Annotated in this window: 61 protein-coding genes and 1 pseudogene (1 of these 62 cut by a window edge); 30 read left to right on the top strand and 32 right to left on the bottom strand. The window is 70.1% G+C overall.

What is annotated here, in order from left to right; genetic code table 11:
• From QMK24_RS27340 to QMK24_RS27320, 5 genes are all read right to left on the bottom strand, one after another.
• A protein-coding gene (locus tag QMK24_RS27340) for an ATP-binding protein (protein WP_283469461.1) crosses the window boundary here: on the bottom strand, positions 1-1380 show its 5' portion. The gene continues 69 nt to the left of window position 1, outside the view; only the first 1380 of its 1449 coding nucleotides appear in the window; it begins with the start codon at positions 1378-1380; its stop codon lies off the left edge, out of view.
• A gap of 19 nt (positions 1381-1399) precedes the next feature.
• A complete protein-coding gene (locus tag QMK24_RS27335; protein WP_283469452.1) occupies positions 1400-2944 on the bottom strand; it encodes an SCO6880 family protein in 1545 nt (514 codons plus the stop codon).
• Complete coding sequence (locus QMK24_RS27330) at positions 2941-4287, bottom strand: hypothetical protein (protein WP_283469451.1); 1347 nt, start codon at positions 4285-4287, stop codon at positions 2941-2943. The genes QMK24_RS27335 and QMK24_RS27330 overlap by 4 nt, the downstream gene beginning before the upstream one ends.
• Entirely contained in the window at positions 4277-5101 is an 825-nt protein-coding gene (locus tag QMK24_RS27325) for a hypothetical protein (RefSeq protein ID WP_283469450.1), read from the bottom strand. The genes QMK24_RS27330 and QMK24_RS27325 overlap by 11 nt, the downstream gene beginning before the upstream one ends.
• 80 nt (positions 5102-5181) lie before the next feature.
• On the bottom strand, positions 5182-5490 hold the full coding sequence (locus QMK24_RS27320; RefSeq protein WP_283469449.1) for a DUF8827 family protein: 309 nt from the start codon (positions 5488-5490) through the stop codon (positions 5182-5184).
• Between the two features lie 321 nt (positions 5491-5811).
• Between QMK24_RS27320 and QMK24_RS27315 the strand changes: the two genes are divergently transcribed.
• The gene (locus tag QMK24_RS27315) at positions 5812-6819 is read left to right on the top strand and encodes a C40 family peptidase (protein WP_283469448.1); all 1008 of its coding nucleotides are present in this window, start codon (positions 5812-5814) and stop codon (positions 6817-6819) included.
• 185 nt (positions 6820-7004) lie between these two features.
• The gene (locus QMK24_RS27310; protein WP_283469447.1) at positions 7005-7679 is read left to right on the top strand and encodes a phosphatase PAP2 family protein; all 675 of its coding nucleotides are present in this window, start codon (positions 7005-7007) and stop codon (positions 7677-7679) included.
• A 47-nt stretch (positions 7680-7726) separates the two neighbouring features.
• Here QMK24_RS27310 and QMK24_RS27305 read toward each other — a convergent pair whose 3' ends face one another.
• Together QMK24_RS27305 and QMK24_RS27300 are read right to left on the bottom strand one after the other, a co-directional pair.
• Positions 7727-9280, bottom strand: a complete 1554-nt coding sequence (locus QMK24_RS27305; protein WP_283469446.1) for an FAD-binding oxidoreductase — start codon at positions 9278-9280, stop codon at positions 7727-7729.
• 154 nt (positions 9281-9434) lie between these two features.
• Entirely contained in the window at positions 9435-9596 is a 162-nt protein-coding gene (locus QMK24_RS27300; protein ID WP_283469445.1) for a hypothetical protein, read from the bottom strand.
• A gap of 141 nt (positions 9597-9737) precedes the next feature.
• Here QMK24_RS27300 and QMK24_RS27295 point away from each other — a divergent pair, with 141 nt between their 5' ends.
• The gene (locus tag QMK24_RS27295) at positions 9738-10613 is read left to right on the top strand and encodes an SCO4651 family lipoprotein (RefSeq protein ID WP_283469444.1); all 876 of its coding nucleotides are present in this window, start codon (positions 9738-9740) and stop codon (positions 10611-10613) included.
• Between the two features lie 133 nt (positions 10614-10746).
• Positions 10747-10947: a hypothetical protein gene (locus QMK24_RS27290; protein WP_283469443.1), complete on the top strand. Its 201-nt coding sequence runs from the start codon at positions 10747-10749 to the stop codon at positions 10945-10947.
• 151 nt (positions 10948-11098) lie between these two features.
• Here the strand turns inward: QMK24_RS27290 and QMK24_RS27285 are convergent, their stop codons facing one another.
• Positions 11099-11470 (bottom strand): metal-sensitive transcriptional regulator, encoded by a 372-nt coding sequence (locus QMK24_RS27285; protein WP_283469442.1) that lies wholly within the window; start codon positions 11468-11470, stop codon positions 11099-11101.
• Between the two features lie 193 nt (positions 11471-11663).
• Here QMK24_RS27285 and QMK24_RS27280 point away from each other — a divergent pair, with 193 nt between their 5' ends.
• Entirely contained in the window at positions 11664-12284 is a 621-nt protein-coding gene (locus tag QMK24_RS27280; protein ID WP_283469441.1) for a DUF47 domain-containing protein, read from the top strand.
• Positions 12285-12290: 6 nt separating this feature from the next.
• Entirely contained in the window at positions 12291-13286 is a 996-nt protein-coding gene (locus QMK24_RS27275) for an inorganic phosphate transporter (protein WP_283469440.1), read from the top strand.
• Between the two features lie 139 nt (positions 13287-13425).
• On the opposite strand, the gene pstB is transcribed toward QMK24_RS27275, so the two are convergent.
• The 15 genes from pstB to QMK24_RS27200 all read right to left on the bottom strand — a co-directional run bounded on the left by pstB (position 13426) and on the right by QMK24_RS27200 (position 30035).
• A complete protein-coding gene (pstB, locus tag QMK24_RS27270) occupies positions 13426-14202 on the bottom strand; it encodes a phosphate ABC transporter ATP-binding protein PstB (RefSeq protein WP_283469439.1) in 777 nt (258 codons plus the stop codon).
• A 40-nt stretch (positions 14203-14242) separates the two neighbouring features.
• Positions 14243-15319: a phosphate ABC transporter permease PstA gene (gene pstA, locus QMK24_RS27265; protein ID WP_283469438.1), complete on the bottom strand. Its 1077-nt coding sequence runs from the start codon at positions 15317-15319 to the stop codon at positions 14243-14245.
• Positions 15316-16299 (bottom strand): phosphate ABC transporter permease subunit PstC, encoded by a 984-nt coding sequence (pstC, locus tag QMK24_RS27260; RefSeq protein WP_283469437.1) that lies wholly within the window; start codon positions 16297-16299, stop codon positions 15316-15318. The genes pstA and pstC overlap by 4 nt, the downstream gene beginning before the upstream one ends.
• Positions 16300-16390: 91 nt before the next feature.
• Positions 16391-17518, bottom strand: coding sequence for a phosphate ABC transporter substrate-binding protein PstS (gene pstS / locus QMK24_RS27255; RefSeq protein WP_283469436.1), 1128 nt, complete (start codon positions 17516-17518; stop codon positions 16391-16393).
• Between the two features lie 292 nt (positions 17519-17810).
• Positions 17811-18257, bottom strand: coding sequence for an NUDIX hydrolase (locus QMK24_RS27250; RefSeq protein WP_283469435.1), 447 nt, complete (start codon positions 18255-18257; stop codon positions 17811-17813).
• Between the two features lie 6 nt (positions 18258-18263).
• Complete coding sequence (locus QMK24_RS27245) at positions 18264-19550, bottom strand: CHAD domain-containing protein (protein WP_502962648.1); 1287 nt, start codon at positions 19548-19550, stop codon at positions 18264-18266.
• Positions 19531-21735 carry an RNA degradosome polyphosphate kinase gene (locus tag QMK24_RS27240; protein WP_502962647.1) on the bottom strand — a complete coding sequence of 735 codons (2205 nt, stop codon included), beginning with the start codon at positions 21733-21735 and terminating at the stop codon, positions 19531-19533. The genes QMK24_RS27245 and QMK24_RS27240 overlap by 20 nt, the downstream gene beginning before the upstream one ends.
• Positions 21736-22090: 355 nt before the next feature.
• Complete coding sequence (gene mshD / locus QMK24_RS27235; protein WP_283469433.1) at positions 22091-23020, bottom strand: mycothiol synthase; 930 nt, start codon at positions 23018-23020, stop codon at positions 22091-22093.
• A 10-nt stretch (positions 23021-23030) separates the two neighbouring features.
• Complete coding sequence (locus QMK24_RS27230) at positions 23031-24284, bottom strand: MFS transporter (RefSeq protein ID WP_283469432.1); 1254 nt, start codon at positions 24282-24284, stop codon at positions 23031-23033.
• Between the two features lie 159 nt (positions 24285-24443).
• Positions 24444-25856 (bottom strand): sensor histidine kinase, encoded by a 1413-nt coding sequence (locus QMK24_RS27225; protein ID WP_283469431.1) that lies wholly within the window; start codon positions 25854-25856, stop codon positions 24444-24446.
• Positions 25853-26587 carry a response regulator transcription factor gene (locus QMK24_RS27220; protein ID WP_283469430.1) on the bottom strand — a complete coding sequence of 245 codons (735 nt, stop codon included), beginning with the start codon at positions 26585-26587 and terminating at the stop codon, positions 25853-25855. The genes QMK24_RS27225 and QMK24_RS27220 overlap by 4 nt, the downstream gene beginning before the upstream one ends.
• 44 nt (positions 26588-26631) lie before the next feature.
• The gene (locus tag QMK24_RS27215; RefSeq protein ID WP_283469429.1) at positions 26632-26895 is read right to left on the bottom strand and encodes a hypothetical protein; all 264 of its coding nucleotides are present in this window, start codon (positions 26893-26895) and stop codon (positions 26632-26634) included.
• 62 nt (positions 26896-26957) lie between these two features.
• On the bottom strand, positions 26958-28025 hold the full coding sequence (locus QMK24_RS27210) for a S1C family serine protease (RefSeq protein WP_283469428.1): 1068 nt from the start codon (positions 28023-28025) through the stop codon (positions 26958-26960).
• Positions 28026-28200: 175 nt separating this feature from the next.
• On the bottom strand, positions 28201-29223 hold the full coding sequence (locus tag QMK24_RS27205; RefSeq protein ID WP_283469427.1) for a LacI family DNA-binding transcriptional regulator: 1023 nt from the start codon (positions 29221-29223) through the stop codon (positions 28201-28203).
• A gap of 32 nt (positions 29224-29255) precedes the next feature.
• Complete coding sequence (locus QMK24_RS27200; protein WP_283469426.1) at positions 29256-30035, bottom strand: response regulator transcription factor; 780 nt, start codon at positions 30033-30035, stop codon at positions 29256-29258.
• Positions 30036-30215: 180 nt separating this feature from the next.
• Between QMK24_RS27200 and QMK24_RS27195 the strand changes: the two genes are divergently transcribed.
• From QMK24_RS27195 to QMK24_RS27165, 8 genes are all read left to right on the top strand, one after another.
• On the top strand, positions 30216-31076 hold the full coding sequence (locus QMK24_RS27195) for an alpha/beta hydrolase (RefSeq protein WP_283469425.1): 861 nt from the start codon (positions 30216-30218) through the stop codon (positions 31074-31076).
• Positions 31077-31154: 78 nt separating this feature from the next.
• Positions 31155-31448 (top strand): MoaD/ThiS family protein, encoded by a 294-nt coding sequence (locus tag QMK24_RS27190; RefSeq protein ID WP_283469424.1) that lies wholly within the window; start codon positions 31155-31157, stop codon positions 31446-31448.
• Position 31449: 1 nt separating this feature from the next.
• A complete protein-coding gene (locus QMK24_RS27185; protein WP_283469423.1) occupies positions 31450-32763 on the top strand; it encodes a hypothetical protein in 1314 nt (437 codons plus the stop codon).
• Positions 32764-32923: 160 nt separating this feature from the next.
• Positions 32924-33634 carry an LmeA family phospholipid-binding protein gene (locus QMK24_RS27180; protein ID WP_283469422.1) on the top strand — a complete coding sequence of 237 codons (711 nt, stop codon included), beginning with the start codon at positions 32924-32926 and terminating at the stop codon, positions 33632-33634.
• A gap of 160 nt (positions 33635-33794) precedes the next feature.
• Positions 33795-33875 carry an Ms5788A family Cys-rich leader peptide gene (locus QMK24_RS41930; RefSeq protein WP_358789501.1) on the top strand — a complete coding sequence of 27 codons (81 nt, stop codon included), beginning with the start codon at positions 33795-33797 and terminating at the stop codon, positions 33873-33875.
• Positions 33876-34010: 135 nt separating this feature from the next.
• On the top strand, positions 34011-34850 hold the full coding sequence (locus QMK24_RS27175; protein ID WP_283469421.1) for a sulfurtransferase: 840 nt from the start codon (positions 34011-34013) through the stop codon (positions 34848-34850).
• Between the two features lie 35 nt (positions 34851-34885).
• Positions 34886-35176: a DUF1416 domain-containing protein gene (locus tag QMK24_RS27170; RefSeq protein ID WP_283469420.1), complete on the top strand. Its 291-nt coding sequence runs from the start codon at positions 34886-34888 to the stop codon at positions 35174-35176.
• Positions 35177-35300: 124 nt separating this feature from the next.
• Entirely contained in the window at positions 35301-35615 is a 315-nt protein-coding gene (locus QMK24_RS27165) for a DUF3099 domain-containing protein (RefSeq protein ID WP_283469419.1), read from the top strand.
• A gap of 47 nt (positions 35616-35662) precedes the next feature.
• On the opposite strand, the gene QMK24_RS27160 is transcribed toward QMK24_RS27165, so the two are convergent.
• Positions 35663-36025 (bottom strand): DsrE family protein, encoded by a 363-nt coding sequence (locus tag QMK24_RS27160; protein ID WP_283469418.1) that lies wholly within the window; start codon positions 36023-36025, stop codon positions 35663-35665.
• A 162-nt stretch (positions 36026-36187) separates the two neighbouring features.
• Between QMK24_RS27160 and QMK24_RS27155 the strand changes: the two genes are divergently transcribed.
• From QMK24_RS27155 to ygfZ, 6 genes are all read left to right on the top strand, one after another.
• Complete coding sequence (locus QMK24_RS27155; RefSeq protein WP_283469417.1) at positions 36188-36916, top strand: hypothetical protein; 729 nt, start codon at positions 36188-36190, stop codon at positions 36914-36916.
• Positions 36917-36953: 37 nt separating this feature from the next.
• Complete coding sequence (locus tag QMK24_RS27150) at positions 36954-37151, top strand: hypothetical protein (RefSeq protein ID WP_283469416.1); 198 nt, start codon at positions 36954-36956, stop codon at positions 37149-37151.
• A 65-nt stretch (positions 37152-37216) separates the two neighbouring features.
• Positions 37217-37591 (top strand): hypothetical protein, encoded by a 375-nt coding sequence (locus QMK24_RS27145; RefSeq protein WP_283469415.1) that lies wholly within the window; start codon positions 37217-37219, stop codon positions 37589-37591.
• Positions 37592-37871: 280 nt separating this feature from the next.
• Positions 37872-38435 (top strand): heme-binding beta-barrel domain-containing protein, encoded by a 564-nt coding sequence (locus QMK24_RS27140; RefSeq protein WP_283469414.1) that lies wholly within the window; start codon positions 37872-37874, stop codon positions 38433-38435.
• Between the two features lie 22 nt (positions 38436-38457).
• Positions 38458-38904: a Fur family transcriptional regulator gene (locus tag QMK24_RS27135; protein WP_283469413.1), complete on the top strand. Its 447-nt coding sequence runs from the start codon at positions 38458-38460 to the stop codon at positions 38902-38904.
• A 19-nt stretch (positions 38905-38923) separates the two neighbouring features.
• Positions 38924-39892, top strand: a complete 969-nt coding sequence (ygfZ, locus tag QMK24_RS27130; protein ID WP_283469459.1) for a CAF17-like 4Fe-4S cluster assembly/insertion protein YgfZ — start codon at positions 38924-38926, stop codon at positions 39890-39892.
• Positions 39893-39945: 53 nt separating this feature from the next.
• Here ygfZ and dtd read toward each other — a convergent pair whose 3' ends face one another.
• Positions 39946-40389: a D-aminoacyl-tRNA deacylase gene (dtd, locus tag QMK24_RS27125; RefSeq protein WP_283469412.1), complete on the bottom strand. Its 444-nt coding sequence runs from the start codon at positions 40387-40389 to the stop codon at positions 39946-39948.
• A gap of 198 nt (positions 40390-40587) precedes the next feature.
• Here dtd and QMK24_RS27120 point away from each other — a divergent pair, with 198 nt between their 5' ends.
• The 3 genes from QMK24_RS27120 (at position 40588) to QMK24_RS27110 (ending at position 43697) form a co-directional block, all read left to right on the top strand.
• The gene (locus QMK24_RS27120) at positions 40588-41211 is read left to right on the top strand and encodes an RsiG family protein (protein ID WP_283469411.1); all 624 of its coding nucleotides are present in this window, start codon (positions 40588-40590) and stop codon (positions 41209-41211) included.
• Positions 41212-41347: 136 nt separating this feature from the next.
• Positions 41348-42340 carry an asparaginase gene (locus QMK24_RS27115; RefSeq protein WP_283469410.1) on the top strand — a complete coding sequence of 331 codons (993 nt, stop codon included), beginning with the start codon at positions 41348-41350 and terminating at the stop codon, positions 42338-42340.
• Positions 42341-42449: 109 nt separating this feature from the next.
• Positions 42450-43697 carry a GNAT family N-acetyltransferase gene (locus tag QMK24_RS27110; protein WP_283469409.1) on the top strand — a complete coding sequence of 416 codons (1248 nt, stop codon included), beginning with the start codon at positions 42450-42452 and terminating at the stop codon, positions 43695-43697.
• A 62-nt stretch (positions 43698-43759) separates the two neighbouring features.
• Here QMK24_RS27110 and QMK24_RS27105 read toward each other — a convergent pair whose 3' ends face one another.
• Positions 43760-43912 carry a hypothetical protein gene (locus QMK24_RS27105; RefSeq protein ID WP_283469408.1) on the bottom strand — a complete coding sequence of 51 codons (153 nt, stop codon included), beginning with the start codon at positions 43910-43912 and terminating at the stop codon, positions 43760-43762.
• Between the two features lie 235 nt (positions 43913-44147).
• Between QMK24_RS27105 and QMK24_RS27100 the strand changes: the two genes are divergently transcribed.
• The 3 genes from QMK24_RS27100 to QMK24_RS27090 all read left to right on the top strand — a co-directional run bounded on the left by QMK24_RS27100 (position 44148) and on the right by QMK24_RS27090 (position 46987).
• Positions 44148-45032, top strand: a complete 885-nt coding sequence (locus QMK24_RS27100; protein ID WP_283469407.1) for a GntR family transcriptional regulator — start codon at positions 44148-44150, stop codon at positions 45030-45032.
• On the top strand, positions 45029-45751 hold the full coding sequence (locus QMK24_RS27095; RefSeq protein ID WP_283469406.1) for an HAD family hydrolase: 723 nt from the start codon (positions 45029-45031) through the stop codon (positions 45749-45751). The genes QMK24_RS27100 and QMK24_RS27095 overlap by 4 nt, the downstream gene beginning before the upstream one ends.
• A 111-nt stretch (positions 45752-45862) precedes the next feature.
• Positions 45863-46987, top strand: coding sequence for an aminoglycoside phosphotransferase family protein (locus QMK24_RS27090; RefSeq protein ID WP_283469405.1), 1125 nt, complete (start codon positions 45863-45865; stop codon positions 46985-46987).
• On the opposite strand, the gene QMK24_RS27085 is transcribed toward QMK24_RS27090, so the two are convergent.
• The gene (locus QMK24_RS27085) at positions 46947-47357 is read right to left on the bottom strand and encodes a GNAT family N-acetyltransferase (RefSeq protein WP_283469404.1); all 411 of its coding nucleotides are present in this window, start codon (positions 47355-47357) and stop codon (positions 46947-46949) included. The genes QMK24_RS27090 and QMK24_RS27085 overlap by 41 nt on opposite strands.
• A gap of 153 nt (positions 47358-47510) precedes the next feature.
• Between QMK24_RS27085 and QMK24_RS27080 the strand changes: the two genes are divergently transcribed.
• Positions 47511-48407 carry a dihydrodipicolinate synthase family protein gene (locus QMK24_RS27080; protein ID WP_283469403.1) on the top strand — a complete coding sequence of 299 codons (897 nt, stop codon included), beginning with the start codon at positions 47511-47513 and terminating at the stop codon, positions 48405-48407.
• A complete protein-coding gene (locus tag QMK24_RS27075) occupies positions 48404-49438 on the top strand; it encodes an aspartate-semialdehyde dehydrogenase (RefSeq protein ID WP_283469402.1) in 1035 nt (344 codons plus the stop codon). The genes QMK24_RS27080 and QMK24_RS27075 overlap by 4 nt, the downstream gene beginning before the upstream one ends.
• A gap of 80 nt (positions 49439-49518) precedes the next feature.
• Here the strand turns inward: QMK24_RS27075 and QMK24_RS27070 are convergent.
• A pseudogene (locus QMK24_RS27070) lies at positions 49519-50063 on the bottom strand (DinB family protein).
• A 141-nt stretch (positions 50064-50204) separates the two neighbouring features.
• Positions 50205-50660 carry a redox-sensitive transcriptional activator SoxR gene (soxR, locus tag QMK24_RS27065; protein ID WP_283469401.1) on the bottom strand — a complete coding sequence of 152 codons (456 nt, stop codon included), beginning with the start codon at positions 50658-50660 and terminating at the stop codon, positions 50205-50207.
• Between the two features lie 197 nt (positions 50661-50857).
• Here soxR and QMK24_RS27060 point away from each other — a divergent pair, with 197 nt between their 5' ends.
• Together QMK24_RS27060 and QMK24_RS27055 are read left to right on the top strand one after the other, a co-directional pair.
• Positions 50858-51211, top strand: a complete 354-nt coding sequence (locus QMK24_RS27060; RefSeq protein WP_283469400.1) for a YciI family protein — start codon at positions 50858-50860, stop codon at positions 51209-51211.
• 76 nt (positions 51212-51287) lie between these two features.
• Positions 51288-52604: an RNA polymerase sigma factor gene (locus QMK24_RS27055; protein WP_283469399.1), complete on the top strand. Its 1317-nt coding sequence runs from the start codon at positions 51288-51290 to the stop codon at positions 52602-52604.
• Between the two features lie 95 nt (positions 52605-52699).
• Here QMK24_RS27055 and QMK24_RS27050 read toward each other — a convergent pair whose 3' ends face one another.
• From QMK24_RS27050 to QMK24_RS27040, 3 genes are all read right to left on the bottom strand, one after another.
• Positions 52700-52876 (bottom strand): hypothetical protein, encoded by a 177-nt coding sequence (locus QMK24_RS27050; RefSeq protein WP_283469398.1) that lies wholly within the window; start codon positions 52874-52876, stop codon positions 52700-52702.
• Positions 52877-52886: 10 nt separating this feature from the next.
• On the bottom strand, positions 52887-53966 hold the full coding sequence (locus tag QMK24_RS27045; protein ID WP_283469397.1) for a MerR family transcriptional regulator: 1080 nt from the start codon (positions 53964-53966) through the stop codon (positions 52887-52889).
• Positions 53967-54133: 167 nt separating this feature from the next.
• Positions 54134-54676, bottom strand: coding sequence for a hypothetical protein (locus tag QMK24_RS27040; RefSeq protein WP_283469396.1), 543 nt, complete (start codon positions 54674-54676; stop codon positions 54134-54136).
• Positions 54677-54844: the final 168 nt, after the last annotated feature.

Genomic DNA, 54844 nt, shown 5'->3' with positions numbered 1-54844 from the left:
CGATGCCGCCGATGCCGCCGCGGCCTCCGCGGCGGCATCGGCCACCGCCTCCGCCTCGACCTCGGCCGCGTGGTCGACGGACGACTGCGTCATCGCGCTGTCCGTGAAGACCAGAGGGCGTTCGGACTCGGTGATCAGGTGCTTGACGACCTGGACATTGCCGTTGACGTCCCAGACGGCGATACCGGGGGTGAGCGTCGGGATGATCTCGACGGCCCACCGGGGCAGCCCGAGGACCAGGCCGGTGGCGCGCGCCTCGTCGGCCTTCTGGGCGTAGATCGTCCGGGTGGAGGCCATCTTCAGGATCGCGGCGGCCTCCTTGGCGGCGGCGCCGTCGACGACGTCCGACAGGTGGTGGACGACGGCGACGAAGGACAGCCCGAGGCGGCGGCCGAACTTCAGCAGGCGCTGGAAAAGCTGGGCCACGAACGGGCTGTTGATGATGTGCCAGGCCTCTTCGACGAGGAAGACGCGCTTGACCCGGTCGGGACGGATCCAGGTGTGCTCCAGCCACACTCCGACGATCGCCATCAGGATGGGCATGGCGATCGAGTTGCGGTCGATGTGGGAGAGGTCGAAGACGATCAGTGGCGCGTCCAGGTCGATGCCGATCGTGGTCGGACCGTCGAACATGCCGCGCAGGTCACCGTCGACCAGCCGGTCCAGGACGAGGGCCACGTCCAGCCCCCAGGCCCGGACGTCGTCGACATCGACGTTCATAGCCTCGGCGGAGTCCGGCATGGGATGTCGCAGCCGCTCGACGATGTCGGTGAGGATCGGCTGCCGGTCGGTGGTGGTCTCCGTGACGTACGCGTGGGCGACCTTGAGGGCGAAGCCGGACCGCTCGTCCAGGGCGCGTCCCATCGCGACCTCGATGATCGTGCGGAGCAGCGCGAGCTGCCCGGTCGCGGCGATCGCCGGGTCGAGCGGGTTGAGCTTGATGCCGCCGTTGAGGGCGGCCATCGGGTCGAGGCGGATGGGGGTTATTCCGAGCGCCTTCGCGATCAGATTCCATTCGCCGACGCCGTCCTCGCCCTGGGCGTCGAGCACGACGACCTGGCGGTCGCGGAAGCGCAGCTGGCGCAGCACATACGTCTTCTCCAGCGCGGACTTGCCGTTGCCGGACTCGCCGAGCACCAGCCAGTGCGGGGCGGGCAGTTGCTGGCCGTAGAGCTGGAAGGGGTCGTAGATGTAGCCCTTGCCGGAGTACACCTCGCGTCCGATGATCACGCCGGAGTCGCCGAGGCCGGGGGCCGCGGTGGGCAGATACACGGCCTGCGCCTGTCCGGTGGAGGTACGGACGGGCAGGCGCGTGGACTCCACCTTCCCGAACAGGAAGCTGGTGAACGCGTCGGTGAGCGTCGCGAGGGGGTCCAGCATGGGCATGATGGGCCTCCTGTTAGCGGCGGATTCCGGTCGCGAACGGCAGCGTGTTCACGAACGCGCGGTGGTGCTCACGGTCGCACCACTCCAGTTTCAGGTACGACTTACCCGCTGACGCGCGAATCGTGCGCTTGTCGCGCGCGAGTGCCTCGGGCGAGCGGGAGGAGACGGTGATGTAGCCGACGAGATTCACCCCGGCGGCCCCGCTCGCCAGGTCCTCGCCGCGCTGGTCGACGCGGCCGTGGTGGGCGACATCACGCGGGTCGATCACCCGGTTCATCTTGGCGGCACGGCTGGCGTCCGCGTCGTCGTTCGTCTTCTCGGTCAGCATCCGCTCGATGGCGACATCGGTGGGCTCCAGGTCCATGCAGACCGCGACCGTGCGGATCACGTCCGGGGTGTGGACGAGGAGCGGTGCGAGGAAGTTGACACCGACGGGCGTCATCGGCCATTCCTTCACCCAGGCCGTGGAGTGGTGCCACGGCGCGCGGGTCGATGACTCGCGGGTCTTGGCCTGCAGATACGTCGGCTCCGTCGCGTCCAGCTCGGCCGGCCAGGCGTTGCGCCGGGTCATCGCCTGGATGTGGTCGATGGGGTGGTCCGGGTCGTACATCGAGTGGACGAGGGACGACAGCCGGGCCTGGCCGAGCGGCTGCCGGACCCGGATGTCCGCCTCGGCGAGCCGCGCGCAGATGTCGTTCAGCTCGCGGGCCATGACGGCGGCCAGCCCCGCGTCCTTGTCCATCTCGGAGCGGCGGCTGACCGTGGCACGGGCCAGCGCCTGGCCCTCGGCGGCCAGCTCGCGGGTGAAGTGCATACAGGCGACGAGGTAGGCGCGGTGCTGCTCGGAGGAGGTCGACACCATCGACTGCAGCTGCTCGTAGGAGTTCATGAGCCACGGCTCGGCCTGCGGGTCGCCGCGCAGGGAGACGTCCTTGGCGTGGGCGTCCGGGTCGGCGGGCAGCGTACGGGCCAGCATCTGGAGGCGGGTGACGTAGCCGTCGCCGTTCGCCACGTGCTTGAGCAGCGTGCCGAAGCGTTCCACCAGGGCTTCCTGGTCCTCGCTGTCGCGCAGGCCGACGCCGGGGCCCTCGATCTCGATCGCGGCGGTCACGGTGCGGCGGTCGATGTGCAGCAGCACCGCGATCTCGTCGGGTCCGAACGGTGCCGACAGCCAGGTGATCCGCCCGATGCCGGGCGGCGGCCCGACCTCGACCTCACGCCCGTCGAGCCCGATACCGGCCTCGGAGACCGCGGAGCGGTACGCGGGGGAGCGGCGCAGCGTACGGTGGTAGGTGCGGTTGATCTCGAACCAGCGGTAGAACGTCCGCCGCCGGAACGGCATGTAGACGGCGGCGAACGCCAGCAGCGGCCACCCGATCAGCGTCAGGATGCGCAACGGGAGGATCGGGACCAGGAGGCCGCACATCATGCCGAGGAACGCGCCGACGACGATCAGCGCGATCTCCCCGGTCTCCCGGTTCTTGCCGACGATCGCGTTCGGGCGTGCCTTGCCGATCAGATACGTGCGGCGCGTATGGGTGAAGGGCTGGGACGTCACCGGCGATCACCTCCGTGCTTGTTGCCGTTGCTGTTGTTTCCGCGGTCCGCCGTGGTACGGGGCGCGGGCGCCGCGGGAACGCCGTTGGACCCGCCGCCTCCACCACCGCCACCGGGGCCGCTCGGGCCCGGGTTGCCGTTGCGGCTGCCGTGCGCGGCCATGCCGCCGGAGGCGGGGTTCGAAGGCTGCCCGCCGCCACTGGTCGCCTGCTCCTGCGGTCCGCCGCGCGCGCTGTGGGTCTTGATGCCCTGCTTCACGAGCGCCGCGGGCGAGGAGATCACGGCCGCGGCCTGGGCGCCGCCGGCTTCCTTGCGGTTGTTGCGCAGGTTCACGACGTCATCGCCGAAGCCGGGGACGAAGCGGTAGATCATGAAGCTCGCGAAGATCGCGAGGAGGATGATCGCCAGTCCCGAGACGACGGCGGAGAACGAGTTCGGCCCGTCGGACGCGCTCAGCGCCCCTGCCAGTCCGAGCACGATCACGATCACCGGTTTGACGAGAATGACCGCGATCATGATCCCCGCCCAGCGGCGGACATGGCCCCACATGTGCTTGTCGACCAGCCCCGAGTACACCGCCGTGCCCAGCAGCGCGCCCACGTAGAGCAGCGCGGCCCTGATCACCAGCTCCAGCCAGAGCACGCCGGCGGCCAGCACCGAGACCATGGAGACGACGATCAGCATGATCGGCCCGCCGCCGATGTCCTGGCCCTTGGCGAGGGCGGCGGAGAAGTTGCCGAAGAACGTGTCGGTGTTCGACGACGTGCCGGCCGCGATGACGTCCGTGACGGCATCCGTCGCCGATACCACCGTATAGAGGACAAGCGGCGTGAACGCCGAAGCCAGCACCGTAAGCCACAGGAACCCGACGGCCTCCGTCAACGCTTCCGTCAGCGGCACACCGCGCACGGCCCGCTTGGCGACCGCCAGCAGCCACAGCACGAGCGTCAGGATCGTCGACGCGGCGAACACGACGGCGTACTGCTTGAGGAAGGTGGCGTTGGTGAAGTCCACCTGGGTGGTGGAGGTGATCGCCTTGGAGAGCTTTGTGATCACCCAGGAGGCGGCTTCGGCGCAGCCCTTTGCCAGGGCGGCGAGGGGGTCGAGGGTGCTGGTGAGGGAGGTGTCCCCGTCACCTCCGCCTCCGCCGCCCTTGCCCTTTTCGCAGTACTGTTTCGCAGGACCCGAGATGAGTGAGCAGGGGTCGGAGCTCGTGGTCGGGTCCGGCGTCGGAGTCGGTGTGGGGGCCGCGGCGGCGTGCGTCGCGAGAAGAACGGCGGCCGTCTGAATACCGGCCACGATGCCGGTGAACGAGAGGGCGCGCAGATGTCGGCTACCGCGCATACGTGAAGCCTCCGAACCCCTTGACCGCATCTGCGATCTCACCCGCACCGGACACTGGATTGTCGCCGCTGACTGGCGTCGGGCCCTTCTTCTGACCCGTTTCGAGGACCTTCCAGTCCGAACCGTTCCACTTGAGTTTGAAAGTGACGGTGAACCAGTTGTTCGTCACCGGCTTGGTCGAGGTGCTACCGGCCAGACCGAACATCCCGGTACACCAGACCGAGACGTCGGCGGTGTCGCCGCCGAACTGGTCGACCTTCGTGCCGGCTGGGATCGTGCGGTCGACGAACGTCAGGCCGTTCGGGGCCACGCCGTCCGCGTTCAGCCCGATGCCGGTGAGAAAGGCCTTCGAGTAGTCCGCATCGAAGCCCGACTGCATCTTCGCCGCCGCGCTCCCGTCCGCGATCGCATCGACGATCGCGTGGCGGCGTTCCGTGTTGAACATTCCGTCACCCCCCAGCGCCACCGCGAAGTTCGCGGCAGCGGACTGTGCCCCCTGCTCCGACTTGGCGAAGCCCGCCGCGATCCCCGCGTTGTTGCCGGTGACCGGTTTCTCGCCGGTTGGGGCGGTGGGGTTCGCGTTCGTGCCCCGGGTGCCGCCGGTCGACGCGCCGTCGGAGGCGGTGTTGCCACCGCCGCGGTTAGCGAGGACGATCACGGCGACGAGGACGACCACGACGCCGAGGACCGTCACCAGGGCGCGGCTCGGCTTGGGGCGGCGCGTGGCGGTGCTGTGCCCGCCGTGCCCCTCGGGCATGCGGGTGCGCGTAGGCGGGCCGTCCTCGCCGGTATCGCTGCTGGGGTGAGTGGGCATCAGCACGCAGCCTCAGGTGGGAGTGGGAGCCTGGGACGGGCTCCCGCGGACATGGGACAGGCTGGCTCTGGGCTACACGACTACACGGCCATGCCGTAGACGATGGTGAACAGCGTGCCGAGGGATCCGATGATGAACACACCGGTCAGGCCGGCGATGATCAACCCTTTGCCCTGTTCTGCGCTGAATGTGTCGCGGAGGGCCGTCGCGCCGATCCGCTGTTTCGCCGCGCCCCAGATCGCGATGGCGAGGCAGAGCAGAATCGCTACTGCCATGACCACTTCGATCATCACGCGTGCTTCGTTCCCCAGAGACCCGAAGGGTCCCCAGTTGGGGGCGATGCCACCGATGATGGTGTTGATGTCGCCCTTTGTGGCTGCCATGAACATATGGAACTCACCACCCCGCTCGATCAGTTGGATCCCTCGCCGGGGCGCAAGGGTCCAGGGTCTATCTTGGCCGATGTGTCAACCGGTTCTTGTCGACTCGGCGACTTTCTCGACGGATCCCCCGTGTGATCCGGACCGCAGCGTCCAGAATGTTGCACGGACCGGTGTTCGATGGGACGTAGACGACTACTCTGTGTATCACGAGCGTCACCGTAGGGCAACGATTGGAACGAAGGCGCGGAGTAATGCTGCGGAAAGTCTGGCTCACCGTCACCAGTGGTGCCCCGCGGCGCGCACGTCACTCCTGAGAGGGCATGGCTGATGGCGAAGAAGGTCTGGCTCACCGTCACTCTCGGCTTCGGGCTGTGTCTTTCGTTCCTGGTGCTGCTGGTCATCGGTACGTTTTCGGCCGCGATGGGCATGGCCGGCGGGGGCGGCGGGACGGTCACGCTCGCCAAGGGGACGGTGCCGGCGATATACCAGCCGATCGTGCTGAAGGCGGGCAATCTCTGCCCCGAGATCAATCCGGCGCTGCTGGCCGCTCAGTTGTACCAGGAGAGCGGCTGGGACCCGAAGGCGCAGAGCGGCGCGGCCGCGCAGGGCATCGCGCAGTTCATCCCGGGCACCTGGGCGTCGCACGGAGTGGACGGGAACGGGGACGGGAAGCGCGATGTGTGGGATCCGCAGGACGCGATCCCGTCGGCGGCCGCGTACGACTGCGAGCTGGCCAGGTATGTGAAGGACGTGCCGGGGGACCGGACCAACAACATGCTCGCGGCGTACAACGCGGGTGCGTACGCGGTGATCCATGCGGGTGGCGTGCCGCCGTACCGCGAGACGCAGAACTATGTGAAGACCATCAGGTCCCTGGAGAAGAGCTTCGCCGCGCCCGTGGGCCGGGTGGCGCCCTCCCAGCAGGCCGCGGCGGCCATCTATTACGCGCAGAGCAAGCTCGGCACGCCGTACCTGTGGGGTGGCAACGGCACGGCCGACCAGAGCGGCCGGTTCGACTGTTCGGGGCTGACGAAGGCGGCGTACGAATCGGTGGGCATCGAGCTGCCGCGTGTCGCCAACGACCAGTGGAACGCGGGGCCGCACCCGAAGCGGGACGAACTGCTGCCGGGCGATCTGATCTTCCTCGCCACCGCCCTGAACGATCCGCGGTCGATCCATCACGTCGGACTGTACGTCGGGGGCGGGTACATGATCGACGCCCCGCACACCGGCGCGGTGATCCGCTTCGACAAGATCGACACACCGGACTACATCGGCGCGACCCGCGTGACGAAGGACGGTGCGCAGGCGCTGCCGACTGCGGGCTCTGCGTGATGCTTTGGCCCCGGGATGCGCAATCCGATCTCTCTTGGATAACTTCCTGGTGATCATCCGGTAGAGACCGGAACGCTACGTACCGTGTGCGCCGTTGCACAGGGAGAATGGCGCTGGGACACGGCGTTCATGGCCTGGAGGACACAGAGGGGCCGGAGTATGGATCAGGTAAGGGGCACCACCACATGGCAGAGCACGCGACCGACGGCTCGAACCCTGACCTGGGCCTGCTGCGCGACATCAACGGCCTTGCCAAGGATTCCCCGCACTGGGTCGACCGCGGCGTGGAGTTCATCGGCGAGTACGGGCTCATCGTGCTCATGCTGCTGCTGGCCGGCTGGTGCTGGTGGCGTGTCGCGCGGCGCAGCGAGCAGGCGCCCGCGGCGGTCGCGGGGGTGGTGTGGTCCGGCCTGGCGGCCGGGATCGCGCTGCTCCTCAACATCCCGGTGCGCGGGCTCGTGGAGCGTCCCAGACCCTTCGTCGACCATGAGGGGCTCGATGTCCTGATCAAGGGCAAGAGCGACTTCTCGTTCGTGAGCGACCACGCGACCCTGACCATGGCCATGGCGGTCGGGCTGTTCATGGTCAGCCGCAAGGTGGGGCTCGTCGCCATACTGATCGCGCTCGCCGAGGGATTCTGCCGGGTCTTCATGGGCGTGCACTACCCCACCGACGTGATCGGCGGCTTCGCCCTCGGTACGGCCACGGCGCTGCTTCTCGCCCCGCTCGCGATGGCGCTGCTGACGCCCGTCACGACGGCGATGGCCCGGTCCCGGCTGCGCGGGCTCGTACGGTCCCCCGCGCCGCGCGGCGAGTCGTATCCGATGCCCACCGCGTACGACAAGGACCTGGCGGCCTGAGGCCGCGCCCCCAACCCGACCGGCGAGCCGACCGGCATTCGAGCCCCCTACAGGGCCTGCGGGAAGTCGAAGAGCCGGTCCGGGTCGTACTTCTTCTTCAGCTCGGTGAGCCGGGCCGCGGCGCTGCCGTAGTAGGCCTGGCGCCAGTCCTTCAGGGCCGGGTCGGTGTAGTTCTGGTAGGCGGAGCCCGATGCGTGCCGGCGCATCGCCTCGTACAGGGTGTCCAGCCACGTCGTCCGGCTGAGGGCGTCCGACGCGATGTACTGCGCCAGGAAACGCGAACGGCGGTGCACGAAGGCCGTCGCGCCGGGGTCGACCCGGTTGACCGCGCCGCCCAGGGCGGTCAGTGCGACGCTGCCCGCGCCACCGCCGGATATCGAGCCGAGCCGTTCGACCTGCGTGAGCAGGGTCTGGATGCCGGTCGGCGACAGCGAATGGTCGTAGAAGTCCGAGCGCGCGGTGTACGTCTCGCGCTGCAGCCTGCCCTTGGGGGGCAGATGGCACTGAGCGGTGGACAGGTCAGAGCAGCCCGCGTAGGAGAACATCGCCTCCAGATAGGACCGCGGGCGCAGCGAGAGCGAGGGCGCGCCGCCCCCGGCGGACCCGGAGAGCCGGTCCATGGCACTGGCCAGATCGCTCCGCGAGCCGGTCGTCAGGGTGGCGACGGAGACCTTCGGGGAGCCGCCCGCCGGCGCGTCCAGATGCAGCGACGACCAGATCTCGTCCGGCTGGTCGGGGCCCCACTCCTGCCAGGCGCGGACGACGGCCGCCGCCCGGCTCCACGGCCAGGTGGCGTACCCGGTCACGACGGAGGGCGCTGGATGGGTGGCGAAGCGCAGTTCGGTGACGACGCCGAAGTTGCCGCAGCCGGCGCCGCGCAGCGCCCAGAAGAGGTCGGAGTTCGCGGTCGCGTCGCAGTCGAGCTGCTTGCCGTCCGCCGTGATGATCGTGGCGCCGGTGAGGCTGTCGCAGGTCAGGCCGTACGAACGGCTGAGTACGCCATGGCCGCCGCCGAGAGTGAGGCCGGAGACGCCGACCGATGGGCAGGAACCGGCGGGAACCGTGCGGCCGCGGTCGCCGAGCCGGGAGTACAGGTCGATGAGCTTCGCGCCGGCGCCGACGGTGGCGGTCGTGCCGGTGGCGGATATCGCGTCGAGCCGGGACACGTCCAGGACGAGGTGGTCCTGGCCGCCGCTGGACCAGCCCGCGTACGAATGGCCGCCGCTCCTGATCGACAGACGGACGGAGCGGGAGCCGCGCGCGAAGGCCAGGCATTCGCGGATGTCGTCCGCGCTCGAGACGTACGCGATGGCGGCGGGGAGCAGGTCGTCGAAGCGGGTGTTGTAGAGCCGGCGGGACGCGTCGTAGCCGCTGTCGTCCGGGCGGACGAGCGCGCCGGCGAGGCCCTTGGCCAGGGCCGGCCAGTCCGGCGGCCCGCCCGGGGTGGCGGAGGAGGCGGTACCGGCCGGGGTGGTGGGGGCGGCGGCGGTAAGGGAGGGGGTCGGCGGCTTCGCGTCGCCGCCGTCGCCCGCGCTGCAGCCGGCCAGCCACGTCGATGCGGCGGCACCGGATCCGGCGCGGAGCGCCTGTCGTCGGTTCACGGACGCGGCCTCCTGCCAAGGGCCCGTCTGCGGCGGGCGACTGCTCACCCTCCTACCCGCCTCGGGGTGGGCGCAAGTGGCGTTCCGTGAACGTGAAGGGGTTGTCCGTGATGCGTTGTTCGTGCAGCGGTTGTTCGTGATCGGCCGGACCTGGCTACGCGCCGGTGTGGGCGCTTGCGTCGCGCCTGGCGCGGTCACGGGCGCGCCGGGCCGGGCCCTTCCAGCCGCACGAACAGCTGGCGGCGGCGAAGGAACCCTTGTCCGTGACCGTGGTGTGGTGGGTGCCGGACGTGGGGGCGTCGGACTGGATGAGCACACAACCACGGTACGGGACGCCTGCGGCGAGCTCGCCGGAATGCCGGCGCTTGAGGACAGTGCGGGCGCCGTTACGGGGGCGGGCGGATCGTCGTTATGCGGGCGAGGCCCAGGTTGCGGGATTCCCAGGGGGTAACGGGCGATGGTGATGCAGCGCAGGCGGATGGTGACGGCCGCAGCGGCGGCGGGGTTCGTGTGCGGGGTGACGGTGCTGGCGGGCTGCGCGGGGAACGGTGCGGCGGCCGACGGGCTGGGGGCGGATTCGGGCGACTCGGTGCGCCGGGCCGCGGATGTGCTGGTCCGGGCGGGGAGCTCGAAGGTGACCACGTCGATGGAGATGGCGAGCGGCGGGACGCGGGTGATGATCACCGGGTCCGGCGGGTTCGACTACGGCAAGGGTCGGGGTGAGCTGCGGATCACCCTGCCCAGGGACGCCGCGGGAGCCCAGGAGCACCACCCGGTCACCGAGCTGATGACGCCGGGTTCGCTCTATATGAAGGACCGCGGTGAGGGCGTGCCCGCGGACAAGTGGGTACGGGTGGACACCACTCAGCTCTCCGACGGCAATCTGGTGACCGGCGGCGCCACCGATCCGCTGGCCGCGGCGGAACTCCTGCGCGGGGCGCGGAAGGTCGAGTTGGTCGGCGAGGAGACGTTTCTCGGAGTGCGGGTGCGGCACTTCCGGGGAAGCACGGACATCGCCCGCGCGGCCCGCAGCGCCTCACCGGCCACCCGGGGGCCGCTGGCGGCGGCGGCCAAGGGGTTCACCGTGACGGAGGTGCCGTTCGATGTGTACCTCGACGCGCAGGGGCGCCCGCGCAAGGTCAGCCAGCGTTTCACGTTCAGCAGCGACCCGAGCGCGAAGCAGGTACGGCAGAGCGGGAAGCCCGGTACACCGCGCGATGTGACGGTCACGTCGACGACGGTGCTCGACACATTCGGTACGCCGGTGAACGTCGTATTGCCGAAGTCGGCCGATATTTACAACGGGAAGATCGTTACTGCACCGCCGAAATGACGGTGGGTGAAATGGTCCATCCGTGCCATGCGCGGACCGTGTGCGGGTGCCTACTCTGACCAGTGGCCGATGGAACCGGCCACTGCTCGAGGACGAGGAGGTGGTGCACGTGGCTGTGTCTCGCGAATCGCACATGTCTACGCAGAATGGGGCGAGTCAGGACTTCGTCGCCCTCGCGGAGATCGAGCTGTGCGGCGAGCTGATGATCGCGGCTTCCGCCGCCGGCGAGGAGCGGTTGAGCTTCGCCCGGATCGATCAGGTGCTCGAAGTGGACCGTACGGCGGCGCGCACGCCGGTGCGGATTCCCGCGCAGGCGGCCCGGCGCCCGCACTGAACCACCGGTCCAACGAACCACCGAACCACCGAACCACCGGCATCGATGAACCACGGAACCCATGAAGGACAGCGCCGCCGAACAGCGCCACCGAATCGCCGACCGGGTCCGCGGGAACGTGGCGGGCCCGGCCGCCGGCGGGGCGCGGGGCTCAGGTGCGCAGCAACCGGGCTATGGCCGCGGTCGCCTCGGCGACCTTGTCGTCGATCTCGGGTCCGCCCTCGGCGGCCGCGGCGGCGACGCAGTGCCGCAGGTGCTCCTCCAGCAGCTGCAGGGCGAAGGACTGCAGGCCCTTGGTGCTGGCCGAGACCTGGGTGAGGACATCGATGCAGTAGACGTCCTCCTCCACCATCCGCTGGAGTCCGCGGATCTGGCCCTCGATCCGGCGCAGCCGCTTGAGGTGCGCGTCCTTGTGGCTGCTGTAGCCGTGCGGGCCCTGCGGACTGTGCGGTGCCGGTGCGCTCAGCCCGGCCTCCGCGGCTTCCGCGGCCTCGCTGGTCTCGTCCGTCTCGGTGGTCGTCATCCCGTCCTCCCTGCCCGAAAATACCCCTGGTGGGTATATCTTACCGAATCGGTACCTTGTACGACGCTCCCTGGTGAGAGGCAGTCTGTCCGATGGGCGACACTGGGTGACGCCCATTAGCCGTGGCCGGATGATGCGCCTAGCATCAACGAGACCTGACGAGACCGAATCCGATGCACCCCGAGGACCTCACGTGCGCTTTCGTCTGACCCCCAGGGAGACGAGCTTCTATGACATGTTCGCCGCATCCGCGGACAACATCGTCACAGGTTCGAAGCTCCTCATGGAACTGCTCGGGGCCGATTCGGCCACGCGTATCGAGATCGCCGAACGGATGCGGGCGGCGGAGCACGCGGGGGACGACGCGACTCACGCGATCTTCCACCAGCTGAACTCCTCCTTCATCACGCCGTTCGACCGTGAGGACATCTACAACCTCGCGTCGTGCCTCGACGACATCATGGATTACATGGAGGAGGCCGTCGACCTGGTCGTTCTGTACCAGGTGGACGAGCTGCCGAAGGGTGTCGAGCAGCAGATCGAGGTGCTGGCGCGGGCGGCGGTGCTGACCGCCGAGGCGATGCCGAACCTGCGGACGATGTCCAACCTCACCGAGTACTGGATCGAGATCAACCGGCTGGAGAACCAGGCGGACCAGATCCACCGCAAGCTGCTCGCCCAACTGTTCAATGGCAAGTACGACGCCATGGACGTGCTGAAGCTCAAGCAGATCGTGGACGTACTGGAAGAGGCCGCGGACGCGTTCGAGCACGTCGCGAACACCGTGGAGACCATCGCGGTCAAGGAGTCCTGACCTCCTGTGGACACCTTTGCACTGATCGTGACCATTGGCGTCGCGCTCGGATTCACGTACACGAACGGGTTCCACGACTCGGCGAACGCCATCGCCACCTCGGTGTCGACGCGAGCGCTGACGCCCAAGGCGGCGCTCGCGATGGCCGCGGTGATGAACCTGGCCGGCGCCTTCCTGGGGAGCGGCGTCGCCAAGACGGTCAGCAAGGGGCTCATCGCGACGCCGACCGGCCGGGGCGGAATGGGCATCATGTTCGCGGCCCTGGTGGGCGCGATCGTATGGAACCTGGTCACTTGGTACTACGGGCTGCCGTCGAGTTCCAGCCACGCGCTGTTCGGCGGCATGGTGGGCGCGGCTCTCGCCGGAGGGACCACCGTCTACTGGTCGGGTGTGATCGAGAAGGTCGTCATCCCGATGTTCCTGTCCCCGGTGGTCGGTCTGTTGGCCGGCTATCTGGTGATGCTCGCGATTCTGTGGCTGTTCCGTAAGTCCAACCCCCACAAGGCCAAGCGCGGTTTCCGGATCGCGCAGACGGTCTCGGCGGCGGCGATGGCACTCGGCCACGGTCTGCAGGACGCGCAGAAGACGATGGGCATTGTGGTGATGGCGCTGACCATCTCCGATGTGAACAGGGCGGACTCGATCCCGATCTGGGTGAAGTTCGCGTGCGCGGCGATGCTGTCGCTCGGCACCTACGCGGGCGGCTGGCGGATCATGCGGACGCTGGGGCGCCGGATCATCGAGCTGGACCCGCCGCAGGGCTTCGCGGCCGAGACGACCGCGGCCTCGATCCTCTACACGACCGCGTACATCTTCCAGGCCCCGGTCTCGACGACGCATGTGATCACCTCGGCCATCATGGGTGTGGGCGCGACGAAGCGGGTAAAGGCCGTGCGCTGGGGTGTCGCCAAGAACATCGTGGCCGGCTGGTTCATCACGATGCCGGCAGCCGCGCTGGTGGCGGCGGCGAGTTACGGCGTGATCAAGCTCGTCTTCGGCTGACCGCCGGTGGTCGTGCCCGCAACTTCCGGGCGCGCCTGAAGAAGAACCAAAGGAATGGGCCCGCCCCCCTCACGGGGACGGGCCCTTCGCCTTGCGGTGGCACCGCCATGCAGCACCGCAGGACGGCTATGGTGCCGGTTTAGCCGAAGCGGCCCGAGATGTAGTCCTCGGTGGCCTGGACCGACGGGTTGGAGAAGATGCGCTCGGTGTCGTCCAGCTCGATGAGCTTGCCGGGCTGGCCGACGGCCGACAGGTTGAAGAACGCCGTGCGGTCGGAGACCCGCGCCGCCTGCTGCATGTTGTGCGTCACGATGACGATCGTGAAGCGCGACTTCAGCTCCCCGATCAGGTCCTCGATCGCGAGGGTGGAGATCGGGTCGAGGGCCGAGCAGGGCTCGTCCATCAGCAGGACCTGCGGCTCGACCGCGATGGCGCGGGCGATGCAGAGTCGCTGCTGCTGGCCGCCGGACAGGCCGGAGCCGGGCTTGTTCAGCCGGTCCTTGACCTCGTTCCAGAGGTTGGCGCCCTTGAGGGACTTCTCGACGACCGCCTCCAGCTCGCTCTTGCGGCGCATGCCGTTGAGCTTGAGGCCGGCCGCCACGTTGTCGAAGATCGACATCGTGGGGAACGGGTTCGGCCGCTGGAAGACCATGCCGACGGTGCGGCGGACCGCGACCGGGTCGACGCCCGTCGCGTAGAGGCTCTCGTCGTCCAGCATGACCTTGCCCTCGACCCGGCCGCCGGGGGTGACCTCGTGCATGCGGTTCAGGGTGCGGAGGAAGGTGGACTTGCCGCAGCCGGACGGGCCGATGAAGGCCGTCACGGAGCGGGGCTCGACGGTCATCGAGATGTCGTCGATCGCCTTGTGGTTGCTGTAGTAAGCGGAGAGGCCGCTTACATCGATGCGCTTGGCCATGGTGGGGCTCTCAATCCGATGGTCGCTGGGGGTAGTCGCGTCAGCGACCGGTCTTGGGGGCCTTCCAGCGGGCGATGCCGCGAGCCACCATGTTCAGGATCATGACGAAGGCGATCAGCACCAGGGCTGCTGCCCAGGCGCGGTTGTACGACGCGTCGTTGCCGTTCTGGAACTGCTCGAACACGTAGTACGACAGGGAGGACTGACCACCCTCGAAGGGGTTGTTGTTGATGATCTGGCTGCCGAAGACCAGCAGCATGATCGGCGCGGTCTCGCCGGTGATGCGGGCGATGGCCAGCATGACGCCGGTGGTGATGCCGCCGATGGCCGTGGGCAGGACCACCTTGAGGATGGTGCGCCACTTCGGCACGCCGAGCGCCAGGGACGCCTCGCGCAGCTCGTTCGGTACGAGCTTGAGCATCTCCTCGGTCGAGCGGACCACGACCGGCAGCATCAGGATCGTCAGGGCCAGCGAGCCGGCGAAGCCGGACGGGCCGTTGCCCAGCATCAGGACCCACACCGTGAGGATGAACAGGCCCGCGACGATCGACGGGATACCGGTCATGACGTCCACGAAGAAGGTGACGACCTTGGCGAGCGTTCCCTTGCCGTACTCGACCAGGTAGATCGCCGTCAGCAGTCCGAGCGGGGCCGCGATCACCGTCGCGATGCCGACCTGCTCGATAGTGCCGATGATCGCGTGGTAGATGCCGCCACCGGGCTGGATCGTGATGATCCCGCCCATGGAGTGGCTGAGGAAGTTGCCGTCCAGGACCTTCAGACCCTTGGAGACCGTCGTCGCGATCAACGAGTACAGCGGGACGATGGCGACCACGAAGCAGGCCCAGACGACACTGGTGACGACCCGGTCCTTGGCCTGTCGGCGGCCCTCGACGGCCGAGGTCACGGCGTAGGTGCCGACGACGAACAGCAGCAGGGAGATCATGCCCCACTGCACACGGCTCTCCAGCCCGGCCGCGAGGCCGGTTCCGATGCCCAGCGCGACCGCGGCGGCGGCGATGGCGGCCGGCGCCCAGCGGGGCATCCGGCGCTGCGCCAGACGCGCCGGCGCGGGGACCGAGGGGGTGGGCACCTTGTCGGTGATGACGTGGGTCATGCGTTGGCCCCCGAGTACTCCTTGCGGCGGGCGATGATCAGGCGGGCCCCGCCGTTCACCAGCAGCGTGATGACGAACAGGACGAGGCCGGAGGCGATCAGTGCGTCACGTCCGAACGGTGACGCCTCGCCGAACTTGGCGGCGATGTTCTGCGCGAAGGTCCCGCCGACGGGGTCGAGGAGCCTCGCGGACAGCACCGGGGAGGCCGAAAGGACCGTGGCCACGGCCATCGTCTCACCCAGCGCGCGGCCGAGGCCGAGCATCGAGGCGCTGATGATTCCGGAGCGGGCGAACGGCAGCACCGACATCCGGATGACTTCCCAGCGGGTCGCGCCGAGCGCGAGCGCCGCTTCCTCGTGCATCTTCGGCACCTGGCGGAAGACTTCGCGGCTGACATTCGTGATGATCGGCAGGATCATGATCGCCAGCAGGATGCCGACCGTGAAGAGCGAACGGGCCGCGCCCTCGGGGTCCGTCTTGTGGAAGACGCCGGTCCAGCCCAGGTAGTCGTTGAGCCAGAGGTTCAGGCCCTTCATGTGCGGCACGAGGTAGATCGCGCCCCACAGGCCGTAGATGATGCTCGGGATCGCGGCGAGCAGGTCGACGACGTAGGCGAGCGGAGTGGCGAGCCGGCGCGGCGCGTAGTGCGAGATGAACAGCGCGATGCCGACCGCGACCGGGACCGCGAGGGCCATCGCGATCACGGAGCTGACGACCGTGCCGTAGATCAGTACGCCGATGCCGAAGACCGCCGGGGTCGCGTTGGCGTCCCATTCGAAGCTGGTGAAGAAGTTCGCGTGGTCCTGGGAGATGGCGTGCGTCGCGCGGATTGTGAGGAAGACCGCGATCGAGGCCATGACGACCAGGAGGAGGATGCCGGATCCGCGGGAGAGGCCGCTGAACACGCGGTCTCCGATGCGGGTCACGGAAGCCTGGGCCGTGGGGGGAGGCAGTGCGCTGTCGGTCGGTGTTATGTCCATGGGTTTCTCCGGTCTGGGTGGGGGATGGCTCCCCCGGCGGCGGTGCACCGGAATGGGCGGCCGGCCCCGGGTTCGGGACCGGCCGCTCGGGTCAGGAGAGGGTGGCGATGGTGGAGCGGACCTTGGCGGCGATCTCCGTCGGCAGCGGGGCGTAGCCGATGGCGGAGAGGCCCTTCTGGCCGTCCTCGCTCGCGATGTAGGTGAGGAAGGACTTCGCCAGCTCGAGCGTGTCGGCCTTGTTGCCCTTGTCACAGGCGATCTCGTACGTGACGAGGGCCAGCGGGTAGGCGCCCTCGGCCTTCGTGTCGTAGGCGAGCTTCAGCGCCAGGTCGGGGGCGGTGCCGGTGATCTTGGCCTCGGCGATGGCCTTGGAGGCGTTGGCCGAACTGGCCTCGACGGGGGCGGCCGCGCCGGTGGCGAGCTTGACCGTCTTCAGGCTGTTGGCGGTCGCGAACGACAGCTCGAAGTAGCCGATGGTGCCCTCGGCCTGCTTCACGTTCGAGGCGATGTCGGCGGAGCCGGGAGCGGACTGGCCGCCCTTGCCCTTCCACGCCTTCGCGTGGTCGTAGGGCCAGTCGGCCTTGGCCGTCGCGTTGAAGTACTTGGTGAGGTTGTCCGTGGTGCCGGAGTCCGTAGAGCGGTGGAACGCCTGGATGTTGCTGCTCGGGAGCTTCGCGGTCGGGTTCAGCTTCTTGATCGCCTCGTCGTCCCACTTGGTGATCGTCGAGTTGAAGATCTTCGCGAGGGTCGGGGCGTCCAGGACGAGGTTGTCGACGCCCGCGAGGTTGTAGCCGATCGCGATCGGGCCGCCGACCATCGGCAGGTCGATGCCCTGGCCGCCGGTGCAGATCTTCTTCGAGGTGGTGACCTCTTCGGGCTTCAGCGGCGAGTCGGAGCCCGCGATGCTGACGCCGCCCTGGTTGAAGGCGGTGACGCCCTCACCCGAGGAGGAGCTCTTGTAGTTGATGTTCGTGCCGGGGCACGCCTGCATGTAGTTCTTGACCCAGACGTCCATCGCGTTCTTCTGGGCGCTGGAGCCCGAAGCGAGCAGCTGGCCGGACTTCGCACACTTGATCGATCCCGCGGCGGCGTTGCTCGTCTTGTCCCCCGAGGGGGTGGTGTTGTTGTCAGAACCGCAGGCCGTGAGGACCAACGCGCTGGAAACCGCGACCGCGCCGACGGTCAGGGCGCGCAGTCCGCTGTTACGGGAAAGCTTCACCTTCAGTGTTCCTTCCAGGAGCCCGCCGGTGGACGGCGAAGCAGAGGTATGGAGTATCTGCATCCACCCGGCACAGCGTGATGCTCACCGGTAGGGCCGAAATTAGGCAGGCGAGGTGAATCGCCCAACGGGAGAGAGTGAACGCAAGGTGAACCTCGTCTATCAGTGCGGGGCCGCTTGCCATGGGTGCCACTCCGTGGGGCTGGAGAGGTGCCGTGGGTCACGTGATTCGTGCCGATCACGCGGGTGAACGGTGACCGGCCGGAGCGGTACGCGCGGGTTCGGCACGGGGTCAGCGAGGGGGTCGGTGCGGAGTCAGCGAGCGCAGCAGGGCGTCGATCAGCGGGCGGTCGCGGGGGTGGGTGAGGCGGTTGCGGGCCGCCGCCGGGGGCAGCCAGATGAGCCGGTCGACCTCGTCATTGACGGCGAAGGCACCGTCCACGGCCTCGGCGGCCCAGTAGCGGACCTCCTTGGGGCGACCGTAAGCGACATAGCGGGCGGTCGGCAGCGGCGCGCCCAGCACGCACTCCATGCCGGTCTCCTCGCCGACCTCGCGCAGCGCACCGGCCATGGGGTCCTCGCCGCGCTTGAGCTTGCCCTTGGGATGCGACCAATCATCATATTTCGGGCGGTGGATCAGCGCGATCTCCACGCCGCCGTCAACCGGCGCACGCCGCCACAGGACGGCGCCGGCGGCGAGAACGGGGGACCGGTCGTCCGACTCCGGGGAACGCAGCATCACGCCTCACCTCGAACCGGGGGCGGCGGGGACGGCCGGGACGCCGGGGACGCCGCGTTGCCAGAGGCGGGCGAAGGCGAAGCGGGCCGCCTCGACCTCCTGCCGCTGGTCCGCGTGGAGCACGCCGAGCGCGTAGGCGGTCGCCGGGGCGATCCGCGGGATGCGGGCGGCGGTCGACACGGCATTGGCCGACTCGGCGGCCTCCCGGTGCCCTTCCAGCAGCCGGGCCGCGTCCTTCAGCCGGGCCAGCGCGTCCTCGGCGCCCTGACCGCTCCCGGCGCTCCCGTCTCCGTCGGCGCCGTCGGTGACCAGGGCGACCTGAGCCTCCTGGGTGTCCATGGTGCCGGGTTCGCCGGCCGGGCACACCTCGGCGGCGTAGCGGCTGATCCGCAGCAGGGCGCGGGCATGGTGCCAGGGGGCGTCCTGCAGATCGTTGGTCAGCTCCGGGCCGAGGGCGGCCCGCACGGCGTCGGCGTTGTACGGGTGCCCCGCACGCGCCAGCGGCAGCGCTGCCGTCGCCTCGGCGAGCCGGTGGTGCGCCAGTCCCGCGAGCGGCGGCAGCCGGTCGGCGGCGGGGGCATCGGCCGCCGGGGTCAGCGGCACCTCGGAGGCCAGTACGGCGACGGCGTCGGCCAGCGCGTGGAACCGCGACGAACCCAGTGCCTGCAGCGCGGCCGAGTGCGCACGGGTGCGCGCCAGGGTCAGCTGCCGTTCCAGCAGCGCGCCCGCGCGGGCCGCCCCGACCGCCAGCGGCCCGCCCGAGGCGGACAGCTGCACGGAAGAGGAGGAAGCGGACGGGCCGGACCGGCCGGACAGCGCCGTACGGTCCGCGGCCGGTGCGCCGTCGGCGTGGTCCCAGGGCAGCGCGGCAGGACCCGGCCGGCCGGGGTTCGGCCGGTCAGGACCTGAGGCCAGCCGGTGCAGGGCGGAGAGCAGCCGCGCGAGCCGGGCGGCGTACTGGTGCTCGTGGGCGAGGGCCGTGGAGAGCCAGCCGAGCTCCGTGCGCAGCGGATCGGCCCAGGCGGGCTCGGTCAGCGGGCCGTAGGTCTGCAGGGTCGCGCTGATACGGCGGGCGGACCGGCGCAGCAGCAGGTTGGCGGCGTCCTCATCCTCGGCACGCAGGCTCAGCGCGCGCAGGAAGGTGGCCGCTTGGTCGTGGAGGTAGCCGGAGACCACCTCCCCGGCGCTGGCCGCGCCTGGTCCCGGCATCCCGGGGCCGCCGGGACCCCCGCCGAGGATAAGTGCCGGCTGGCCGGCCTGGGCGTACGCGGTGTCACGGTGTCGCTGGGCCACGCCGGCGCCTCCGGGCGTCGATGAGCATCTCCTGGACATTGCGCAGCGGCTTCCCGTCGGGGTCGGTGCTGTGCCGGGTCCAGTTCCCGTCCGCCGCGAGATGCCAGGACGCGGTGTCGTCCGCCATCCCGGTCTCCAGCAGGCGGTTGAGGGTGGCGCGGTGGGCCGGGTCGGCGACCCTGACCAGCGCCTCGATGCGGCGGTCGAGGTTACGGTGCATCATGTCGGCGCTGCCGAACCAGACTTCTGGTTCGCCGCCGTTGCCGAAGATGAACACCCTGGAGTGTTCGAGGAATCGGCCCAGGACACTGCGGACCCGGATGTTCTCGGACAGGCCGATGACGCCGGGCCGTACCGCGCAGATGCCGCGTACCCAGATGTCGACGGGCACACCGGCCTGCGAAGCGCGGTAGAGAGCGTCGATGACGGCTTCGTCGACGATCGAGTTGAGCTTCATGCGGACGTACGCGGGGCGCCCGGCCCGGTGGTGGGTGATCTCCTCCATGATCCGGGAGATCAGTCCGTCGCGGAGGTTGCGGGGCGCCACCAGCAGCCGGTTGTAGACCTCGCGGCGCGAGTAGCCCGAGAGCCGGTTGAAGAGGTGCGAGAGGTCCGCGCCGACCTGCGGGTCGGCGGTGAGCAGGCCCAGGTCCTCGTACAGCCGCGCGGTCTTGGGGTGGTAGTTGCCGGTGCCGACGTGGCTGTAGCGGCGCAGCGTGTCGCCTTCCTGGCGGACCACGAGCGACAGCTTGCAGTGGGTCTTCAGGCCCACCAGGCCGTAGACGACGTGGCAGCCGGCCTCCTCGAGCTTGCGGGCCCACTTGATGTTGGCCTGTTCGTCGAAGCGCGCCTTGATCTCGACCAGGACGAGGACCTGCTTGCCCGCCTCGGCCGCGTCGATGAGCGCGTCCACGATCGGGGAGTCCCCGGAGGTGCGGTAGAGCGTCTGCTTGATCGCCAGCACGTCCGGGTCGGCCGCCGCCTGGTCCAGGAAGGTCTGGACGGAGGTCGAGAAGGAGTCGTACGGGTGGTGCAGCAGTACGTCGCGTTCGCGCAGCGCCGCGAAGATGTCGGGCGCGGACGCCGATTCCACCTCGGCCAGGTCGCGGTGGGTGCCGGCGATGTACTTCGGGAACTTCAGCTCCGGCCGGTCCAGGCCCGCGATGGCGAACAGCCCGGTCAGGTCGAGCGGTCCCGGCAGCGGGTAGACCTCGGTGTGCTTCATCTTCAGCTCGTGGACGAGCAGGTCGAGCACCCTCGGAGCAATCGATTCTTCTACTTCGAGGCGCACCGGCGGGCCGAAGCGGCGCCGCATCAGTTCCTTCTCCAGGGCCTGGAGAAGGTTCTCGGCGTCGTCCTCCTCCACTTCCAGGTCCTCGTTGCGGGTGACCCGGAACATGTGGTGGTCCAGGACCTCCATTCCGGGGAAGAGCTCCTCCAGGTGCGCGGCGATGACGTCCTCCAGCGGGACGTAGCGCTGCGGGCTCGCTTCGAGGAAGCGGGAGAGGATCGGCGGGACCTTCACCCGGGCGAAGTGCTCGTGGCCCGAGACCGGATTGCGTACGACGACGGCCAGGTTCAGGGACAGGCCGGAGATGTACGGGAAGGGATGCGCCGGGTCGACGGCCAGCGGGGTCAGCACGGGGAAGATCTGCTGGCGGAAGAGGGTGAACAGGCGCGCCTGCTCCTTCTCCGTGAGATCCGCCCAGCGGATGACGTGTATGCCCTCGTCGGCCAGCTGCGGCGCGACATCGTTCTGGAAGCATGCGGCGTGCCGCGCCATGAGCTCGCGGGACCTGGTGAGGATCAGGTCCAGCACGTCACGGGGCTGCAGGCCGGACGCCGAACGGGTGGCGACGCCGGTCGCCATGCGGCGCTTGAGGCCCGCGACCCTGACCATGAAGAACTCGTCGAGGTTGCTGGCGAAAATCGCGAGGTAGTTCGCCCGTTCGAGGAGCGGGGTGGCCGGATCCTCGGTGAGTTCGAGTACGCGTTCGTTGAACGCCAGCCAGCTGCGCTCCCGGTCCAGGAACCGGCCCTGGGGGAGATCCCCGTCGGCCGCCTCCTCGGCGGAAGGGCTGACGACGTCGTCCACATAGGGGACGACCTGGGGGCGGAACGCGGTGCTGACCGTGCCTGCCCCGTTGGGCTGCCCGGGGACACCGGGCTGATTCATCGAGGCCATGGAGTAAGAGCCCTCCTCCGGTTCCGGCACGTCGAACACGTCGTACGGCCTGCCGGGAGCCCTCGGGGACCGCCCTGGGGCCGTCCGTCCATTGTCCCGCGCCGAACGGGATAGCGGCAGGTCGGGAGGTGGAGAGTGCTCCGGTTTGGGGGGAGGGGCAGCGGGCTGCATTCCGTGATGCTCGCAAGGCAGTCTGAATCGCCGGTAACGAGAACATGTCGGGAGGGATAGCGCGGAGCAACCCCGGGATGCACATGGTCTCAGTACCGGCTCGGAACGGTTCCGGTCCGGTCTCGCCGGGCCGGTCCGGCTCGCCGTGCGTTACCTCCGGTTCAGCTCTCCGGCTACCTCCGGTTCAGCTGTCCGTGCGGTACATCAGGTCGACCTCGTGGGTCGTGAAGCCCAGCCGCTCGTAGACGGTGACGGCGGGGATGTTGTCGGCGTCCACGTAGAGCATCGCGGTGGGCAGCTTCTCATCGTCGGCGAGGTGGCGCAGGCCGATCGCGGTGAGTGCCTTGCCCAGGCCGCTGTCCTGCTCGTCGGGGTGCACGCCGACGACGTACACCTCGCCGAGCCGGTCCTGGCGGTGCACCTTCGTCCAGTGGAAGCCGACGACCTTCTCCCCGCGGACGGCGAGGAAGAAGCCTTCCGGGTCGAACCACGGCTCGGCCTTGCGGTCGTCCAGGTCACGTTGGGTGAGCGCGCCCTGCTCGGGGTGGTGGGCGAACGCGGCGGCGTTCACCGCCAGCCAAGCGGCGTCGTCCTGCCCGGGGACGAAGGTCCGTACGGAGATGCCCGCCGGAATCACCGGTTCCGGCAGGGCGGGGCCGTCGTCGAGCGGGCGGCGCAGCTGCCGCAGTTCCCGGAACAGGTTCAGCCCGAGCTGCACGGCCAGGTGCCGGGCGGAGGGGTGGCCGCCGTGCGCCCATACCCGCAGCCGCTTGCCGGTGGCGTCGAGCAGCGCCCGGCCGAGCGCCCGCCCGTGCCCGTGAGTGCGGTGGGCGGGGCGGATCAGCAGCTCGGCGGCGGGGGGCTCGACCGGGTCGGTGTCCTCGATCTGCGCGTAACCGGCGAGCTCGTCCCCGAGGTACACCAGCAGGTGCCGCACTCCTGGGCGCTCGCCGCCGCGCAGATTGAGCCGGCCCTGCTCGGAGACCGCCCACTGGCCGTCGTGCTCCGCCGCCTCCTCGAGCAGCGCGAGGATGTCCCGCGCCGTGCCGGGCGGGAGCGCGTCCAGGATCTCGATCCGGCGGTGGGACGGGGAGGACTGCGCGGCGTCGGTCATGAACCCGAGCCTACGACCCGGCGATCAGTGCCTTCGCCTCCGGTGGGTTCGCCATCCGCACCGGGTCCGGCCGGGCGGCCACCGGATCGCGCGCGGGGACGATGACGGCGGCGGAACAGGCCGCGATCCCCGCGACGGCGAAGCCGGGCCAGTAGCCGGCGCTGGTGATCAGAGCGCCCATGACGGGCGGGACCAGTGCGGCCGTCAGGTTCTGGCCGGTGTTGTGGATGCCCAGCGCGCGTCCTGCCCAGGCCGGTCCCGCGCCCTCCGCGGTGGCGGTGAACGACAGGCCGTTGGTGCTGGCGGTGATGCCGACGGCGAGGATCAGGGCCGCGTCGGTGAGGGGGGAGGGGAAGGCCGCGGTCAGCGCGGTGGCCCCGATGACGGCGGCCGTGATCAGGGCGAGCTGCCGCATCGGCCGCATCCGGCTGCCGACCCGGTCCGACCAGCGGCCCACGACGATCCGGGAGACCGCGCCCAGGCCCTGGCCCAGCGCCACCAACTGCCCGGCGGCGACCGGGGACCAGCCGCGTACGTCGACCAGCAGCACCAGCGCGAAGGCGCCCGCCGTGAACTGGGGGACGACCAGCAGCGCGCCGGAGGCGTGGATGCGCCACAGGACCCGGGAGCCGCGGTACGGATTGGCGGTACGGACGGCTCCGGCCTTGACGGCGCGGGCCGGGTCCGCCGCGAACACGGCGATCAGGACCGCGATGACGCCGCAGACCACGGCGAGGAAGGCGATCGCGCCCCGCACCCCGTACGCGGCGGCGATGGGCGGCATGGTCAGTGCGGCCATGGCCATGCCCAGCGGGGTGGAGGTCTGCCGGATGCCCATCGCCAGCCCGCGCTCCCCGGCGGCGAACCAGCCCATCACCAGCCGGCCGCTCGCCGAGTAGACGGACGCGGAGGCCGCGCCCGCGAGGGCGAGGACCAGGCCGAACGCGGCCATGGCGTGGATCGTGGCGGCCGCCGCGAGCAGCACGGCCGACAGCCCCAGTCCGGCGGAGATGACGATGCGCTCGCCCCAGCGGTCGGCGGCGGCGCCCCAGGCGATCAGGGCGAGGACCAGGCCGAGCGTCGGGCAGGCGGCCAGCAGCCCGACCTGGGTGAGGGTGAGGTGGTCGGCGGTGCGCAACTCGTCGGCGAGGGAAGGGATCGCGTAGACGAACGCGCAGGACGAGGTCTGCGCGGCGGTGCCCAGGGCCAGCATCAGCCAGCGCTTCGACGGCATGGGCACGGGCGTGGGCGTGGGCATCGGCATCGCGGAGTGCGCCTCCTCGGTCGGTGGTGGGCACAACTATGCCGCCGTTCCGCGGAATGAGACAGGGAGTTCCGAATGATGGGACGGTGGGTCCGTTTTCGGCGAGCGGAAATCAGCTTTGACCCCCACCCCTCCGGCCCCGTCCCCCTTGCGTCCGGTCTACGCCGTCACGGCCGGCGGCGCGGTGGGCGCTCCCGGCAGACGGACGGTGGCCCCGGTGCCGCCGCCGCCGGCCGGGCGCAGGCCCCCCGCGCCGCCCGACTGCTGAACGGTCCTGGCCACGATCGACAGGCCCAGACCGCTGCCGGGCAGGCTCCGGGCGGACGGCGAGCGCCAGAAGCGCTCGAAGACGTGCGGGAGTTCATCGTCCGGGATGCCGGGACCGTGGTCGCGGACCGTCAGCACCCCATGGTCCAGCCTGACCTCCACCGCGCCCGCCGGCGGGCTGAACTTCACCGCGTTGTCCAGCAGGTTCACCACCGCCCGCTCCAGCGCGACGGGCTCCGCCCGTACGTACCAGGGCGCCAGTTCGGCCCTGATCGTCAGATCGGGCCCCCGCAGCCTGGCCCGTTCCAGAGCGGCCTCCGCGATCTCGTGGAACGCCACCACCTGCAGCGTCGGCGCCGCGTCCGGCCGCGACAGCTCCTGCAGATCGCCGATCAGCGCCGCCAGCTCCGTCATCTGCGCCTTCACGCTCGCCATCAGCGCCTTGCGGTCCTCCGGCGGAATCGGCCGCCCTGTCGCCTCACTCCGCTCCAGCAGTTCGATGTTCGTGCGCAGCGAGGTCAGCGGCGTCCGCAGCTCGTGTCCCGCGTCCGCGATCAACTGCTGCTGCCGGTCCCGCGACGACGCCAGCGCGGCCGTCATCGCGTTGAACGACTCCGACAGCCGCGCGATCTCGTCCTCCCCCTCGACGGGGATCCGGACGCTCAGATCCTCGGTCCGCGCGATCTGCTCCACGGCCTCGGCGAGCCGGTCCACCGGCTTCAGCCCGGCCCGGGCGATGAGGAGTCCGGCCGTGGCCGCCCCGACGACGCCGACACCGGCCACCGCGAGCAGCACCCAGGCGAGGGTGTTGAGGGGATCGTTGACCTCGCTGAGCGGTCGCGCGACCGAGACGATCGCGGGCCTGCCGTTGATGGTGACCGGCACCGTGTACACCCGCAGTTCTCTGCCGTGCCGCGTCTTCACCGTGTGCGTCAGGGTGTTCGGCCGGTCGGTCGGCAGATGGTCGGGGCCGGGGATCACCGCCAGGTCCGAGGCCTGCACGGGGAAGGTCTCGCTGCCCTGAATGAGGCAGGTCTGACCGTCCACCACCAACTGGGCCGAGACATTGGTCGGATTGAACATCGCGTGGTCGCCCGGCCCGGGCGCCGAGGTGATGCAGCCGTTCCGCTTCAGGACCTGCGCGACTTCGCCGACGGTGTTCGGCTGGCGCAGGGACTTGTCCAGTTGGTCCGTGAGCTGCTGCCGGGTGATCAGCCAGCACGACAGCGCCACCGCCGCCACGGCGACCGCCACCGCGGCCGCCGTGAGAATGGCCAGCCGTGAGCGGAGCGGCAACCGTTTCACGACTTGCCGTCCGGCGCGCGCAGCACATAGCCGACGCCGCGGACCGTGTGGACGAGGCGCGGCAGGCCGTCGATCTCGGTCTTCCGGCGCAGGTACATGACGTAGACGTCCAGAGAGTTGGAGGAGGGCTCGAAGTCGAAGCCCCAGACGGACTTGAGGATCTGTTCGCGGGTGAGGACCTGCCGGGGGTGGGCGAGGAACATTTCGAGGAGGGTGTATTCGGTGCGGGTGAGTTCGACGGGCCGCCCGGCCCGGGTGACCTCGCGGGTGGAGGTGTCCATCCGGAGGTCGGCGAAGGTGAGGGCGTTGTCCTGGTCGACGGCCGCCGCCGCGGCGGCGTACGAGCTGCGGCGCAGCAGGGCGCGCAGCCGGGCGAGGAGTTCGTCGAGCTCGAAGGGCTTGACGAGGTAGTCGTCGGCGCCCGCGTCGAGGCCGGTGACGCGGTCGCCGACGGTGTCGCGGGCGGTGAGCATCAGGATGGGTACGGTCACGCCGGTGGCGCGCAGCCGGCGGGCGGTGGTGAGGCCGTCCATGCGGGGCATCAGGACGTCGAGGATGATCGCGTCCGGCTGGTAGCCGTCGACCTGGTCGAGGGCGGCCATGCCGTCGGCGGCGATGGCGGTGCCGTAGCCCTCGAAGGCGAGGCTGCGCTGGAGCGCTTCGCGTACGGCGGGCTCGTCGTCGACGATCAGGATGCGGGCGGGGGCCTCGCCGTTCTCGCCGGGGCTCATGGGGGTCGCGACCTCGTTGTGGTGGAGGGGCCAGGGGACGGTTATCAGCCTCGCACGGCGGCGGGGCGGTGGCGTGCGTTGCCGCGTCGGCCGGGGGCCGGGGCCGGGGTGGCGAACTCGGCGGCGCGGGGGGTGCGCGGTGCGGCCGGGGCGACGGGCGCCATCATCATGGCGAGCGGCAGGTCGAGGTCGGCGGGACCGGTGCGGACGTCGGCGTCCGCCGCGGTGCCGCCCGCTCGCCAGGAGACTGCGGCGGCGAGCGCGTGCCGGGCCCGGTTGACGTTGACGGTGATGGCGTTGCTGGTCATGGGATGCCTCCTGGTTCGGAGCTGCTCTCACACTGGTTTCACACTGCTGTGCGCGCCGCGGGTCAGTTGCCGGAGCCGCCGTTGCGGAGCGAGTCGAGGTCGGCCTTGACGGTGTTGACCGGGATGGAGAAACCGAGTCCGACGCTGCCGGCGTTGCTGCCGGACGAGCCGGAGGAAGCGGCCGAGTACATCGCGGAGTTGATGCCGATGATCTCGCCGTTCATGTTGATCAGCGCGCCGCCGGAGTTGCCGGGGTTGAGGGACGCGTCGGTCTGGATGGCCTTGTAGGTGGTGGTGGAGTTGCCGGTGTCACCGTTGTACTGGTTGCCGCCGAACTGGAACGGCCACTGGTCGGAGCCGCCGCTCCTGCCCTGCCCCTGCCCCTGACCCTGGCCGGTGGAGACGGTCACGTCGCGGTTCAGCGCGGAGACGATGCCGCTGGTGACGGTGCCGGTCAGGCCCTCGGGCGAGCCGATCGCCACGACCTGGTCGCCGACGGCGAGGTTGTCGGAGTTGCCGAGCTTGGCGGCGGTGAGGCCGCTGGCGTTGTCGACCTTGATGAGAGCGAGGTCCTTCTTCGGGTCGGTGCCGACGACCTTGGCGGTGCCCGTCCTGCCGTCGCTGTAGGCGACCTTGATGCTGCTGGCACCGGAGACGACGTGGTTGTTGGTGATGATCTCGCCGTTGCTGGTGATGATCACGCCGGCGCCGGTGGACCGGCCGGAGTTCGAGGTCGCGCCGATCTCGACGATGCTCGGGCTGACGGCGGAGGCGACGCCGGCCACTCCCGTCTTGCTCGAGCTGGCGTTGACGGCGTTGGGAGCGGCGCTGACGGAGGAGTGCGAGGTCGTGTTGCCGATCAGCGCCACCGTCCCACCGCCTACGACGCCTGAGGTGATGGCGACCGCGGCGAGCAGGGCGATCGGCTTGCGTACCTTGCGCCGGGGTGCGGGGACCGGGCTGGGGGCCGGGATGGGGGCGGGGCCGGGTGAGGGCTCCGAGCCGGGGGGCGGCGGCGGGAGCATGGCCCCGGAGGGGTTGGTCACGGGTTGCTCCGGCTCGTACGCCGGCGGGGGCGGGTAGGCCGCGTTCGGGTCGTAGTCGCTGTTGCGCTGCGTGTGATCGGTCATGTCACTGACTTTGCGGCGACAACATGAGAGCTCTCTGAGCGTCTGCTGAGAAGCCCGACAGAAGTAGGTATGCCCGATATAAAGGCCAGCGGCCGAAGCGACGGCGGGCCTTTAGCGGGGCCTACGGTAGGGGGCGCTGCTCGCAGCCCGGGGCCCGAAGGGCCTGCCGGCGGGCCTACTGGCAGCCGCAGGATGCCCGGACGACCAGCCGGGACGGGAACTGCCGCAGCCGGTCGCGCCGGCCGTGGTTGACGCGCAGCGAATCGTCCAGGACGAGGTCCACCGCGGCGCGGGCCATCGCCTCGCGGTCCGAGGCGACGGTCGTGAGCGGCGGGTCGGTGAGCGCCGCTTCCTTCACATCGTCGAAGCCGGCGACGGCCAGCCCGCCCGGTACGTCGATCCGCAGCTCGCGTGCCGCGCGCAGCACGCCGATCGCCTGGTCGTCGGTGGCGCAGAAGATGGCGGGCGGCCGGTCGGGGCCCGCGAGCAGTTCGAGGCCGACCTTGTACGCGTCGTAGCGGTTGTAGGGGGCCTGAAAGAGCCGGCCCTCGGTGGAGCGGCCGGACTCCCGCATGGCCCGCCGCCAGCCTTCGACGTGGTCGGTGACGGGGTCACCCAGGACCGGGGTCTTCTCGGTGCCGCCCAGGCAGGCCACGTACTCATGGCCGTGTTCCAGCAGATGGCGGGTGGCGAGCTGCGCTCCGCCGATGTCGTCCGTGACGACCGCGTACTCGTCGATCGCCTCGGGACGCTCGTGCAGCAGGACGATCCTTGCGTCCCACGCCTCTATCTCGGCGGCGGCGTTGGCGCTCGGGCCCTGGCTGATCAGGATCAGTCCGGAGACCCGCATCCCCAGGAACGCCCGGAGGTAGTGGATCTCGCGGTCGTCCAGGTAGTCGGAATTGCCGACGAGGACCATCTTTCCGCGGTCCGACGCTGCCTGCTCGACCGCGTGCGCCATCTCGCCGAAGAACGGCTGACGGGCATCGGGGACGATCAGGCCTATGAGGTCCGTGCGACGGCTCGCCATCGCCTGGGCCACACGGTCCGGGCGATAGCCGAGCTGCGCGATGGCCGCCTGCACCCGCTCGCGGGTGGCCGGGGCGACCGGCCGGGGTCCGTTGTTGATGACATAGCTGACGACGGCGGTGGAGGTACCCGCCAACCTGGCCACATCGTCACGCGTCACCTTTGCCACGGGCCGAAGTCTACGCGGGTCCACCCCAGCCGTTATGCGGATCGGTCGGCGTCCGCACGGGCCCGGGCCTGAGCCTGCGCCTGCGCTTGCGCCTGGGCCAGTTCCTGCTGCTTGGCGGCTTCCTCAGCGGCCCGCTCGACCTTCTCGGGGGTGACGAAGCGGTAACCGACATTCCGGACGGTGCCGATCAGGGACTCGTGCTCGGGGCCGAGCTTCGCGCGCAGCCGCCGTACGTGAACGTCCACGGTGCGGGTGCCGCCGAAGTAGTCGTAGCCCCAGACCTCCTGCAGCAGCTGGGCGCGGGTGAAGACCCGGCCAGGGTGCTGGGCGAGGTACTTGATCAGCTCGAACTCCTTGAAGGTCAGATCCAGGACCCGGCCCTTGAGCTTCGCGCTGTACGTCGCCTCGTCGACCGACAGGTCGCCGTTGCGGATCTCCATCGGGCTGTCGTCCATGCCGATCTGCTGGCGGCCCATCGCGAGCCGCAGCCGTGCCTCGACCTCGGCCGGGCCCGCCGTGTCGAGCAGTACGTCGTCGATGCCCCAGTCGGCGGTGACGGCGGCCAGGCCGCCCTCGGTGACGACCAGCACCAGCGGACAGCCGGGGCCGGTGGAGCGGAGCAGCTGGCACAGCGAACGGACCTGTGGCAGGTCACGCCGGCCGTCGATCAGGATGACGTCGGCGCCCGGAGTGTCCACCAGGGCCGGCCCCTCGGCCGGTGCCACGCGGACGCTGTGGAGCAGCAGCCCGAGCGCCGGTAGTACTTCGGTGGACGGCTGGAGGGCGTTCGTCAGGAGCAGGAGTGAGCTCACCGGCCGCTCCCGTCGGTCGTCCGGTACTGCCGTTCCACACTCTTCTTGACACTCTGCTTGCCCATTGCGAACCCTCCTCGGTCCCTGCGAGGACGTACCTGGTGAAGCGGTGGCTCAGAAAGCACGAAAGGACCCGGGGGCGACGCTGCCCGGATCCTCTTCCCCTGGAGAATAGCCCACATGAAGAGCCTCGGTGAGTCCCTGAACGGGCCTTTGTGTGTTTCGTCGATCACTTCGGGTGGCCGGCGTGCGGTTCTGTTGACCGAGGACGGCGTACGAATCGAGGCCGAACACCGGCCGTCGGACGGCGGAATTTCCGGTTCCTGGAGCGGTTCCGGGAGCGCTACGGGCACGGGCTGCGCCATCGTCGTCGCCCACGGCTTCACGGGCGCCCTGGAGCGGCCCGCGATCCGCCGGGCGGCGGAGGTGTTCGCCGGGTTCGCGGGCGTGATCACCTTCTCCTTCCGGGGGCACGGCGGCTCCGGCGGCCGCTCGACCGTCGGCGACCTGGAGGTCCTCGATCTCGACGCGGCCGTGGGGTGGGCGCGACGGCTGGGGTACCGCAGGGTGGTCACGGTGGGCTTCTCGATGGGCGGCTCCGTCGTACTCCGGCACGCGGCGCGACCCGGAACGGCGGCCGGGGGGCGCGCCGGAGCGCAGGTGGACGCGGTCGCGTCGGTGAGCGCCCCCGCACGCTGGTACTACCGGGGGACGGCCCCGATGCGGCGGCTGCACTGGGTGGTCACCCGGCCGGCCGGGCGGCTCGTCTCGCGCTACGGACTCGGAACGCGGATTCACCCGCACGAGTGGGACCCGGTTCCGCTGTCCCCGGTCGAGTCCGCCGCGCTGATCGCCCCGACGCCGCTGCTGATCGTGCACGGCGACCAGGACGCGTACTTTCCGCTCGACCACCCCCGGTCGCTGGCGGGCGCGGCCGGAGCCGGCGCCGAGCTGTGGATCGAGCCCGGATTCGGCCACGCGGAGAACGCGGCCGACGACGCTCTGCTGCGCCGCGTCGGGGGCTGGCTCGCCACGGTCTGACCGGCTCACGTCCGGGCTCCCGGGCGGGTGTCATCATGGACGGCGGTTGTACCGAAGACCCGAGGACAAGGAGCCGCCATGGCGGCAAGCGACATTCCGGAGAAGCCCGCCCCAGGCACCGGCACGATCCGCTACTGGGCGGCGGCCAAGGCCGCGGCCGGCACGGCGGAGGAGCCCTACCGCGCCGCCACGCTGGCCGAGGCGCTCGCCGCGGCGCGCGAACTGCACGCGCGGCAGCCGGAGTTCGCACGCGTGCTGCTGCGGTGCTCGTTCCTGGTCGACGGCGACCCCGTCGGCACCCGGGACCACGCGGCGATCGCCCTGGGCGACGGCGGCACCGTCGAGGTACTCCCGCCGTTCGCGGGAGGGTGACATGACCTCCTCCGACTGGGACCAGAATCAGAACCAGAGCCACAACCAGAACCAGAACCAGAATCAGAACCCGAATCAGAACGCGTATGACCCGTACGCGGGCGGTCAGCAGCAGCAGCAGCCGCAGGCGCACCCCGGGCCGATGCCCCCGGCCGAGCCGATGTGGCCGGACCAGGCGCCCGGCGGCCGGCAGGCCGGGCACCAGCAGCAGGGCCAGCAGGGCCAGCAGGGCCAGCAGGGCCAGCAGGGCCAGCAGGGCCAGCAGTACGGCGGCTACGCCGCTCCCGCCCATGCCGCGCCCGGCCATGCCGTTCCCGCACCACAGCCGCACGGCGGCCGGCACGCGGGTCAGTACAGCGGTCAGCCGGCCCCGTACGACCAGCTCGGGCAGTACCCGCAGTACGACCCTGCCGGTGAGGGCGGCGACCACACCGCCGTACTGCCGCTCATCGACGACTTCCCGTCCCAGCCCGCTCCGGCGCCGGCGGCCCCGGAGAGCCCGCCCGTCCCGCCGCGCACCGGTGGCCGGCGTGCCGCGCGGGGCCGGGCCGCGGCGCCCGCCGGGCCGCGTACCGGATCGCCGATCATCGCGCCCGGGATGCAGCCGGCCGCGCTGACCGCCGTACTCGCCCTGCTGATCGCGGGCGGCGCCGTCACCGGGCGTCCGGGGCTCGCGCTCTTCGTGGCGGTCCTGCAGGCGGTCACCGCCGCCGGCTGGTTCCGGCTGAACGGCATGTGGCCGGCCCGGCAGGGCATCGTGCTGGCCTTCCTGGCCGGCGTCACGGCGGATGTCGCGCTGCTCGCGACGGGCGGCGAGAACGTGCCCGCCGCGGTCATCGGAACGCTCGGGGCCTGGCTGCTGCTGGTCCTCGTGCTGCAGATGCGCCACCACGGGACCCCGGACGAGCGGCTGTCCTCACTGACGGCCACCTCCGCCTCGACGCTCATGACCGTCCTGGCCACCGGCTTCCTCGCGGTCGCCTGGACGCCGGGCGGCAGCGATCCGGTGGTGGTCGGCGCGGTCGCGGTCGCCGTCGCGACGCTCGCCCGCGCCCTCCCGCTGCCCGGTGCCGTCTCCGTCGCGGTGGCCGTGCTCGCCGCCACCGGCAGCGGCATCGTCACCGGCCGGATGACCGACCTCGGCACCCAGGGCGCTCTCCTCGGCCTGGCCGCCGGCGCCTGCGCCCTCATCGGACTGCGCGTCGCCAGCTACGACTTCCCGTCGCGCTTCGTCCACTTCACCGCGGGTGTCGCGCTTCCCCTGACGGCGGCGGCCCCCGCCGTCTACGTGCTGGGCCGGGTGCTCACGGGGTAGCCGGGAACCGGACGACCGGGTAACGGAGTTGACGGGGGACACCAGCTCCCTCGCCGGGTGCGCCGCTGTCACAACCTCTCGACAAACGACGGCGGCCCGCCCGGCCGTCGAGGGCGGCCGGGTTAGGGTCGGTCGATCAAACCTGAACCGGGGGAGAGCAATGCGCGCCGCACGGATACTCCTGATCGTCCTCGTCGTCCTCGGCGGGCTGTTCGTGGCCGCCGACCGCATCGCGGTGTCGGTGGCCGAGAACAAGGCGGCCGAGCGCGCGCAGCAGACGCAGGGGCTGAGCTCGAAGCCGGATGTGTCGATCAAGGGCTTCCCGTTCCTGACGCAGGTCGCCTCGGACAAGCTCGACGACGTCAAGATCACCGCCCACGACATCCAGGCCCAGGGCGGCGGCGAGCGGCTGCGCATCGAGAGCTTCACGGCCGACCTGCACGGCGTGCGGCTCTCGGACAGCTACCGCCGGGCGGTGGCCGACACGGCGGACGGTTCGGCGCTCATCACCTACGCGGACCTGTCGGCGGCCGCGCCTCCGGGAGTGACCGTCTCGTACGGGGGCGAGGGCAAGGACGGCAAGGGCAAGGTGAAGGTGACCGCGAGCGTCTCGCTGCAGATCATCGGCACCGTGAAGCGCAGCGTGGTCAGCGAGGTCAGCGTCGAGGGCGGCAACACGGTGCGGCTGCACGCCGACGCGATTCCGGGGGCGGACAGCATCCCCGGTCTCGACAAGCTGATCCGCGAGAAGATCGACTTCACCCGGAAGCTGGTGGGGCTGCCCAGCGGCATCACCTTGCAGTCGGTCGCGACGACCCCGGGCGGCATCACGGTGGCGGCGTCCGGAACGCACGTCATTCTCGCGGGCTGAGACGGCAGAGTCCGCACCTCAGGCAGATCGGCCGGGAAACCGGCCCCCGGGCCCGCCGCGTAAGGCCTGGTGGCGTGCGCGTCCCACTATGCGGACAATCTTGTCTCGCTATATGACACCCTGGTGACACTTTCGGGGAGGTTTCCCTACGATCGGGGTCATGAAGCGACAGGCGGATCTCACGAAGCGGCGGGCAGTCGACCTGTGCCGCGTCGCCGCCAGTCTCTGTCGCATGCCATAGGGGCGGCAGCCTTCTACGTACCGAAGCAGGCCCGACGGCCGTTCGTGTATGCCTGCCTCCCCGGCTTTTCTCTCGCATTCTGCGCAATGTCGCGCCGCGTATCGGCGCATCCGTACTGCCCCGGAGGAGAACAAAATGAGCCGCAGTGACGTCCTCGTGGACGCCGATTGGGTCCAGGACCACATCGACGACCCCAAGGTAGTAATCGTGGAGGTCGACGAGGACACCTCGGCCTACGAGAAGAACCACATCCGTAACGCCGTCCGCATCGACTGGAAGTCCGACCTTCAGGACCCGGTCCGCCGCGACTTCGTCGACCAGGCCGGCTTCGAGGACCTGCTCTCGGCCAAGGGCATCGCCAACGACGACACCGTCGTCCTCTACGGCGGCAACAACAACTGGTTCGCCTCCTACGCGTACTGGTACTTCAAGCTCTACGGCCACGACAGCGTCAAGCTGCTCGACGGCGGCCGCAAGAAGTGGGAGCTCGACTCCCGCGATCTGGTCGTAGAGGTCCCCGAACGGGCCGCAACCGCGTACCAGGCCAAGGAGCAGGACACCTCGATCCGTGCGTACCGTGACGACGCCGTCGCCGCGATCGGCACCCTGAACCTGGTCGACGTCCGCTCGCCCGACGAGTTCTCGGGCAAGCTGCTCGCCCCGGCCCACCTCCCGCAGGAGCAGTCGCAGCGCCCGGGCCACATCCCGAGCGCCCGCAACATCCCGTGGTCGAAGAACGCCAACGACGACGGCACCTTCAAGTCCGACGACGAGCTGACCAAGCTCTACCAGGACGAGAACGTCGACCTGGCGAAGGACACCATCGCGTACTGCCGCATCGGTGAGCGCTCCGCGCTCACCTGGTTCGTGCTGCACGAGCTGCTCGGCCAGGCCAACGTCAAGAACTACGACGGCTCATGGACCGAGTACGGCTCCCTCGTCGGCGTCCCGATCGAACTCGGCGCCAATAGCTGAGTCCGGTTTCCAGACCACCCCTCAAAGGATCAGACATGTGTGGAGCAAAGGCCGGCGGCCCGGACTTGGCAGGAGTTGACGTGGCGAGCGAGACGATCATTCAGGGTTCGGTGACCCGCGACGGCGAGCCGATCAGCGGCTATGTCCGTCTGCTCGACGGCGGCGGCGAATTCACCGCGGAGGTCCCGACCTCGGCGACCGGACAGTTCCGCTTCTTCGCCGCCCCCGGCACCTGGACGCTGCGCGCCCTCGTCCCGGGCGCGACGGTGGACCGTACGGTCGTGGCCCAGAAGGGCGCGGCGGCCGACGTGGCCATCGCCGTCTGACGTCGCGGTACGTGTGATGCGGTCGCAGTAATAGAACGGCCGGAGGGCCGCACCCCCGGGTTGGACGCTCTGGGTGCGGCCCTCCGCGCTGTCCGGACGTACCTCCCGGGCGTACCGTTGATTCATGTACGCGCGACAGCGCCGCCACTGGTATTTCGCCATGATGGGCAGCTGCATCCTGCTGTTCGTCCTGGCGTGGGCCGTGGTGCGCCTTTGGTCGGTGCCGGCGGCCGTCGCGATGTGCGTGGTCGCGATGGTCATCCCACCGTTCGCCGCCATCGTGGGAAACCGGCGCGAGCCGGGCGACTTCTGGGACGACCCCGCGGACAGCTGGCTCGAGGACGAGCCGAAGGACGACTCCTGGATCCGGGACGAGGAGGCTGCCAAGGCGAAGGTGGCCGGGAAGCGGCCGGACGACGGGGACGGGCAGCAGCCGTAGCGCCACTCGTTCGCCCGGTTGCCCGTTCGCCCGGTGTACGTGGCTGTTCAGTACACGAGGGCCTGGACGCCGTCCGGCATAATCTCCTGCACGAAGACCTGCGCGCCCGCGATCCGTACGCCTTCGATGACGTCCTTCTCGCTGATGTCGCGGCGGGCCGCGCATTGCGTGCACAGCGTGATGCCGCCGCCCGCGAGGATCCCCTCGATCAGATCCGGCAGCGGCGCGGCGTGCGGGAGTTCGAACTCCGCCGCGCGACCGGGGAGCGCGAACCACGCGGACTCCCCGGTGAGCCAGAGCGAGACCTCCACGCCGCTGGCCACCGCGACCGCCGCCACCGTGAACGCCTGCGAGCAGCGCTCGGGCGCGTCCGCGCCCGCTGTCACCTTGATCACGAGCTTCTTCGCCATGGGCCCAGGCTAGCGGTAGTCCCATCGGCACCATTGGTCCCATCTGTGTCGCATCTCACGGTTAAAGAATTGTGGAGACGACGTGTCGGCTCGACATAATGCGGTTCCGCTCACAACGCGACACGCGTGCGAGTGATGAGTTTGTGCCCGGGGGGGCTTCCTGTGGAACCTGTACGCCGTCGAGGCGCCGTCATCGCGGCATCCGTCGGGGTACTCGCGCTCCTCGGGGTGACCGCCGGGGCCGTGGTGACGCTCGGATCATCGTCGGGCCACGCCGATTCGGCAGCCACGTCGTCGTCCCCGCCCGTGACCGCGACCGTGAGTTCCGTCCCGTCGATGGCCGTAAGTGCGTCCCCCGCAGAGCCGACCGCCACCTCGACCGTCAAGGGGCAGGTCAGCAACGGCGTGCACACCGGTGACCTGCGATTCTTCCTGCTGACGCCGCCCAGGGACGCCGAGATCTACGGTGACGAGGCGGGCAGCCCGCTCACCGCGGCCGACCTCGCGAGCGGTTCCGCCGACGATGCGGCCGCCCAGCGCGCGCTGACCACCTACGGCTTCAAGTCCGGCGCCTACCGCACGTATCTCACCGCCGGAGGCGGCGCCGAGGTCAGCTTCAAACTCAGCCGCTTCGCCGATCCCGCCTCGGCCGCGCAGTACTACGACACCCATTACTACGAGGGCGACAAGCTCTCGCTGCCGGGCGGCTATCCGGCCTGCGCCTACCACCTCAAGTCCGGCTCGGACGAGAGCGCGGACACCCTGCTGGCCATCTCGTACCAGGGCGATGTGCACATCACCATCACCGTGACGGGCGGCAGGATGCCGGATCAGAAGCTGTTGCAGGGCCTGCTGGACGCGCAGTACCAGCGCCTCAAGACCGGCCGCTGAGCCCGCCCTCTTCCTTCCTTTTTCTCGCACCACTCACGTGGAGATCACCACGTCCGAGGACACCCCTGCGCCCGCTCCCGAGCCACCGCCGGAACCGCCGTTCGCGCCACCGGCCGGTTCGACGCCGGTCGAGCCGGAGCCGCAGGCGGAGCGCAAGCCACGCCGCCGTGGCCGCACCACGCTGCTGATCGCCGTCGCGGCCGTTCTCGGCGGGACCCGGCGCTCCCCGGTGTGAAGGGCTGGCTGGCCACCGACGCCTTTCGGAAGGTGTTCGGCGAAAGGCACCGGGAGCAGCAGAGAATGGTCCTCACCCAGGAAGGGCTGCGCCACATCGCGGCCCGCGCCTGGACCATGCCGGACGGCACGCGCGCCGAGATCTATCTGCTCCAGTTCTCGACCCGGTCGTTCGCCGAGAGCTACCGCGGCGACGCGATGTCCGCGAATCTGGCGGAAGCTCCCTGCTTCCAAGGCGATGATTCCTCCACTCCCGATCGCCCGGGCATCGCCGTGATGTTCCCCTTCGCCGAGACGGGTTCGAGCGGAGCGACCCAGCTGCGCTACGCGTACATCGGCTCGGGCGACACCCTCGGACTCGTCGTCCTGTCCCACAAGGGCACGACGCCGGTCGTGCCGTTCCGGCAGACGATCACGCTCCAGGCCCAGCTCCTCGGCTGAAACGGCTGAAACGGCTCAAGCGGCCCAACCTGCCGGGAGCCGACCGGCCACAGGGACGCACCTCACGGCGCCGTCCCCGTGGCCGCCGACTAGACTCGTCCCCGGTCCGTTACCGCTGCCTGCCCGAGGAGCACACTCGTGCGTATTGAGTACATCTTCGACGCCTTGCTCGTCCTGGTCTGCCTCGGCGTCGCCGCGTTCTCCGTCTTCGCGGTGTTGAAGCTGTACCAGGGCCAGCGCTGACCTCGGCCGCACGGACAACGGAACAGGGCACCACACCATGATCGAGATCCCGTCCGACCTTCATCCGGACGTCGTCCCTCTCGTCTTCCTCCTCGGCAGGTGGGAGGGCGCGGGCGTGTACGACTTTCCCGGCGCCGAGAAGTGCAACTTCGGGCAGGAGGTGACGTTCAGCCACGACGGCCGTCCCTTCCTGGAGTACACCTCGCACACCTGGGTGCTGGACGCCGAGGGCAAGAAGCTGCGCCCGCTGGAGAGCGAGAGCGGCTTCTGGCGGATCGGCAAGGACCGCAAGGTCGATGTCACCCTCACCCGTGACGAGGGCGTCGTCGAGATCTGGACCGGCGAGCTGGCCGACCAGAAGCCGCAGATCGACCTGGTCACCGACGCCGTCGCGCGGCTGCCCGGATCCCCGGAGTACTCCGGCGGCAAGCGGCTCTACGGCTACGTCAACAGCGACCTGATGTGGGTCGGCGAGAAGGCCACCCCGGCCGTCCCGCTGCGTCCGTACCTGTCCGCGCACCTGAAGAAGGTCGTCGACCCGCGCGAGTGGGCGAAGGACCTCAAGGACCTCCCCGACGACGGCATCGCGTTCTTCAAATAGAACCCGCCCTACACTGGGGGCTGTGGTGACCACCGACTGGAAGAGCGATCTGCGGCAGCGCGGCTACCGGCTCACGCCGCAGCGCCAGCTTGTCCTGGAGGCCGTGGACGCGCTGGAGCACGCGACCCCCGACGAGCTGCTCACCGAGGTGCACAGGACCGCTTCCGGGATCAACATCTCCACCGTCTACCGGACGCTGGAGCTGCTGGAGGAGCTCGGCCTGGTCAGCCACGCCCACCTCGGACACGGCGCTCCGACGTACCACCTCGCGGACCGGCACCACCATATGCACCTGGTGTGCCGGGACTGCGGCTCCGTCACGGAGGCGGAGGTGGCGCTGGCCGCGCCGCTCACCCAAGGGCTGCGCGAAGCCTTCGGCTTCGAGACGGACATGAAACACTTCGCGATCTTCGGCCGCTGCGCCGCCTGCGGCGCCAAGGCTGCAAAGGCTTCCGCCGCCGGGTCGTAGGCTTATCGCCATGACCGCCATGCTGAAGAGCCCGTTGCTGTCCCTTCCCGGAGCCGTTCCCGCCGAAGGGCCGGACGAGGGTGTCGCCGGGCACTACGGCGATCTGTTCCGTGAACAGCGGGCGCTCGCCGGCGGGACGGGCTTCGTGGATCTGTCGCACCGCGGTGTCATCACCGTCAGCGGCGAAGACCGCCTCGCCTGGCTGCACCTGCTGATCACGCAGCACGTCGAGCAGCTCCCGGCCGGCCAGGCCACCGAGGCGCTGGTCCTCACCGCACACGGCCACATCGAGCACGCGCTCTACCTGGTGGACGACGGCACGACGACCTGGATCCACGTGGAGCCGGGCACCCAGGGCGCGCTGCTCGCGTACCTGGAGAGCATGAAGTTCTTCTACAAGGTCGAGGCGGCCGACGCGTCGGACCAGTACGCGGTCGTCTATCTCCCCGCGGGCGCCATCACGGCCGTCCCGGAAGGCTGGGCCGTCCGGGAGACCTCCTACGGCCGGGACGTCTTCGTGCCGCGCGCCGAGCTGGAGTCCTTCGCGGCCGGTGCCGGCCGGCCGATCGGGTCGCTGTCGCTGGAGGCGCTGCGGATCGAGGCGCACCGGCCGCGGCTGGGCCTGGAGACCGACCACCGCACCATTCCGCACGAGCTGGGCTGGCTGGAGACCGCCGTCCATCTGCAGAAGGGCTGCTACCGCGGCCAGGAGACCGTCGCGCGGGTGTACAACCTCGGCCGCCCGCCGCGCCGGCTGGTCTTTCTGCACCTGGACGGCAGCGAGGTGAAGCTCCCGCCGCACGGCGCTCCCGTCCGGCTCGCCTCCGAGGGTGCGGAGGGCCGCCAGATCGGCTTCGTCACGTCCTCCGCCCGGCACTGGGAACTGGGCCCGATCGCGCTGGCCCTGGTGAAGCGCAACACCGATGCGGCTGTGACGCTGCTGGCCGACACGACGGTCGCGTCGCAGGAGATCGTCGTCGCGCCGTAGAGCCGTAGAGCCGTAGCGCCGTAGCGCCGTAGCGCCGTAGAAACGGTGAGCGGTCAGATGTCGATGACCAGGGTGAACGGGCCGTCGTTCGTCAGCGAGACCTTCATGTCCGCGCCGAACCGGCCCGTTTCCACGTCCGCGCCCAGGGCGCGCAGCTGTGCCACCACCTCGTCGACCAGCGGCTCGGCGACATCGCCGGGCGCGGCGGCGTTCCAGGTGGGGCGGCGCCCCTTACGGGCGTCACCGTAAAGCGTGAACTGGCTGATGACGAGCAGCGGGCCGCCGACATCAGAGCAGGACTTCTCGTCCGCCAGGCTGTGCTTGTCCTTGAACACTCGCAGGCTCCACAATTTGCGGGCCAGCAGCGCCGCCTTCTCCGGGGTGTCGTCGTGGGTCACCCCCACCAGAACGCACAATCCGGGTCCGGTGATCGACCCGACCGTTTCTCCGTCGACCACGACACTCGCTTCACTGACCCGCTGGGCAACCGCTCGCATCCGGCCATTGTCCCGTGCATGTGCCAACACCACTCGCACGGGTGAGGGGGCGCACGCGACCGCAGGTCGTACGCCCGGTTGGGCGCCGGGCACGCCCGCCGTCGGGGCCGTTCGGGTGCAGAGTCGCTGCGGGGTGTCCGCGGGCAGTGGGAGCATCGGAACCTGGGCGGCTCCGGCCGCGACGAGGGGACGACAGGCATGACGACATCCGGCACTGGAGAGACATCCGGTACCACCGCACCGACCGCGCCCATCGAGAAGGGCCATCACGTGCTGAAGGCCGACGCACTGGGGCCGCGACCCCCTGGCCCGCGCAGTCCGCTCGCCGTGGACACGCCGGAGCCGGAACTGGGAGCGCTGGGCCTCGGCACGCTGCGCACCCTTCGGCGCGACGCGCAGCAGGAGGAGGCCGATCTCTCGTATCTGCGGCGGCTGCTGCACGGCCGGATCGACATCCTGCGGGCGGAGCTCAGGCGGCGCACGGCGCCGGACGCGCCGCTGCTGGACCGGCTGCCGGAGATCCTGACCGACGCCCCGTCCCAGCACCGCTCCTCCGCGCGGCACGTCACGCTCGGCACCCCGCTCACCGAGCGGGTCAGCCGGCTCGCGGAGGAGATGCTCGCCGAGGTCGAGCTCTCCGACCTCGATGCCCGAACGGACCAGGACCTGCATGCGGGGATGGGGCGCCTCGTCCGCCATGAGCAGCAGGTCTCCCGTCGCCGGCAGACCCTGCAGCGGACCGTCGACGGATGCAGCGCGGAGATCACCCGCAGGTACCGTGAGGGGGAAGCGAGCGTCGACGACCTTCTCGCCGAGGGCTGACCGCCAATCCGCCCTTCCGGCGCGGGTACGGGGAGCGATGCTTCACGGACCAGTCCGTCCGGCGTCACGCGGACCGGCCTCCGGCCGCTGCCGGAAGCCGTCCCGCATCCGCCCTCCCCGCCCGGAGGCTCCTCCCATGACCCTGACCGGACAGCCGACGCTTCCGTCCGTCGCCGCCGAAGCGGAACGTCCCCATCCCGTGCTGGCCGAGGTCGTCCGGTCGGGGTTCGTGGAGGGGCTGCACCGGGGCTCGCTGGTGGTGCTGGACGCGGACGGGCGGGTCGGACCGACGCTGGGGGATGTGACCTCGCCAATCTTTCCCCGGTCGTGCAACAAGCCGATGCAGGCCGCGGCGGTGCTGCGGGCCGGGGTCGCGCTGGACGGCGAACTGCTGGCCCTGGCCGCGGCCAGCCACTCGGGGGAGACGTTCCATCTGGAAGGCGTCCGGAAGATCCTGGCAGGCGCGGGCCTGACGGAGTCCGCGCTGCGCACACCGCCCGACCTGCCGCTGGACCGCGAGGCGGCGGACCAGTGGCTGCGGGACGGCGGTGTGCGCTCGCCGATCCTCATGAGCTGTTCCGGCAAGCACGCCGCGATGCTCGCCGCCTGCGTGGTGAACGGCTGGCCCCTGGAGACGTATCGGGACCCCGGCCACCCGCTGCAACGCCTGATCCTCGACGTGCTGCGCGACACCAGCGGCGAGGAGGTCGGACGGGTGGGCGTCGACGGTTGCGGGGCGCCGGTCGCGGCGCTGAGCCTCACCGGGCTGGCGCGTGCCTTCGCCCGCTGCGTCGGAGCGCCGGAGGGTACGCCGGAACGGAAGGTCGCCGATGCGATGCGCGCCCACCCGGAGTACGTCGCCGGCACCCGCCGCCCGGACACCTGGCTGATGCGCGCAGCCCCCGGAACCCTCGCCAAGATGGGCGCGGAGGCGGTCCAGGCGGTAGCACTGGCGGACGGCCGGGCCCTCGCGTTCAAGATCGACGACGGAGGCATCCGCGCGCTGGGACCGGTGCTGGCAAGGGCGTTGGAGCTGATGGGCGTGGACTCGCCGGTGCTCGCCACGATCGGTGACGTGCCCATGCTGGGTGGCGGCGAGCGGGTCGGCGAGGTGCGCGCGGCGTTCTGACGGGCCGCTGCCGCGACACCGCCGTTGCGCCGCACAGTCGCGCGTTGCGCTCCACAGTCGCGTCGGAAATCCGGATGCGGCCGGCGCCGCCGCCGCATACGTTCGCAGGATGAGCCCAGACGTCCGCACCCTCGACGAATCCGATCTGCCGGAGTGGCTGCGTGCCCTGAACAACGCGTTTCTGCAGCCGCAGACCGTCGCCCCGGAGGAAGTCACGGCCCGCCGGCCGGCGATCGATCTGGACCGTACTCAGGGCGTGTTCGACGAGGGCCGCTGTGTGGCCACCTTCCGCAGCATGCCGCGTGAACTCACCGTGCCGGGCGGCGCGCAGCTCGCCGCCTGCGCCGTCACCAATGTCTCGGTCACCGCGACCCACCGCAGGCGCGGGCTGGCGTCGCGGATGATGTCCCGGGATCTGACGGCCGCCAAGGAGCGTGGGGAGGCGGTGTCGATCCTGATCGCCGCCGAGTACCCGATCTACGGCCGTTACGGCTACGGACCGGCGACCTGGACGACCGCCTGGGACATCGACGTACCCCGGGCCGGGCTCGACCGCCGCTGGGCGGGGCCCACCGACGGCGGCCGGGTCGATCTCCTCACCACCGAAGAGGTCCGCAAGACCGGCCCCGAACTCCATGAGCGGGTCCGGCGGCTGACGCCCGGGGCGATCAACCGCATCGACAGGTGGTGGGACATGGAGACCGGGCAGCTGATCCTCCCGTCGCGCCCCTGGAAGGAGCCCTTCTTCGTGGCGTACCGGGACTCCTCCGGCCGTCTCGACGGCCTGGCCACGTACTCGATCACCGACCACCGGTGGCCGGGCAAGTTCCCGAAGGTGACGCTGGAGGCGGACAAGCTGATCGCGGTCTCCCCGGCCGCGGAGACCGCGCTGTGGCGGTTCCTGCTCTCCGTCGACTGGGTCACCGAGCTGCGCACCGGCCTCCGCGCCCCCGACGACATCGTGCCGCTGCTGCTCGGCGACCCGCGCGCCGCCAAGGTAGAGACGTACGCGGACTTCATGTGGCTCAGGATCCTCGACACACCGCGCGCCCTGGAGGCCCGCACCTACTCCGGCGCCGGCTCCCTGGTACTGGATCTGAGCGACGAGGCGGGCCTGGCCGGCGGCCGCTACCGCCTGGAGACGGACGCGAACGGCAACGCCACCTGCCGGCCGACCCGCGACGCCGCCGAACTCTCCCTCGGCATAGCCGAACTGGGAACGCTGTACCTGGGCGACGAGTCGGTGCTGCGGCTGGCCGCACTGGGCCGCGTCACCGAGGACCGATCCGGGGCGGCATCCCGCGCGGACGCCCTCTTCCGCACCCCGCGCCGCCCCTGGAACCCTGACATCTTCTGACCGACGTCTTCCGGCCGACGTCTTCCGGCCGCCGGGCCGGCGCACTGACCGCGCCGGCCCGGTCATTGCGCCAGGAGAACCGCGAGCCCGGCGAGGGCGATGCAGGTGTACGTCGTTCCGCGGTTCTTGCGGTCGATGGCGAACAGGCCGAAGACGATGGCCCAAGCGGCTCCGTACTTCCACGTGACGAACTGCTCGAAGGCAAAGCTGAGCATGGCAGGTCCCTCCTTCGTGGCGCTGAGCGGTGACAGAAGGCGGGTGGCGGCGGAATGTCCCGTACGCCGTCGGACGGGTGATGACGCTGGCCCCCGTTGAGCCAACTTCTGCAACTCATCATCAAGTTGGAAGTTGACTGAACTAACTCACGGTCTTTGTGCCCAGTTGAAGCAGATCAACAAACTGTACTCAGTCAACTCCCACAAGTTGGCGGAGAGTTGTAGCCTGAAGTACATGAGTCCGGGTAGCTCGGAGATCAATGGATCGATGCGGCCCTACCGTCGCATCGCAGCGGAGCTGCGCGCGGAGATCGAGAGCGGCCAGCCCGCCGTGGGCGCCCAGATCCCGACCCAGGAATCCCTGCTCAGACGATTCGGCGTGTCCCGGGCGACCGTCCAGCGAGCGCTGGACGAGCTCCGCCAGGACGGCTACATCGACTCCGGGAAGGGCCGGGGATCGTACGTCCTGGACCGCGGGGCGGCACGGCACGGGTTGGAGCCGGACACCGCGATGCTGTCGCTCAGGGCGCACATCGCCGCCGCCTTCGAGGAACCGGAGGTGCGACTCGACGTCTTCTCGCTCACCGCGGAGACCTTGCACTCGGCTTTGCAGGAGCCGCTGTTACGCATTCGCGAGGGCAAGTTGCGGCCCGAGTCGATACGGGTGCGGCTGCTGCTGCCCAGTCCGGACGCGAGCCTGGCGATCCCGAGATCGGTGGCGGACCCGGCCGACGACCGGCCGCTGCGCAGGCTCAGACATCTGGTGAGCGCGCATGCGATCACGCTGCGCAGCACCTTCGACGGCCTGTCCGAACTTGGACTGGTCCCCGACCTTTCGGTCATGCTGCGTTCGGTGCCGATCACGCCCGTCGTGAAGCTCTACCTGATCAACGGGCGTACGGCGCTGAACGGGTATTACCAGGTCCTGGAGCGCAGGATCAGTTATGAGGGCGAGTTCATCGACATCTACGACGTGCTGGGCCTCGATGCCATTCTTTTCTCCTACCAGTACGACGAGAACGACGCGGACTCACGGGGCTCCCAGTTCGTGCGCGAGTCCCAGAAGTGGTTCGACTCGCTCTGGTCAACGATCGCAGAGGAACTGACACTCTTCGAGTGACTCCGATAGAAGCCGGTCAGCCCGGAATCAGCCGGCTGCGCTCGATGCTCGCCCGGGCCGAGTGCGTCCTGTTCGACTTCGACGGACCGCTCTGTGATCTCTTCGCGGGCTCTCCCGCAGCCGGTATAGCGCGGCAGATGCGCGAGTATCTGGCGGCCCATGACGTCTCTCCAGCCGGACTCCGGCGACCGGACGATCCTCATGACATGTTGCGCCAATTCGCGGGGCATGAACTGGCGGCCGATCTCGAGGGCCTGTTGTCGCAGGGGGAGGAACTCGCCGCGGTGTCGGCCGAACCGACGCCGGACGCCGAGGAGTTCGTCCGTCGCGTGGCCGAGAGCCGTCTCGTCGCGGTGACCACGAACAATTCGCCGGTGGCCGTGCAGAAGTACCTGGAGAGTCGGAATCTGGGCGGTTTCTTCGGCGTGGACATCTTCGGCCGCACGGCGAACGCGGCCCTGATGAAACCCCATCCGGACTGCCTGCGGCGTGCGGCCGAGGCGATGGGAGTGCCGCCGGAGCGCTGTCTGATGCTGGGGGACTCGGCTCCGGACGCGGAGGCGGCGGCGCGGGCGGGGGTGCCCTTCCTGGGCTACGCGCGGAGCGGCGAGGGCGAGCAGGTCACCCGGTTGTTCGACGCCGGTGCCGGGACCGTCGTCGTGGGCATGGCGCCGCTGCTGGCGGCGATCGGAGGCGGTCTTGCTACCCCTACGGAGTGAATTTGTTATCGCACAGCGCCCCTGAATCCAGGGGGTAACCATGCAGCGGCTCGCATGCCCCACTAATGTCCTCCCCAACATCAACTGTCTGGGAGCGGTGCCGTGGCCGGCGTGACGACATGTCAGAAGCAGCCGCCGTCCGCCGTGTCCTGGTGGGACGAGCTGCTTCCGCTCGCCGCGTCAGAGGGAACCTGCCTTTCCGGCTACCACAATCTCAACTATGTGCACCGGCTCCCGCCGCACCTCGCGGAGTCGGCGGGACTGGCTCAGGACACGAGGGTCAAGGTGCGGACTCCGCGCTCCGGCTCGCTCAAGGTCGTCGAGCGGGTCTGGCCCGACGAGGACGTCGTACTGGACGCGCTGGCGGGAGTTGACGGCATCGCGGACACCCCGCGGTGCTTTGCGCGGCAGGACGGCTTCTCCGTCCATGAATACGTCGAGGGGACGCCGCTCTCCCGGTTGTGCGGGCCGGGGAAGCCAGTGGATCCGCGGTACCTCGACCTGATCACCGGGCAGCTCGCCGCTTTCACCCGGGGTCCGGCGGCGGATCTGCCGCCGCTGCCGAAGGGCTGGGCGCGCGACCAGGACTGCGGGACGTTCCTGCGGGAGCGGGCGGAGTTCGCCGAGCGGGAGGTGCGCGCCCGCAACTGGCGGGAGTTCGGCGCCCTGTTCACCGCCCTGGGCGTACCGGCGAACGCCCTGCGGGGGCTCCGCGACCGGACCCCGGAGATGGCGCCGCGTCCGTTCGCCCTGCTCCATGCAGACCTGCACCGGGACAACCTGATCGTCCGGAACGACGGCGACTTGTGTCTTGTCGACTGGGAACTCGCGATGTGGGGAGATCCGCTGCATGACCTGGCCGTTCATCTCGTCCGCATGCGGTATCCCGCGTACCAGGAGGCCGACGTGATCGAGCGGTGGCAGCGGGACGTGGCGAAGGTGCGGCGGGAAGCGGGTCTTGGACTGGACCGTGACCTGCCCGCGTACATCGCCTATGAACGTGCGCAGTCGCTCTTCGCGGACACGATGCGGATCGCCCGCGCCCTGGGCCCCCAGCCGGATCCGGGGCTGGTCGGCACGGGTGTCGCCCTGGTACGCGACGCTCTGCAGGTCGCCGCCGAGCCGCTGCGGCTCCGCGGGCTCCCGACGCTCACGGAAGTGGAACGCATCCTGTTGGGCTGGTGCCGCCGGCCCGTCACTGCAACCCGAGCGCCATCCACTTCGACGGTTCGCTGAGCGGCTCGAAGCCGATCTTCGCGTAGACACCGTGCGCGTCCGCGGTGGCGAGGAGGATGCGCCGGATGCCGCAAGGGGCGAGGTGGTCGCGGACGGCGGTGACGAGGGTGGTGCCGAGGCCCTTGCCGCGCGCGGCGGGGTCGACGTAGACGTCGCAGAGCCAGGCGAAGGTGGTGTGGTCGGTGACGACGCGGGCGTAGGCGAGCTGGCTGCCGGAAGCGGTGTCGTAGAGGCCGAAGTTAAGGGATCCGGCGATGGCCTGGTCCTGCTTCTCGCGGGTGCGGCCCAGGGCCCAGTAGGCGTCGGTGGAGAGCCAGTGGTGGATGCGGGCGGCATCGAGGCGGGCCGGGTCCGTGGAGATCTCATACATGGCGGGCAGGCTGCCAGGGGCCGGCCCGGGGTGTCGAGGGATTAACGACCTGTCGTAAGCGGGCGATCCGACCGGGGGCTTAGCGATGCTAAGGCTTCAGGTGAAGATTTATTAACTGGACCTTTACGGTTGCCGTCCGTGAGGATCGGTGGCATGGGCATCCCCGCAGGCATTCATGTACCGCTGATCACACCGTTCGGTGCGGACGGGACCATCGCCGCCGATGCGCTGGAGCACCTCGCGCACCGGGTGCTGGACGACGGGGCGGTCGGGCTCGTGGCGCTCGGTACCACCGCCGAGGCGGCCACCCTGGACGAGGCGGAACGGCGGGCCGTGGCCAGGACCGTCCGCCGGGTGTGCCGGGAGCGGGAGGCGCACTTCACGGTCGGGGCTGGGTCGAACGACACCCGCCGTACGGCGCTCGAGCTGAGCGGGGCCGAGGCGGATGCCGCGCTCGTCCCCGTGCCGTACTTCACCCGGCCCTCCGAGGCCGGTGTGGTCGCGCACTTCGAGGCGCTGGCGGCGGAGAGCCCGGTGCCGTTGATCGTCTACAACATCCCGTACCGAACCGGGCAGACCCTCGGCATCGAGACGCTGCTGCGGCTGGCCGCGATCCCCGGCGTCGTCGGGGTGAAGCACGCGGTCGGGGGCATCGACCAGGACACGGTGGCGCTGCTGGGCGCCGATCTGCCCGGTTTCGCGGTCCTCGCGGGCGATGACGTCTTCGCGCCCGCGATGCTCGCCCTCGGCGCGGCCGGCGGCGTACTCGCCTCCGCGCACCTGGCCACCGACCGCTGGGTGGAGCTGGCCGGGACCGGCGATCGCGCGCTGGGCCACCGGCTGGCCGCCCTCGCGGCGGCGCTGTTCACTGAGCCGAACCCGACCGTCATCAAGGCCGCGCTGCACGCGCGGGGCAGCATCCCCGACCCCGGCGTCCGCCTTCCGCTGCTGCCCGCGGGCCGCCCAGCGCTTGAGACGGCCCTCCGGGCACTCGTCGCGGCGGGGGATACTCGGGTCCGTACCACTGCATTGATCGGAGAGGCGTCATGAGGATCGGAATCGTCGGAGCGACCGGCCAGGTGGGCGGGGTCATGCGCAAGGTGCTCGCCGAGCGCGACTTCCCGGTGAAGGAGCTGCGGCTGTTCGCATCGGCCCGCTCGGCCGGCGGCACGCTGCCATGGCAGGGCGGCGAGATCGTGATCGAGGACGCCGCCACGGCCGACTACACCGGGCTGGACATCGTCCTGTTCTCGGCGGGCGGCGCCGCCTCCAAGGCGCTGGCGCCCAAGGTCGCCGCGGCCGGTGCGGTCGTCATCGACAACTCCTCCGCCTGGCGTCTCGACCCCGAGGTCCCGCTGGTCGTCTCCGAGGTCAACCCGCACGCGATCGCGGACCGCCCCAAGGGCATCATCGCCAACCCGAACTGCACGACGATGGCCGTCATGCCGGTCCTGCGGCCGCTGCACGACGAGGCGGGCCTGACCGCCCTGATCGCCACCACCTACCAGGCGGTCTCCGGCTCCGGCGTGGCCGGTGTCGCGGAGCTCGACGGCCAGATCTGCAAGATCGCCGACCGGGCCGCCGCGCTCGCCTTCGGCGGCGAGAACGTGGAGCTGCCGGAGCCGGGCGTCTACGCCCGCCCGATCGCCTTCAACGTGCTGCCGCTGGCCGGCTCGATCGTCGACGACGGCAGCTTCGAGACCGACGAGGAGCAGAAGCTCCGCAACGAGAGCCGCAAGATCCTGGAGATCCCGGATCTGAAGGTGTCGGGCACCTGTGTGCGCGTCCCGGTCTTCACCGGCCACTCGCTGCAGGTCAATGTGCGCTTCGAGCGGCCGATCAGCGTCGAGCGCGCCTACGAGCTGCTGGCCGCCGCCCCCGGCGTCGAGCGCTCCGAGATCCCCACCCCGCTGCAGGCGGCCGGCCAGGACCCGACCTTCGTGGGCCGGATCCGCCGGGACGAGACCGTGGACAACGGCCTCGCCCTCTTCTGCTCCAGCGACAACCTCCGCAAGGGCGCGGCGCTCAACGCCGTACAGGTCGCGGAGCTCGTCGCGGCGGAGCTGACCGCCGCGCGCTGAGACCCGCGCCGTACGGGGGTACCCCGCGTCGTACACGTACCCGTGTCATACGTACGCGTACGCCCACGCGCTGATCGCCGTCAGAACGCCTTGCCGCGCTCCTCGGCGATCAGCGCGTACGACGTCTTCCCGTCCAGCGACTCGCGGATGATGTCCGCGTGCCCGGCGTGCCGTGCCGCCTCCTCGATGACGTGCAGCAGGATCCAGCGCGCGCTGACCTTCATGCCGGGCGGGAACCACGGGGCCTCCGGCAGCGCCACGCTCACCTCCAGGTCGGACAGGCCGCGGATGGTCTCCTCGGTCTGCCGGGCCACCGCCTCGTACGCCTCCAGCACCCCGGCCACGGTCTCGTCCCCGACCAGCCGGAAGTCCTCGCCCCAGTTCGACTCGTCGCGCTTCACGGCCGGCGGCCGCCCCATCAGGGTGGTCTGGATCCACCCGTCCTCGCAGCGCAGCGCGTGCTTGATCAGCCCGCTGGGCGACAGCTCGCTCGCGCTCGGCCGGGACGCGGCCTGCTCGTCGGTCAGGCCCAGGACGGCCCCCGGCGCAGGCCGCCGCGCTGCGCCTCCAGGAACGTCAGCAGGGATTCCCGCTCGCCCGTCTCCATGGCTACCAGTGTCGGCATGACGACCACCTTTCGTTCGGTTTCGATGCCCCGACTCTAGAAAGCCATGCGGTCAGGTACTGTCCGCATGCGTCGGTGTCCCCTGGGGAAGTTCAGACGTTCGGGTGTCCAGGCGTTTCGGGTTTCAGGCGTTTCGGGTGATCAGGCGCCGAGCAGCCGGCGCGGGCCCGGTCCCTGCTCGCCGAGGGCGTCGTGGGGGTTGGCCAGATGGCACTTGTCGATCGACAGGCAGCCGCAGCCGATGCAGTCGGTGAGGTGGTCGCGCAGCTGCTCCAGCTGGGCGATGCGGCTGTTGAGGTCGTCGCGCCAGCGTTCCGACACGTTCGCCCAGTCCGCGCGGGTGGGCGTACGTCCTTCCGGCAGCAGGCCGAGCACGTCACGGATCCGCGCGAGCGGGATGCCGACCCGCTGCGAGACGCGGATGAACGCGACCCGGCGCAGCGTGTCACGGCTGTAGCGGCGCTGGTTCCCGGAGGTGCGCCGGCTGCGGATGAGCCCCTCGCGCTCATAGAAGCGCAACGCGGACGGGGGGACGCCGCTACGGTCGGACAGCTCGCCGACGCTGGCTTCCTTGGCGTTCCAGGGGAGTTGGGTCATACCGGCCACAGTAGCGCGATGTGAACCATTGTTTAACTATGGGCCCGGCCCGGGACCTCGCCCGGTCCCGTCCTGGACCCGTCCCGAACTCCGGAAAGAAAATCTCCGCGACGTGTCGATCCGGCCGTCTCCCGTTCGACGCATCAGTAAGAGCAGGGTTCAGCAGGACAGGCACAGCACGAGAAGGAGCCATCGAGATGCGCTACATGATGATGCTGAGGGTCCAGGAGAACACGGACGTCGTCCCCAGCGAGCAGTTGATGGCCGACATGGGCAAGCTCATCGAGGACATGACGAAGGCCGGCGTGCTCCTCGACACCGGAGGCCTCCGGCCGACCTCGGAAGGCACCCGCATCCGGCTCTCCGGCGGGAAGCTGACCGTGATCGACGGCCCCTTCACCGAGGCGAAGGAAGTCATCGGCGGCTACGCGATGATCCAGGCGAAGTCCGAGGAGGAGGCGCTGGAGTGGGCGTCGCGCTTCCTGCGGATCCACGGGGACGAGTGGGAGATCGAGTCGGAGATCCGCCAGATCGAGGGCCCGAACGACTGACCCCGGTCCGCACTCCACGCCGCTCCTCCCCGGGCAGGTTGCCGTCGCGCGGATGAGGGTGCTCTGATGGGTCGCCATGACGGTACCCAGCGGTCGTCCCGACGCCCACCGCGCGATCGAGGCGGTATGGAGGATCGAGTCGGCGAGGCTCATCGCCGGCCTCGTACGGCTGGTGCGCGACATCGGCCTCGCCGAAGAGCTGGCGCAGGACGCACTCGTCGCCGCACTCGAGAAGTGGCCCGAGTCGGGTGTCCCGGACAACCCGGGCGCCTGGCTCATGGCCACCGCCAAACACCGCGCGATCGACTTCCTGCGCCGCAACGAGCGGCTCGCACGGAAGATCGACGTGCTCGGCCATGAGCTGGAGACCGCGGGGCACGGTGAGGCGGCGGACGTCGAGGCCGTTCTCGACGGCGACATCGAGGACGATCTGCTGCGGCTGGTGTTCACCGCCTGCCATCCGGTGCTGTCCACCGAGGCACGCGTCGCGCTCACGCTCCGCCTCCTGGGCGGTCTCAAGACCGAGGAGATCGCGCGCGCGTTCCTGGTGGCCGAGCCGACCGTCGCCCAGCGGATCGTGCGGGCCAAGAAGACCCTCGCCGAGGCGCACGTCCCCTTCGAGGTCCCGGAGGGGTCCGAACTGGCCGACCGGCTGTCGTCCGTCCTCGAAGTCATCTACCTCGTGTTCAACGAGGGCTACTCGGCCACCACCGGTGACGACCTGATGCGCCCCGCGCTCTGCGAGGAGGCGCTGCGGCTCGGCCGGGTCCTGGCCGCTCTCATGCCGAAGGAACCCGAGGCGCACGGTCTCGTCGCCCTCATGGAGATCCAGGCGTCGCGGTCGGCGGCCAGGACGGGACCGGCGGGCGAGCCCGTACTGCTGCTCGAACAGGACCGTTCCCGCTGGGACCTGCTGCTCATCCGCCGCGGGTTCGCGGCCCTCGAACGCGCCGCCGTGCTCGGCGGCCCGCCCGGCCCCTACGCGCTGCAGGCCGCGATCGCCGCCAGCCACGCGCGCGCCCTCACACCGCAGGAGACGGACTGGAAGTCCATCGCCGGGCTCTATGAGGCGCTCGCCGCCCGCGCCCCGTCCCCGGTCGTGGAACTGAACCGCGCGGTCGCGCTGGCCATGGCGCACGGCCCCGCCGCCGGCCTGGAACTCGTCGACACCCTGACGTCCGAGCCGTCCCTCGCCGGCTATCACCTCCTGCCGACCGTCCGCGGCGACCTCCTCGCCCGCCTCGGCCGGTTCGCCGAGGCCCAGCGGGAGTTCACCCGAGCCGCCTCCCTCACCCGCAACGCCCGCGAGCGCACCCTGCTGGAACAGCGGGCCGCCGACTGTGCGCGCGGGACGGCGGGCGACGGGGAGCGCCCGGTGTCCTGTCCCAGATAAGTGTGGGTAGGGCGGGGCTGTGACCTGTGGTGCCTACGGTTGAGTGGGACAGGTTGATGGCCGGTGTCCCGCTCAACCGTAGGCAATGTGGCGTTTCACCCCCGGAGCCAGGCCAGCAGGCGCATGCGAGTCGGTCGCGGCGCGCCGGCTGCGGTGGCTTGGAGATCCGGTTTGGTCTTCCTGGCCTGGCGGGCGAGTCGGTATTCGGCGGTTTCGCGTATGAGTTCCTCGGAGCGGAGCCGGGACAACTCGATGATCATGTCGATATGCATGCAGTCGCTCCTACTGCTGGAGCTCCAGCACGTCGGCGACCACGCAGCTGATGTTGTCGGGGCCGCCGGAGCTGTTGGCCAAGGCGATGAGTGCGCGGACCGCCTGGTCGGGGTCGGCGATTGTGGAGATCACCCGATGGACCTCCTCGCCCGGCACGACGGTGGACAGGCCGTCGGAGCAGAGCAGGTAGCGATCTCCGGGATGGGCGTCGTGCAGGCGCATGTCGGCGGTAACTTCGGTTCCTGCGGCCAGGGCCCGGATCAGCAGTGATCGCTGGGGGTGGGAGGTGGCTTCGTCCGGGCTGAGGCGTCCGTCGTCGACCATCGACTGCACCAGAGTGTGGTCGTGTGTGATCTGGAAGAACTCGCCGTCGCGCAGGAGGTAGGCCCGTGAGTCGCCGACATGCACCAGTGCCAGCTGTGATCCGGTCCAGAGCATCGCGGTGAGTGTCGTGCCCACTTCTTGCCGGGCCGGGCCGGATACGGCGATGTCGTGGACGGCCTGGTTGGCCTGTTCGATGGTGTCTTGGAGGACGTTGAGCAGGTTTCCTGCCGGGATGGTGTCGGTTTCGAGTCGCTTGAGCACGTTGATGGCGGCTGCGCTGGCGGGGGCTCCGCCGGTTCCGAAGCCGTCGGCGACGGCAAGCAGGCGGGATCCGGCGTAGGCCGTGTCCTGGTTGCTTTCGCGGACCAGGCCGGCGTCGGACAGCGCGGCGTAACGGATTCCCATGGGCTTGGTGGTCGGGGACATGGTGGGGTCCTTCCAGGACAGGTGGTCGATGAGGAAGGTAGCCAGGTCCCGCCGGGCGGCGGTGTCGGCCTCGACCTCGGCCCAGAACGCGCGGACCTCTCGCGCCGCGGCAGGTGCTGCCAGCTCACAGACTTCCTGGATGCGGGCCAGCGGCATGCCGAGTCGGCGGAGCCAGGCCACAAGCCGGGCCCGCTCCAGTTGCTCCGGGGCATAAAGGCGGTAGCCGGTCGTGGGGTCGACGCGAGCGGGGGGCAGTAGTCCGAGTTCGTCGTAAAGACGCAGCGCCTTCGGCGACAGTCGGGACGCCTTCGCGAAAGCCCCGATGGTCAGCAGCCCCATTGCCCGTTCCTTCCCTCCTCTTGCCGGGCAGGTCGCCCGGCCCCATCGATGCTGTGGCTTCCCCCAAGGTGAAGGTCAACCATGTGTCCCGTCGCTCAGTCCGGGCGCTGGGACGCCATGACCTGAGCGCTCGGAATTGATGGGGAGACGCACTTGTCGGTGCCGTCTCACGTAACTCCGGGCAGACGGCTTCTTTCCGCAGCGGCGTGGATCTCCTGAGCAGTGATCTTCAGCTGTCGCAGGAACCATGGCCGGGCTGATGTTCGCAGAGGGCTCTCCTGGGGGAGGCGCCGTGCGAACTCGGCCCGGAACTGCGCGAACTGATGGTCGTCCGCGGACATCGCGAGGCCGCGCCAATAGGAAGAGGCGAAGAGGGACATGTTCTCAACGATCTCGGGATAGACCGCCGCATACCGGCGGGGATCCCATGGACGGACCTGGCGGTCTCTCGGGCATAGACGCAGGAGTCGGTCGGCGCGTTCGCCTATCCGGTACTGGTGCTGGACGAGAGCGTGCCAGAACTTCGAACAGTTCTGGTAGCAGGCGCCGATCAGCCAGGGGTCGTACTTGCGAAGCAGTCGACTGTGCCGTCGTTGTGCGTGCACGATCTCCGGCAGGTCGGTGAGGTCGAACTGGTAGGAGGGGCTCTCGACCGCGCGTCCGATCCAGAGACTGTGATGGACGCAGACCTGGTCATGGAATCTGGACATCCACGCCTGAACGGCATGGCCTGAGCCGGCGGTTCTGCGGGTGTCGGCGTACACGTGAACGTGCTCAGTCCCGTACGGATGAACGTGCTCAGTTCTTGATGTGCTGAGGGCGGTTGGTCGGCAGTCTGCTGCTGTCTGTTCGGGGCGGTGGAGGGCGGCTGACGGTGG

It is taken from the genome of Streptomyces sp. PH10-H1, from assembly GCF_030063355.1.
In the GTDB taxonomy this organism is placed as follows: Bacteria; Actinomycetota; Actinomycetes; order Streptomycetales; family Streptomycetaceae; genus Actinacidiphila.
This window is presented reverse-complemented; position numbering and strand designations above follow the sequence as displayed.

Bases quoted from the DNA above. Each gene is read 5' to 3' on its own strand.
- QMK24_RS27330 (WP_283469451.1), bottom strand. From the start codon at position 4,287: ATGCGCGGTAGCCGACATCTGCGCGCCCTCTCGTTCACCGGCATCGTG.
- QMK24_RS27325 (WP_283469450.1), bottom strand. From the start codon at position 5,101: ATGCCCACTCACCCCAGCAGCGATACCGGCGAGGACGGCCCGCCTACG.
- QMK24_RS27320 (WP_283469449.1), bottom strand. From the start codon at position 5,490: ATGTTCATGGCAGCCACAAAGGGCGACATCAACACCATCATCGGTGGC.
- QMK24_RS27315 (WP_283469448.1), top strand. From the start codon at position 5,812: ATGGCGAAGAAGGTCTGGCTCACCGTCACTCTCGGCTTCGGGCTGTGT.
- QMK24_RS27310 (WP_283469447.1), top strand. From the start codon at position 7,005: ATGGCAGAGCACGCGACCGACGGCTCGAACCCTGACCTGGGCCTGCTG.
- QMK24_RS27295 (WP_283469444.1), top strand. From the start codon at position 9,738: ATGGTGATGCAGCGCAGGCGGATGGTGACGGCCGCAGCGGCGGCGGGG.
- QMK24_RS27290 (WP_283469443.1), top strand. From the start codon at position 10,747: ATGTCTACGCAGAATGGGGCGAGTCAGGACTTCGTCGCCCTCGCGGAG.
- QMK24_RS27285 (WP_283469442.1), bottom strand. From the start codon at position 11,470: ATGACGACCACCGAGACGGACGAGACCAGCGAGGCCGCGGAAGCCGCG.
- pstB (WP_283469439.1), bottom strand. From the start codon at position 14,202: ATGGCCAAGCGCATCGATGTAAGCGGCCTCTCCGCTTACTACAGCAAC.
- pstA (WP_283469438.1), bottom strand. From the start codon at position 15,319: ATGACCCACGTCATCACCGACAAGGTGCCCACCCCCTCGGTCCCCGCG.
- pstC (WP_283469437.1), bottom strand. From the start codon at position 16,299: ATGGACATAACACCGACCGACAGCGCACTGCCTCCCCCCACGGCCCAG.
- QMK24_RS27250 (WP_283469435.1), bottom strand. From the start codon at position 18,257: ATGCTGCGTTCCCCGGAGTCGGACGACCGGTCCCCCGTTCTCGCCGCC.
- QMK24_RS27240 (WP_502962647.1), bottom strand. From the start codon at position 21,735: ATGGCCTCGATGAATCAGCCCGGTGTCCCCGGGCAGCCCAACGGGGCA.
- mshD (WP_283469433.1), bottom strand. From the start codon at position 23,020: ATGACCGACGCCGCGCAGTCCTCCCCGTCCCACCGCCGGATCGAGATC.
- QMK24_RS27230 (WP_283469432.1), bottom strand. From the start codon at position 24,284: ATGCCGATGCCCACGCCCACGCCCGTGCCCATGCCGTCGAAGCGCTGG.
- QMK24_RS27220 (WP_283469430.1), bottom strand. From the start codon at position 26,587: ATGAGCCCCGGCGAGAACGGCGAGGCCCCCGCCCGCATCCTGATCGTC.
- QMK24_RS27215 (WP_283469429.1), bottom strand. From the start codon at position 26,895: ATGACCAGCAACGCCATCACCGTCAACGTCAACCGGGCCCGGCACGCG.
- QMK24_RS27210 (WP_283469428.1), bottom strand. From the start codon at position 28,025: ATGACCGATCACACGCAGCGCAACAGCGACTACGACCCGAACGCGGCC.
- QMK24_RS27195 (WP_283469425.1), top strand. From the start codon at position 30,216: ATGAAGAGCCTCGGTGAGTCCCTGAACGGGCCTTTGTGTGTTTCGTCG.
- QMK24_RS27190 (WP_283469424.1), top strand. From the start codon at position 31,155: ATGGCGGCAAGCGACATTCCGGAGAAGCCCGCCCCAGGCACCGGCACG.
- QMK24_RS27185 (WP_283469423.1), top strand. From the start codon at position 31,450: ATGACCTCCTCCGACTGGGACCAGAATCAGAACCAGAGCCACAACCAG.
- QMK24_RS27180 (WP_283469422.1), top strand. From the start codon at position 32,924: ATGCGCGCCGCACGGATACTCCTGATCGTCCTCGTCGTCCTCGGCGGG.
- QMK24_RS41930 (WP_358789501.1), top strand. From the start codon at position 33,795: ATGAAGCGACAGGCGGATCTCACGAAGCGGCGGGCAGTCGACCTGTGC.
- QMK24_RS27175 (WP_283469421.1), top strand. From the start codon at position 34,011: ATGAGCCGCAGTGACGTCCTCGTGGACGCCGATTGGGTCCAGGACCAC.
- QMK24_RS27170 (WP_283469420.1), top strand. From the start codon at position 34,886: ATGTGTGGAGCAAAGGCCGGCGGCCCGGACTTGGCAGGAGTTGACGTG.
- QMK24_RS27165 (WP_283469419.1), top strand. From the start codon at position 35,301: ATGTACGCGCGACAGCGCCGCCACTGGTATTTCGCCATGATGGGCAGC.
- QMK24_RS27160 (WP_283469418.1), bottom strand. From the start codon at position 36,025: ATGGCGAAGAAGCTCGTGATCAAGGTGACAGCGGGCGCGGACGCGCCC.
- QMK24_RS27145 (WP_283469415.1), top strand. From the start codon at position 37,217: ATGGTCCTCACCCAGGAAGGGCTGCGCCACATCGCGGCCCGCGCCTGG.
- QMK24_RS27140 (WP_283469414.1), top strand. From the start codon at position 37,872: ATGATCGAGATCCCGTCCGACCTTCATCCGGACGTCGTCCCTCTCGTC.
- ygfZ (WP_283469459.1), top strand. From the start codon at position 38,924: ATGCTGAAGAGCCCGTTGCTGTCCCTTCCCGGAGCCGTTCCCGCCGAA.
- dtd (WP_283469412.1), bottom strand. From the start codon at position 40,389: ATGCGAGCGGTTGCCCAGCGGGTCAGTGAAGCGAGTGTCGTGGTCGAC.
- QMK24_RS27120 (WP_283469411.1), top strand. From the start codon at position 40,588: ATGACGACATCCGGCACTGGAGAGACATCCGGTACCACCGCACCGACC.
- QMK24_RS27115 (WP_283469410.1), top strand. From the start codon at position 41,348: ATGACCCTGACCGGACAGCCGACGCTTCCGTCCGTCGCCGCCGAAGCG.
- QMK24_RS27110 (WP_283469409.1), top strand. From the start codon at position 42,450: ATGAGCCCAGACGTCCGCACCCTCGACGAATCCGATCTGCCGGAGTGG.
- QMK24_RS27105 (WP_283469408.1), bottom strand. From the start codon at position 43,912: ATGCTCAGCTTTGCCTTCGAGCAGTTCGTCACGTGGAAGTACGGAGCC.
- QMK24_RS27100 (WP_283469407.1), top strand. From the start codon at position 44,148: ATGAGTCCGGGTAGCTCGGAGATCAATGGATCGATGCGGCCCTACCGT.
- QMK24_RS27085 (WP_283469404.1), bottom strand. From the start codon at position 47,357: ATGTATGAGATCTCCACGGACCCGGCCCGCCTCGATGCCGCCCGCATC.
- QMK24_RS27080 (WP_283469403.1), top strand. From the start codon at position 47,511: ATGGGCATCCCCGCAGGCATTCATGTACCGCTGATCACACCGTTCGGT.
- QMK24_RS27075 (WP_283469402.1), top strand. From the start codon at position 48,404: ATGAGGATCGGAATCGTCGGAGCGACCGGCCAGGTGGGCGGGGTCATG.
- soxR (WP_283469401.1), bottom strand. From the start codon at position 50,660: ATGACCCAACTCCCCTGGAACGCCAAGGAAGCCAGCGTCGGCGAGCTG.
- QMK24_RS27060 (WP_283469400.1), top strand. From the start codon at position 50,858: ATGCGCTACATGATGATGCTGAGGGTCCAGGAGAACACGGACGTCGTC.
- QMK24_RS27055 (WP_283469399.1), top strand. From the start codon at position 51,288: ATGACGGTACCCAGCGGTCGTCCCGACGCCCACCGCGCGATCGAGGCG.
- QMK24_RS27050 (WP_283469398.1), bottom strand. From the start codon at position 52,876: ATGCATATCGACATGATCATCGAGTTGTCCCGGCTCCGCTCCGAGGAA.
- QMK24_RS27045 (WP_283469397.1), bottom strand. From the start codon at position 53,966: ATGGGGCTGCTGACCATCGGGGCTTTCGCGAAGGCGTCCCGACTGTCG.
- QMK24_RS27040 (WP_283469396.1), bottom strand. From the start codon at position 54,676: ATGTCCAGATTCCATGACCAGGTCTGCGTCCATCACAGTCTCTGGATC.